The 56199-nt window shown below is 67.8% G+C and carries 46 protein-coding genes and 2 tRNA genes (1 of these 48 cut by a window edge); 23 read left to right on the plus strand and 25 right to left on the minus strand.

The features are described from left to right. The 3 genes in view from KA248_03465 to pgsA are tightly spaced (at most 5 nt apart) and all read left to right on the plus strand, a layout consistent with a single transcriptional unit that may run on beyond the window. Window positions 1-1811, plus strand: the 3' portion of a protein-coding gene (locus tag KA248_03465) for a DNA translocase FtsK 4TM domain-containing protein (GenBank protein MBP7828957.1). It extends 544 nt beyond the left edge of the window; the window shows 1811 of its 2355 coding nt (coding positions 545-2355); its start codon lies off the left edge, out of view; its stop codon occupies window positions 1809-1811. Window positions 1812-1816: 5 nt separating this feature from the next. Next, window positions 1817-2401 carry a helix-turn-helix domain-containing protein gene (locus KA248_03470; GenBank protein ID MBP7828958.1) on the plus strand — a complete coding sequence of 195 codons (585 nt, stop codon included), beginning with the start codon at window positions 1817-1819 and terminating at the stop codon, window positions 2399-2401. Then, window positions 2398-2982, plus strand: a complete 585-nt coding sequence (gene pgsA, locus KA248_03475; GenBank protein ID MBP7828959.1) for a CDP-diacylglycerol--glycerol-3-phosphate 3-phosphatidyltransferase — start codon at window positions 2398-2400, stop codon at window positions 2980-2982. Before KA248_03470 ends, pgsA begins: the two co-directional genes overlap by 4 nt. Before the next feature lie 145 nt (window positions 2983-3127). Here pgsA and KA248_03480 read toward each other — a convergent pair whose 3' ends face one another. After that, window positions 3128-3967, minus strand: a complete 840-nt coding sequence (locus KA248_03480; GenBank protein MBP7828960.1) for a hypothetical protein — start codon at window positions 3965-3967, stop codon at window positions 3128-3130. A gap of 134 nt (window positions 3968-4101) precedes the next feature. On the opposite strand from KA248_03480, the gene KA248_03485 reads away from it, so the two are divergent. The 5 genes from KA248_03485 to KA248_03505 all read left to right on the plus strand — a co-directional run bounded on the left by KA248_03485 (window position 4102) and on the right by KA248_03505 (window position 9757). Next, window positions 4102-5814, plus strand: coding sequence for a type II/IV secretion system protein (locus KA248_03485; protein ID MBP7828961.1), 1713 nt, complete (start codon window positions 4102-4104; stop codon window positions 5812-5814). Between the two features lie 29 nt (window positions 5815-5843). Then, the gene (locus KA248_03490) at window positions 5844-6974 is read left to right on the plus strand and encodes a type II secretion system F family protein (protein MBP7828962.1); all 1131 of its coding nucleotides are present in this window, start codon (window positions 5844-5846) and stop codon (window positions 6972-6974) included. Between the two features lie 210 nt (window positions 6975-7184). After that, window positions 7185-8564, plus strand: a complete 1380-nt coding sequence (locus KA248_03495) for a sigma-54-dependent Fis family transcriptional regulator (protein ID MBP7828963.1) — start codon at window positions 7185-7187, stop codon at window positions 8562-8564. Window positions 8565-8898: 334 nt separating this feature from the next. Next, window positions 8899-9249 carry a type II secretion system protein gene (locus KA248_03500; GenBank protein ID MBP7828964.1) on the plus strand — a complete coding sequence of 117 codons (351 nt, stop codon included), beginning with the start codon at window positions 8899-8901 and terminating at the stop codon, window positions 9247-9249. 130 nt (window positions 9250-9379) lie between these two features. Further along, entirely contained in the window at window positions 9380-9757 is a 378-nt protein-coding gene (locus tag KA248_03505; protein MBP7828965.1) for a prepilin-type N-terminal cleavage/methylation domain-containing protein, read from the plus strand. A gap of 474 nt (window positions 9758-10231) precedes the next feature. Here KA248_03505 and KA248_03510 read toward each other — a convergent pair whose 3' ends face one another. Both KA248_03510 and KA248_03515 read right to left on the minus strand, forming a co-directional pair. Then, window positions 10232-11434: a hypothetical protein gene (locus KA248_03510; GenBank protein MBP7828966.1), complete on the minus strand. Its 1203-nt coding sequence runs from the start codon at window positions 11432-11434 to the stop codon at window positions 10232-10234. 10 nt (window positions 11435-11444) lie between these two features. Continuing rightward, on the minus strand, window positions 11445-12068 hold the full coding sequence (locus tag KA248_03515; GenBank protein ID MBP7828967.1) for a hypothetical protein: 624 nt from the start codon (window positions 12066-12068) through the stop codon (window positions 11445-11447). Between the two features lie 183 nt (window positions 12069-12251). On the opposite strand from KA248_03515, the gene KA248_03520 reads away from it, so the two are divergent. The 3 genes from KA248_03520 to KA248_03530 all read left to right on the plus strand — a co-directional run bounded on the left by KA248_03520 (window position 12252) and on the right by KA248_03530 (window position 14546). Next, window positions 12252-12324, plus strand: a tRNA-Glu gene (locus tag KA248_03520). A 63-nt stretch (window positions 12325-12387) separates the two neighbouring features. Continuing rightward, window positions 12388-13446 carry a 3-isopropylmalate dehydrogenase gene (locus tag KA248_03525; GenBank protein ID MBP7828968.1) on the plus strand — a complete coding sequence of 353 codons (1059 nt, stop codon included), beginning with the start codon at window positions 12388-12390 and terminating at the stop codon, window positions 13444-13446. A gap of 95 nt (window positions 13447-13541) precedes the next feature. Further along, on the plus strand, window positions 13542-14546 hold the full coding sequence (locus KA248_03530) for an aspartate-semialdehyde dehydrogenase (GenBank protein ID MBP7828969.1): 1005 nt from the start codon (window positions 13542-13544) through the stop codon (window positions 14544-14546). A gap of 16 nt (window positions 14547-14562) precedes the next feature. On the opposite strand, the gene KA248_03535 is transcribed toward KA248_03530, so the two are convergent. From KA248_03535 to KA248_03550, 4 genes are all read right to left on the minus strand, one after another. Then, window positions 14563-14709, minus strand: a complete 147-nt coding sequence (locus KA248_03535) for a hypothetical protein (protein ID MBP7828970.1) — start codon at window positions 14707-14709, stop codon at window positions 14563-14565. A gap of 112 nt (window positions 14710-14821) precedes the next feature. Next, on the minus strand, window positions 14822-15643 hold the full coding sequence (locus KA248_03540) for a hypothetical protein (protein MBP7828971.1): 822 nt from the start codon (window positions 15641-15643) through the stop codon (window positions 14822-14824). Window positions 15644-15740: 97 nt separating this feature from the next. Continuing rightward, window positions 15741-18185, minus strand: a complete 2445-nt coding sequence (locus tag KA248_03545; protein MBP7828972.1) for an FAD-dependent oxidoreductase — start codon at window positions 18183-18185, stop codon at window positions 15741-15743. Window positions 18186-18240: 55 nt separating this feature from the next. Then, window positions 18241-18783: a hypothetical protein gene (locus KA248_03550; protein MBP7828973.1), complete on the minus strand. Its 543-nt coding sequence runs from the start codon at window positions 18781-18783 to the stop codon at window positions 18241-18243. Window positions 18784-18862: 79 nt separating this feature from the next. Here KA248_03550 and KA248_03555 point away from each other — a divergent pair. Beyond that, window positions 18863-18937: transfer RNA gene (locus KA248_03555), tRNA-Gly, on the plus strand. 209 nt (window positions 18938-19146) lie between these two features. Further along, complete coding sequence (locus KA248_03560; GenBank protein ID MBP7828974.1) at window positions 19147-25866, plus strand: VCBS repeat-containing protein; 6720 nt, start codon at window positions 19147-19149, stop codon at window positions 25864-25866. A gap of 34 nt (window positions 25867-25900) precedes the next feature. On the opposite strand, the gene KA248_03565 is transcribed toward KA248_03560, so the two are convergent. The 6 genes from KA248_03565 to KA248_03590 form a co-directional block, all read right to left on the minus strand. Continuing rightward, window positions 25901-27658: a hypothetical protein gene (locus KA248_03565; protein MBP7828975.1), complete on the minus strand. Its 1758-nt coding sequence runs from the start codon at window positions 27656-27658 to the stop codon at window positions 25901-25903. Between the two features lie 54 nt (window positions 27659-27712). Then, window positions 27713-29359, minus strand: coding sequence for a caspase family protein (locus KA248_03570; protein ID MBP7828976.1), 1647 nt, complete (start codon window positions 29357-29359; stop codon window positions 27713-27715). Then, entirely contained in the window at window positions 29349-31388 is a 2040-nt protein-coding gene (locus KA248_03575; GenBank protein MBP7828977.1) for a hypothetical protein, read from the minus strand. Before KA248_03575 ends, KA248_03570 begins: the two co-directional genes overlap by 11 nt. Window positions 31389-31403: 15 nt before the next feature. Then, window positions 31404-32189, minus strand: a complete 786-nt coding sequence (locus KA248_03580) for a hypothetical protein (GenBank protein MBP7828978.1) — start codon at window positions 32187-32189, stop codon at window positions 31404-31406. A gap of 14 nt (window positions 32190-32203) precedes the next feature. After that, on the minus strand, window positions 32204-32827 hold the full coding sequence (locus KA248_03585) for a sigma-70 family RNA polymerase sigma factor (GenBank protein MBP7828979.1): 624 nt from the start codon (window positions 32825-32827) through the stop codon (window positions 32204-32206). Window positions 32828-32993: 166 nt separating this feature from the next. Then, window positions 32994-34571: a hypothetical protein gene (locus KA248_03590; GenBank protein MBP7828980.1), complete on the minus strand. Its 1578-nt coding sequence runs from the start codon at window positions 34569-34571 to the stop codon at window positions 32994-32996. Between the two features lie 204 nt (window positions 34572-34775). Here KA248_03590 and KA248_03595 point away from each other — a divergent pair, with 204 nt between their 5' ends. The 8 genes from KA248_03595 (at window position 34776) to KA248_03630 (ending at window position 45651) form a co-directional block, all read left to right on the plus strand. Continuing rightward, window positions 34776-35159 carry a response regulator gene (locus KA248_03595; GenBank protein ID MBP7828981.1) on the plus strand — a complete coding sequence of 128 codons (384 nt, stop codon included), beginning with the start codon at window positions 34776-34778 and terminating at the stop codon, window positions 35157-35159. Window positions 35160-35215: 56 nt separating this feature from the next. After that, a complete protein-coding gene (locus KA248_03600; protein MBP7828982.1) occupies window positions 35216-35401 on the plus strand; it encodes a ferredoxin in 186 nt (61 codons plus the stop codon). Between the two features lie 18 nt (window positions 35402-35419). Further along, entirely contained in the window at window positions 35420-37057 is a 1638-nt protein-coding gene (locus tag KA248_03605; GenBank protein MBP7828983.1) for a hypothetical protein, read from the plus strand. A 465-nt stretch (window positions 37058-37522) separates the two neighbouring features. Beyond that, window positions 37523-38239 carry a DUF2490 domain-containing protein gene (locus KA248_03610; protein MBP7828984.1) on the plus strand — a complete coding sequence of 239 codons (717 nt, stop codon included), beginning with the start codon at window positions 37523-37525 and terminating at the stop codon, window positions 38237-38239. Between the two features lie 17 nt (window positions 38240-38256). Further along, window positions 38257-41208, plus strand: a complete 2952-nt coding sequence (locus KA248_03615) for a transporter substrate-binding domain-containing protein (GenBank protein MBP7828985.1) — start codon at window positions 38257-38259, stop codon at window positions 41206-41208. Next, complete coding sequence (locus KA248_03620) at window positions 41205-41576, plus strand: response regulator (protein ID MBP7828986.1); 372 nt, start codon at window positions 41205-41207, stop codon at window positions 41574-41576. The genes KA248_03615 and KA248_03620 overlap by 4 nt, the downstream gene beginning before the upstream one ends. Next, the gene (locus KA248_03625) at window positions 41573-42574 is read left to right on the plus strand and encodes a response regulator (protein MBP7828987.1); all 1002 of its coding nucleotides are present in this window, start codon (window positions 41573-41575) and stop codon (window positions 42572-42574) included. The genes KA248_03620 and KA248_03625 overlap by 4 nt, the downstream gene beginning before the upstream one ends. 41 nt (window positions 42575-42615) lie before the next feature. Then, entirely contained in the window at window positions 42616-45651 is a 3036-nt protein-coding gene (locus KA248_03630; protein MBP7828988.1) for a PAS domain-containing protein, read from the plus strand. A gap of 24 nt (window positions 45652-45675) precedes the next feature. On the opposite strand, the gene KA248_03635 is transcribed toward KA248_03630, so the two are convergent. The 12 genes from KA248_03635 to KA248_03690 form a co-directional block, all read right to left on the minus strand. Next, on the minus strand, window positions 45676-46737 hold the full coding sequence (locus tag KA248_03635; GenBank protein MBP7828989.1) for a hypothetical protein: 1062 nt from the start codon (window positions 46735-46737) through the stop codon (window positions 45676-45678). A 41-nt stretch (window positions 46738-46778) separates the two neighbouring features. Beyond that, the gene (locus KA248_03640; protein MBP7828990.1) at window positions 46779-47393 is read right to left on the minus strand and encodes a class I SAM-dependent methyltransferase; all 615 of its coding nucleotides are present in this window, start codon (window positions 47391-47393) and stop codon (window positions 46779-46781) included. Beyond that, on the minus strand, window positions 47390-48220 hold the full coding sequence (locus tag KA248_03645; protein ID MBP7828991.1) for an MBL fold metallo-hydrolase: 831 nt from the start codon (window positions 48218-48220) through the stop codon (window positions 47390-47392). The genes KA248_03640 and KA248_03645 overlap by 4 nt, the downstream gene beginning before the upstream one ends. Beyond that, window positions 48217-49239: an L-serine ammonia-lyase, iron-sulfur-dependent, subunit alpha gene (locus KA248_03650; GenBank protein MBP7828992.1), complete on the minus strand. Its 1023-nt coding sequence runs from the start codon at window positions 49237-49239 to the stop codon at window positions 48217-48219. The genes KA248_03645 and KA248_03650 overlap by 4 nt, the downstream gene beginning before the upstream one ends. 7 nt (window positions 49240-49246) lie before the next feature. Beyond that, window positions 49247-49585 carry a NifB/NifX family molybdenum-iron cluster-binding protein gene (locus tag KA248_03655; GenBank protein MBP7828993.1) on the minus strand — a complete coding sequence of 113 codons (339 nt, stop codon included), beginning with the start codon at window positions 49583-49585 and terminating at the stop codon, window positions 49247-49249. Between the two features lie 19 nt (window positions 49586-49604). Next, the gene (locus tag KA248_03660) at window positions 49605-50489 is read right to left on the minus strand and encodes an ATP-binding protein (protein MBP7828994.1); all 885 of its coding nucleotides are present in this window, start codon (window positions 50487-50489) and stop codon (window positions 49605-49607) included. Then, complete coding sequence (locus KA248_03665; GenBank protein ID MBP7828995.1) at window positions 50486-51349, minus strand: ATP-binding protein; 864 nt, start codon at window positions 51347-51349, stop codon at window positions 50486-50488. Before KA248_03665 ends, KA248_03660 begins: the two co-directional genes overlap by 4 nt. Then, window positions 51346-51696, minus strand: coding sequence for an iron-sulfur cluster assembly scaffold protein (locus KA248_03670; GenBank protein ID MBP7828996.1), 351 nt, complete (start codon window positions 51694-51696; stop codon window positions 51346-51348). The genes KA248_03665 and KA248_03670 overlap by 4 nt, the downstream gene beginning before the upstream one ends. Next, window positions 51693-52646: a radical SAM protein gene (locus tag KA248_03675; GenBank protein MBP7828997.1), complete on the minus strand. Its 954-nt coding sequence runs from the start codon at window positions 52644-52646 to the stop codon at window positions 51693-51695. Before KA248_03675 ends, KA248_03670 begins: the two co-directional genes overlap by 4 nt. Before the next feature lie 84 nt (window positions 52647-52730). Beyond that, window positions 52731-53030 (minus strand): DUF5320 domain-containing protein, encoded by a 300-nt coding sequence (locus KA248_03680; protein MBP7828998.1) that lies wholly within the window; start codon window positions 53028-53030, stop codon window positions 52731-52733. Window positions 53031-53051: 21 nt separating this feature from the next. After that, window positions 53052-53414, minus strand: a complete 363-nt coding sequence (locus KA248_03685; GenBank protein MBP7828999.1) for a NifB/NifX family molybdenum-iron cluster-binding protein — start codon at window positions 53412-53414, stop codon at window positions 53052-53054. Window positions 53415-53434: 20 nt separating this feature from the next. Beyond that, window positions 53435-53791 carry a DUF134 domain-containing protein gene (locus KA248_03690; GenBank protein MBP7829000.1) on the minus strand — a complete coding sequence of 119 codons (357 nt, stop codon included), beginning with the start codon at window positions 53789-53791 and terminating at the stop codon, window positions 53435-53437. Window positions 53792-53909: 118 nt separating this feature from the next. Here KA248_03690 and KA248_03695 point away from each other — a divergent pair, with 118 nt between their 5' ends. After that, window positions 53910-55058 (plus strand): glycosyltransferase, encoded by a 1149-nt coding sequence (locus KA248_03695; GenBank protein ID MBP7829001.1) that lies wholly within the window; start codon window positions 53910-53912, stop codon window positions 55056-55058. Window positions 55059-55068: 10 nt separating this feature from the next. Then, window positions 55069-56052, plus strand: a complete 984-nt coding sequence (locus tag KA248_03700; protein MBP7829002.1) for a glycosyltransferase family 4 protein — start codon at window positions 55069-55071, stop codon at window positions 56050-56052. Window positions 56053-56199 lie beyond the last annotated feature (147 nt).

Consider the following 56199-nt stretch of genomic DNA (forward strand, 5'->3'; position numbering starts at 1 on the left):
GCTCTTGGTTCGGCGTCCTGGCCGCCGCGCTGACCGCCCGGATGGCCCGGCGCCGGGAGGGGCGCGAGGCCGCCGCCGCGGAGCAGAAGGAAATCGACCGCCGCCGCCAGCGTCTCGAGGAGGCCATGCGGGAGGCGGCCGCGCGGCGCACGGAATCCGCGCGTCCCGCCGCGCCCGCCAGGACTCCCCCGGCGGAGCCGCCCCCGCCGCCGCGCAAGCCGGAGCGCGAGCCGCCCGCCGAGCCGCCGCGCCCACCCCGTCCGCCGCGTCCGCCCAAGCCCGCGCCGCCTCCGGCGCCCGCCCCGCTGGCGCCGGTCGGCAACCTGCCGCTGCCCGGCCTCGACCTGCTCGATCCCATCCCGCCGGATTCCGAGCGCGAGATCAAGGGCGACTACCGCGCGGGCGCCGAGATCCTCAAGGAAACCATGTCGGAATTCGGCGTGGAGGTGGACGTCACCCACGTGGAGAGCGGGCCGGTGGTGACGCGCTATGAATTGCTGCCGGCGCCCGGCGTGCGGGTCGAGCGTATCGTCGCCTTGAGCAACAACATCGCCCTGGCCATGAAGGCCGAGAGCGTGCGCGTCCAGGCCCCGATCCCCGGCAAGGGCGTGGTCGGCATCGAGGTGCCCAATTCCAAGACCACGATGGTCTGCCTCCGCGAGATCCTCGAAAGCCCCGCCTGGAAAAACTCCCCGGCCGCGCTGCCGCTCGCGCTCGGCAAGGACGTCGGCGGGCGCGATCTCGTGGCCGACCTGGGCGAGATGCCGCACATGCTGATCGCCGGCGCGACCGGCTCCGGCAAGACCGTCTGCATGAACTCCATCCTCGCGGGCCTGCTGATGACCCGCACGCCGGACCAGATGCGCCTGATGCTGATCGACCCGAAGATCGTCGAATTCTCCGTCTACAACCACCTGCCGCACCTCGTCGTGCCCGTGATCACGGATTCCAAGAAGGTCGGCATCGGGCTGCGCTGGGCGATCAACGAGATGGAGAAGCGCTACAAGCTTTTCGCCAAGGTCGGCGTCCGCAACATCCAGTCCTTCAACCGGCGGCCGCTGATGAAGCAGGCGGAACTGTTCCCGGAGGGCGGGGCCGAGGCGCCGCCGCCCGAGGAGCAGATCCCCGACCGCCTGCCGTACATCGTGATCATCGTGGACGAACTGGCCGACCTGATGCTCGTGGCCCAGGCGGAGATCGAGCTGTCCATCACCCGGCTGGCCCAGCTCTCCCGCGCCGTGGGCATCCACATGATCCTCGCGACGCAGCGCCCGTCCGTGAACGTGATCACCGGGACGATCAAGGCCAACTTCCCGGCGCGCATCAGCTTCCAGGTGGCCCAGAAGGTGGACAGCCGCACCATCCTCGACGCCAACGGCGCGGACAAGCTGCTCGGCAAGGGCGACATGCTCTTCCTGCCGCCCGGCACCAGCAAGCTCGTTCGGGCCCAGGGCACCCTGACCACCGACGCCGAGATCCGGCGGCTGACGGAATACTGGAAGAAGCAGGGCGCCCCCAGCTACGAGGCCGCCGTCAAGGACAAGATCGAGGGCAAGACCGCCGACCTGCCGGAGATGGAAGAGGACGACGAACTGCTCGACCAGGCCATCGAGGTCATCCGCCAGACGCGCCGCGCGTCCACCTCCTCGCTGCAGCGGCGCCTGCGCATCGGGTACACGCGCGCGGCCCGCTTGATCGACCTGCTCGAGGAGCGCGGCGTGGTCGGCCCGCCCTCCGGCTCCGACCCGCGGGAGATCCTGATCGACCTGGACGGCGAAATCCCGCAGAATGAGCCCGACGAAGAGAGCTGACGCCCATGCTGGACATCGGACAGACCCTGCGCGAGGCCCGGGAGAGGAAGAAAGTGACGTGCTCCCAGGCCGCGTCCGCGACGCGGATGAAGGTCCAGCACGTTGAGGCCCTCGAGCGCAATGACTTCAAGCCCATGGCCGCGCCGACGTACGCCAAGGGGTTCATCCGCCTGTACGCGGGCTACCTGGGCCTGGACCCCGGGCCCCTGATCCGGGCCTACACGGAGCAGCATGCGGCCAAGGAGCCGCCCTCGCTCGTGGCGGAGGACCGCAACTATTCGCGCCCTTCGCTGGCGGACCTCGCGAGCCGCCAGGCGCGGCGCCTCTGGGCCGCGTGCCGCCCGAAGCTGGTGGCGTGGAAGAGACCGCTGTGGATCGCCGGCCTGCTCGTTCTCGTGTTCATCGCGTGGCGGCTGTGGCGGGGCCGGGAGAAGGCGATGCCCGCGCCGCCCGAGGCGGTCGAGACCCGGGCCGCGGAGCCCGCGAGCCCGCGCCCGCCCCTGCCGCTGCTCCGGGAACCCCCGGACGCCTACCTGGATGACGTGAAACCCGCGGCGGAGCGGACGCCGCCTCCCGGACCGGCCCGATGAATCTGCCGAACATGCTGACCTTGAGCCGCCTCCTGCTGGCCGCCGTGATGATGGCCTTTCTGTCGCTGGAGTTTCCCTTCGCGCGGACCGCGGCGCTGCTCGTCTTCAGTGCCGCGGCGATCACGGACTATTTCGACGGCTACCTGGCCCGGCGCCACTACGGCATCACGGCGTTCGGGCAGCTGATGGACCCGCTCACGGACAAGGTGCTGGTCTGCGCCGCGTTTGTCAGCTTCGTCGGGATGCAACTGGTGCCCGCGTGGATCGCGGTGGTGATCATCGGCCGCGAATTCCTGGTCACGGGGCTTCGCCTGCTGGCCGCGCATCGCGGCCACGTGGTCTCCGCGGGGCGGTGGGGCAAGCACAAGACCGTTTGGCAGATCACGGCCATCGTGCTGGTGCTGATGGGCCTGGCGCTGCGCCACGATTTCCTGGGCCGGGCCTCGCCCGCGGCGCTGGAGTCCTTCGACCTGTGGTTCGGCCGCCTGACCTACGCGATCTCGCTGGCCGTCGCGGGAATCACGCTGGTCTCCGGCGGGCTGTATTTCCGGGAGCACCGGGACGTGATCGACGCCCGCTAATACCAGGTACGGGTGAGAGGCGGTACGAACGGCGTCGCAGAGCTCCGCCCTCCAGTGGCAGGAATCATGGAGGGGCGAGCTCCTGCGAGCCCGAAATCTACCCGCCTCACCCGGATTTGGTATAACTCGTGGCGGCCTCGCGCCGTCAGGCCGGATTCTCCGCCGCCTCCGCCTCGATCTGCTTGCGGATCCGGTCCAGGCAGGCGTCGTAGGCCAGCGCGGTCGTGAGGAAGAAATGGCAGGAGCGCCCGGTGAGGCGCCGGACCTCGTCGCGCAGCTCGGTGTCGTAGGGGTTGAGCAGGGCCACCAGCGCGTCGGAATTCATCAGCTCGAACACCACCGCGGCGCGGCGCGCCATGAAATCCGCGGGCAGCAGGCTGTAGGCCTCCTTCGGCAGGTCGAACTGCCCGAGCGGGATGATCGGCAGCCCGCTGTTGATGGACATGAACTGCAGGATCTTGTCGATCTGCTTGAACCCCCGGTCGTAGAGGACGTGCTGGACCGTGACGGGCACGACCACCGTGCGCATGGAATTCTCGCTTAAGTCGTGCGCGATGGAGGCGTAGTCCTCCTGGGAGAGCTCCCCGGCCTGCGCCAGGTTCCAGGCCAGCGCGAGCTCGGGGGCGATATCCACGCCGCGGCGGCGGACGGGTTCGGCGGCGGCGGCCGCGGGCTCCACGGGCGAGGTCAGGCGGGTGAGCCGCTCCGCCAGGGCCGCCGCGGGGGGCTGGCCCGCGCCCAGCTCGTGGAGCTTCTCGATGATCCGGGGCGCGGCCTCGGCGTCCGATTCGTCCGCCACGACGCGCGCCAGGCGGACCAGGTACTCGAGGGCCTTGGGGCGGTCGCCGATCTCCTCGTAGGCGTCGAACAGGGTCTCGAGCGCCAGCCGGTCGTCCGGCAGGGCTTCGAGGATCTGCTCGAAGGCGGCGATGGCCTCCCGTACGTGGGGGGCATCTCCCGAGGCGTCCTGTGGGTTCTTGTCCATCCGGCTTTCCTGTTGGGCCTTTGTCCTATATAATACACAAGATGCCATTTGTCATCCAGCGCCTGCGGCCGGGCGGGCCGGCGGCGGTTGGCATTGCAGTTGCTTGAAGGACAGGGAACGGGAAGGAAAGCGCCATGGAAGCGGGTTCGTTGGGCGAACGGGTACTGGATATTCTGTTGCAGCGCCGGGACATTCCCGAGGAACCGCTGCGCGAAGTGCGGCAGGAGGCCAGCACCTCCGGCCGGCGGCTGGAGAAGCTGCTGGTCGAGAAAAACCTGGTCTCCGCCCTCGACATGACCCTTGCCCTGGCCGAGCATCTGAAAATTCCGCCGATCACGCTGACCCATTTCACGCCCAATCCCGACCTGCTCCAGATCCTGCCGATGGAACTGCTGGCGGCGCACGCCATGCTCCCGCTGGACCGCACGGGCTCCATGCTCACGCTGGCCGTGGCCGATCCCTTCGACGTGGTCGGCCTCGAGGAGGTCCATACCCATACCCACCTGGAGATCGTGCCCGTCGTGGCCGCCGAGAAGGAGGTCACCGACCTGCTCCAGCGGTTCACGAAGGCGCCGGGCCAGGGGCTCGAGGAAATCATCCGGGACGTGAGTGAAGGCGAGGTCGAGGTCGGCCGCGAGGAGAAGGAGGAGATCAGCCTCGAGGAGATGCTGGAGAGCGCCGGCGACGCGCCGGTCATCCGGATCGTCAACTCGATCATGATCGAGGCGATCCGCAAGCACGCCAGCGATATCCACGTGGAGCCGATGGAAAAAAGCATCCGGCTGCGCTACCGCATCGACGGCTCCCTGTACGAAACGCCGAGCCCGCCGAAGTCGCTGCAGTCCGCGATCATCTCGCGCGTGAAGATCATGGCCAACCTCAACATCGCCGAGCGCCGCATCCCGCAGGACGGCCGCTTCCGCATTCGCGCTGTCGGCAAGGAGGCCGACGTGCGCGTCAGCATCCTGCCCACCGTGCACGGCGAGAAGATCGTCATGCGCATCCTCGACCGCGCCGCGCTGGCGCCCAACCTGGCGTCGTTGGGGCTGGACAAGAAGGCCTACGAGGATCTGCGGTATTCCATCGGCCAGCCGCACGGCATGATCCTGGTCACCGGGCCGACGGGCAGCGGCAAGACCACCACCCTCTATTCCGCCCTGCAGGAGCTGAACACCCTCGACGTCAATATCATCACGATCGAGGACCCGGTGGAGTACCAGTTGCAGGGCATCAACCAGATCCAGGCCCACCCGGAGGTCGGCCTGACCTTCGCCACCGGCCTGCGCTCCATCCTGCGGCAGGACCCCGACATCGTGATGGTCGGCGAAATACGCGACCAGGAAACGGCCGCCATCGCCGTCCAGGCCGCCCTGACCGGCCACCTGCTGTTGAGCACCCTGCACACGAACGACGCCGCCGGCGCCGTGGCCCGGCTCCTCTACATGGGCATCGAGGCGTTCCTGCTGGCCTCGTCGCTGATCATGACCCAGGCGCAGCGGCTGTACCGCAAGCTCTGCCCGGCCTGCAAGAAGGAGCGCCGGATGCCCCTCGAAATTCTGCGGCTGAACCATATCGACCCGGAACGGTTCGCCGACGTCAAGATGTACGAGGCCGTCGGCTGCCCGAAATGCTTCAACACGGGCTACCGGGGCCGGGCGGCGCTGATGGAGGTTCTGCTCCTGGATGACCCGGTGCGCGCCCTGATCCTCGAGGAAGCCAGCGCGGGCGCGATCCGGGAGCAGGCCGTCAAGGGTGGCATGCTCACCCTCCGCGAGGCGGGATTGCAGCGCGTCCGCGAGGGGATCACCAGCATCGAGGAAGCGCTGCTCGTCACCAGCGGAGACTAGGGAAGGCGACGGCGCGAGGAGAAATCACGATGGCCATCAGCACAACGCCGGGAAGCCGGTCCCGTTCCGCCGCGACCGCCGCCTCGGCCCCGATCCGGAAGCGCCGGATCCCCGGCGCGCAGAAGATCAAGGCCAAGGAACTGCCGGCCTTCACCCGCCAGATGGGCGCCATGCTGTCGGCCGGTCTGCCGGTGGTCCAGACCCTGGAGGCGCTGGAGGAGCAGAACACCAACAAGGTCTTCAAGCACGTCATCAGCGGCGTCAAGTCGCGCATCGAGGGCGGGGCGTCTTTTTCCGAGGCGCTGGCCCAGTACCCGGACATCTTCGACGAGCTCTACATCAGCATGCTGCGGGCCGGGGAGAGCGGGGGCATGCTGGCGGAAACCACCGCCCGCATCGCGACCTTTCTCGAGGGCTGGGTGCGGCTGAAGCGCAAGGTCAAGTCGGCCATGATGTACCCCGTCATCGTGATGGTGGTCGCCCTGCTTATCACGTCGTCCCTGATCATCTGGATCGTGCCCATCTTCGCGAGCATCTATGCCGACTTCGGGGCGGATCTTCCCGGCCCCACCCAGTGGCTCATGAACGTCAGCACCGCCATGCGCAAGAACGCGGTTTTTGTCGTGGCGGGGATCGTCGTGACGGCGATCGCCCTGGGCCAGTTCAAGAAAACCGAGAAGGGGGCGTTCATGTGGGACGGGATCAAGCTCCGGCTCCCGGTTGTCGGCGAACTGGTGCGCAAGATATCCCTCGCCCGATTCTCCTCCACCTTCGCCCAACTGACGCGCAGCGGGGTGCCGATCCTGCAAACCATGGAGATCGTCGCCTACGCGACGGGGAACAAGGTGCTGGGCAAGATCGTCCTTGACGCGCGGACCAACGTCGAGCGGGGCGAGCCCCTCTCCGCGGCCCTCAACAAGAGCAGGGCCTATCCCCGCCTGCTGATCCACATGCTCACGGCGGGCGAAAAAACAGGCCGCGTGGACGAGATGCTCGCCAAGATCGCCGACTTCTATAACGACGAAGTGGAGACCACGCTCGCGGGCCTGACCTCCCTCATTGAGCCCCTGCTGATCGTGTTCCTGGGCGTGATCATCGGCGGCGTCGTGGTCTGCATGTTCATGCCCATCTTCAAGATGCATGAGATCGTAGGCTTCTGAAGCCCGCTCTGAATCCGGCGGCAGGGCAGAATCGAGATGCGTTGCGTGATCCACGCGCATGCTCCAACACCCCTTTGGATAATCGCCGCCGGACCACTCCCTTTGCATGAAAAATGCATCCATTTTTTACAAAATGAGAACATTTTTCTTAACATTGAGTGGATAAACCTGTACTCTTACCCCGGTGGTCGGGTTGTCTTGGAGATTATTATGGCGCGAATACTCTTGGTGGATGACGAGGCCAGTATCCTTAGCGTGTTAAGCACCTTGCTCAAGGCCGAGGGGCACGAGGTGCTGCCGGTCATGGGCGGCGAGAAGGCGCAGGACCTCATCCGCAACGAGCAGTTCGACCTCATGATCTCGGACATCCGGATGAGCCCCGTAGACGGCATGCAGCTTCTCCAGCAGATCCGCAAGGAAAAGCCCCAGACGGCGGTAATCATGATCACGGCGTACGGGTCAGTGGAGACTGCCGTCGAAAGCATGAAGCAGGGCGCCTTTGACTACGTGACCAAACCCTTCAAGGTGGACGAGCTCCTGCTGACCGTCCAGCGGGCGCTGGAGTACGGGGCGGCGATGGCGGAGAACGTTGAACTCAAGGCCCAGATCGAATCGCGTTACCATTTCGAGAACATCATTGCCGAGAGCGCGGCCATGCGCCGGGTCTGCGAAATGATCGAGCGGGTGGCCCCGACGGATACCACCGTGCTGATCCTGGGGGAGAGCGGGACGGGCAAGGAACTGGTGGCCAAGGCCATTCATGCCCACAGCCGCCGGAAGAACAAGCGGTTCCTGCCCATCAACTGCGCGGCCATGCCCGAGCCGCTCCTGGAGTCAGAGATGTTCGGGCACGTCAAGGGCGCCTTCACGGGAGCCACCGTCAACAAGGATGGCTTGTTCGAGGCCGCCAACGGCGGGACGATCTTCCTGGACGAGATCGGGGCCATGCCGCCCAGCATCCAGGGCAAGCTCCTGCGAGTGCTCCAGGACAAGCAGATTCGGCGGGTGGGGGGGACCGACTCGGTGGCCGTGGATGTCCGTGTCCTGGCCGCCACAAACGACCGGCTGGAAAATCTGATCGAGCAGGGCAAGTTCCGGGAAGACCTGTATTATCGTTTGAGCGTTATCCCTATAGAAATCAAGCCGCTGCGGGAGCGTATCGAGGATGTCCTTCCCTTGTGCTATCACTTTCTCCGCCAGGAGGCGGGCCCCAACCGCGAGCCTTTGCCCGTGGATCCGGATGCCCAGTTGGTCATGGAGCAGTACTCCTGGCCGGGTAACGTGCGGGAACTGGAAAACGCCGTCCGCCACGCCATGACCTTCGCACAGGAAAAGGGGCGTATCACGAGGGATGTCCTGCCCGCGAAGATTGTCGCGGCAGTCGACAGCGGAGCCACGACCGCGGCGGCGATAGGAATCCGCGCCGAGCAGTTCAAGGGTAAATCACTGAAGAGCTTCCTTCGCAGCAAGGAAAAAGAGTACCTTGAGCAGGTGCTAAAGAACGTTGATGGTGATAAAGCCAAGGCCGCCAAGGCGTTAAAGATAAGCCTTGCCACTCTCTACCGGAAGCTTCCGGAGCCCAGAGAATAAGGCTTGTTGCAAACGTTTTATAACAAGTAACTTGTCCCTCGCTATACCGCTTTCGATTATTTTCAAAGTTGTTATGTCATCTTTTATAATTTGATTACACATTGTCGATTGTTAAAATATTGTGTATTATATTGTCTATTAAATAGTTGCGAAGATGTTATCCGTCGCCGAAGCATTTTTTTATTCCAATGTGCGCATCGGTATCTATTGGTTTTGTATCTTTTTCGGCCCTTTGAATGGCCTTGGCTCGCATGGCATGGTGATTGCTTATTATCAATACGAAGGGCTGGGGTAGCCCATGGCGGATAAGAGAAAACAACTAGAGGAGAATGCAATGAGAAGGAATGCTGGTTTCACGCTGGTGGAGATCATGATCGTTGTGGCCATCATTGGCCTGTTGGCGGCCATCGCCATTCCGTCGTTTGTGCGCGCGCGCCAGACGACCCAGACCAATACCTGCATCAACAACCTCCGGCTGATTGATGCGGCCAAGCAGCAGTGGGCGCTGGAAACGGGCGCGGCGGCCGATGCGGCCCCGGGCGAAGCGGACATCCAGCCCTACATGAAGAATGATGAATCCCCGATTTGCCCCCTCTCCGATGCGTTTGATTACACCATCGGCGACCTGGCAACGGATCCGACCTGCGCGAATTTCAACGCCGATTCGCATAACGCCGTTCTGTAAGTGGTCAGTCCACCCGTTAGCAGCCCCGGCATGGCGCCGGGGCTGCTTTTTTTGTGTAATTATTTGCCCGTGAAATAGATAAGCTGGAGCTTGGCATGAAGCCTGCTTTATTTATATGCACTCGGGCCCCATGAAAAGGCGAATCCAGTGTCGCACGGCGGTGGTTCCGAAACGGGCGACTCTACGGCGCGGGTTCACCTTGCTTGAAATCATGATCGTGGTCAGTTTCATTGGGCTCCTGGCAGGATTGGCCGTTCCCGGCTTGCTGCGCGCAAGGCAGTCCTCCCAGCGGGTGCGGTGCATCGACAATCTTCGTCAGATCGATTCCGCGAAGGAGCAGTGGGCCATGGAGAATTTCGCCGGCGAGGGGGACCCGGTGGGCGAGGGGGACATCACCCCGTATTTCCAGAGGGGTTTCCCCGTGTGCCCCGCCCGGGGCGAGTACACGATCATGGCGATCGGACAGAATCCGCAGTGCGACCAGGACGGTCACGTGTTGCGCGAGTAGTTCGGTCTCCGGCGCAGCAATTCGAATTATGACCTACCCGCCTCGGAAGCGATGTGTTGTCATTCCGAGCGAAGCGGGGAATCTCCAGCGTTCTTCACGACTCCGGAGATCCCTCCCGCCGGAGGTGGGCAGGCGGCTCCGCTCGGGATGACAGAACCCCGTTTGGAACAGGCCCAAATGCGAATGGCGGCTTCCGGCGTTGGGGGGATCGTACAGGCTTGTAACTGGATAGGATGAAGGCTCCGGGCCATCCTGCTTCTACGGCCTTACGGCCGCGCTACCAGCAGGAGGTTTGCAGCGCGCCCGTCAGGGCGTAATACCATGTACGGGTGAGAGGCGGTGCGAACGGCGTCGCAGAGCTCCGCCCTCCAGTGGCAGGAATCATGGAGGGGCGAGCTCCTGCGAGCCCGAAATCTACCCGCCTTCACCCGGATTTGGTATAAGACCGGCATTGAAGTTTCCGGCCCGTCCCGTTCAGCGCGGTACGATATCCCTGCAGAACGTGACGAATGTATTGCGGCGCCGAGTCAAGGGCGCGGAAACTTCCACGGAGCGCAGGGTATTCCCCATGGAATTCTTGAACACGACCTTGACCGAGGAGAGATCCTTCGGCGCCCGGACCCGCGCCACCTGCATCCACCGGGGCAGCGTTTGCCACCGCCGGACATCCGGCTGCTCCAGCAGCCCGATCAGGATGAATCGGACCAGTTCCCCCCAGCCTTCGCTATGAGTTTCATGCTCGACGGCTTCGGCGATGGCTTCCTTGAGAATGATGCGGCCGACGGTCTTGGCGGTCTGCTGCAGCGCGCGCAGTTTTTCGGTCAGAAAGGTCAGCTCGACCGTGTCGGAGAGGTTGTAGCTCCGGCCCAGGAGTTGGTTCCCGGCATAAATCTCGGCATAGGCCGCCGGCTCCGGGTGCCAGTCCTCGCGCCACTGGGCGTCGGCCCGGGGGGCGCGGCCGATCAGGACGAAGGCGACCAGTTCCGCCGGCCAGCGTTCTTCGGTTTCCGCGGGAGGGGCGGCGGGCTGGCCGTCCGCGCCGGGCGGGGGTCGCACGTAAAGGCGGCCGGTGTTCTCGTTCACGGCGAGCCCGCCCATGAGCTCCGAGGCGCGCTTGTACTGCAGGGCCGCATTGGAATCGTCGTCGATCATCTCCAGGCAGAACCCGGCCATGTACCGCGAGTAGGCGTCCTCGGGATACTCGCCCCGGATGTCCGGTTCCAGGGACTTGATGATGCGGCGCGACTCGACCGCGGCATCGTCCCATTTCCCCAGGGCCAGGTAGTTCTTGGCCGCCATGGCGTGGAGCAAGGTCCGCTCGAACGGCGCCCCGCGGAAATTCTGGACGCCGTCGTTGACCACCCAGCTGGCGGCGCCCTTGGAGACGCTGTAGGTCTGCAACTCCTCGAGCCGCTGGTTCGCCGCGTCGAAGTCCTTGGCGCTGTCCTCGTAGCGCCCCGCCGCTTGCCGGATGGTGCCGCGCTCCATCAGGAAGAGGACCTCGTCCTTTTCCGGGGGCTTGGCCGTCTCCAGCACCTGGTCAGCCTGGGCCGTCCGCCCGAGGTAGTAGTTCTGGCGGGCGGCTTCCAGGCCGGGGGTGGCGCATCCGGCGCCCAGGCCCGCGAGGGCCAGCAGGGCGCAAAGCCTCACCCAGGCAATGGCGCGCGGACGGGCCATGGGAGCTCCTTTACCAGCCGATCAGCGGCAGGCTGGCCTGGCGGGCGAATTCCTTCTCCGTGGTCCAGGAAATCAGGCCCGTTTCCAGGTCGGTGATCTCGATCGTCAGCTTGTAGTAGTTGCGCTGCTGCTTCGAGACGCGGACCTGGCGCTTCGACCGGTCCTCCATCTCGATCAGCGAGCCGGTAAGCATGTACTTGGCGCCGAGTTGGCGGCCGATCGCCGTCTGGGTCTCCGCCGTGGCGTGCGCGGCCTGGTAGCCCTGCTCCTTGAGCAGTTCCTCGCGCCGGGACTCGTTGACGAACTGGGCCTTGCCGGCCTGGATGATCATCGTGCGGATGCGGTCCGTCAGGGCCTTGAGGTCGCGGTGGTCCATCGTCCGGTTCTGCACGCCCGCGATCATCATGATCGGGGGCTGGGGCTGGTCGTTGAGGAAGGGGCTGGCCAGCAGTTCGTTGGCGACCTCCTCCGTGAGGAAGCGCATGTCGGTGTAATCGTACGTGGAGCCGAAATGCTGGCGGTCCTCCACGTTGACATCGGTCGTCGAGGCGCGGAACGCGGCGCATCCCGCCGAAAACACCAGCGCGACCAGGGCCAGGCTGCTCACTCCCATCCATTTCATCAGGCGATTCATGGCTGTCTCCTTTGTTGGTCCACTCGCTTGAAACCCGTATACCGCTTTCCCGCGGCTGAATCAACACGCATCGGTTTCCGCACGGTTAGACGGCGGCCCGTCCGGATCATTCAAAAATGCCGGTTGCCCTCCCGGCGTTTTGTGCTAAAGTCCCCCGGTTTGCGGCCCGAAAGGCCGCCGGGCGACCCCATCATCTAGAGGCCTAGGATACCAGGTTTTCATCCTGGACACACGGGTTCGAATCCCGTTGGGGTCGTTCTTCAATGCGGCGGGCGGGCGCGAGTCGGACGTCCGCCGATTCCACGGGAAAGGTGCGAGCATGAAAAGCTACAACATAGCGGTAATCGGCGGCGACGGAACGGGGCCGGAGGTCGTGCGCGAGGGCCTCAAGGTCCTGAACGCGGCGGCGGCGAAATTCGGGTTCAAGCTGAACACGACCGACTTCGACTTCGGGGGCGATCGCTACCTGCGGACGGGCGAAGTCCTGCCGGACAGCGCCTCCGGCGAAATGCGCAAGTTCGATGCCATCTACCTCGGCGCCATCGGCCACCCGGACGTCAAGCCCGGCATCCTCGAGAAGGGCATCCTGCTGCGCCTTCGCTTCGAGCTGGACCAGTATATCAACCTGCGGCCGGTCAAGCTCTATCCCGGTGTCGCCTGCCCCCTGGTCGGCAAGGGCCCCGAGCACATCGACTACGTCGTGGTGCGCGAGAACACGGGCGACCTGTACACGGGCACGGGCGGCTTCACGATGAAGGGCACCCCGCACGAGGTGGCCGTGCAATCGGCGGTCTATACCCGGTTCCAGGTGGACCGTTGCCTGAAGTACGCCTTCGAGTACACGCGGAAGCGGAACAAGAGAAAGACCCTAGCGCTGTGCGGGAAGACGAACGTGCTGACCTACGTCTACGACCTGTGGGAGCGCGCGTTCCACGAGATGGGCGCGAAGGACTTCGCGGACATCAAGCGCGAGTACTATCACGTGGACGCGACCTGCATGTGGATGGTCAAGAATCCCGAGTGGTTCGACGTGATCGTCACGGGTAACATGTTCGGCGACATCATCACCGACCTCGGCGCCATCACGCAGGGCGGCATGGGTATCGCGGCCGGCGGCAACATCAACCCGGAGGGCGTGAGCATGTTCGAGCCGATCGGCGGCTCCGCGCCCAAGTACACGGGCCGGAACGTCATCAACCCGCTGGCGGCCGTCTGCGCCGGCGGCATGATGCTGGACACGCTCGGGGAATCCGCCGCGGCGGCCGCGATCGAGAAGGCGGTCATGGATGTCACGGCGAACAAGCTCAAGAGCCTGGCCGCCGGGAAGATGGGCTACGGCACGACCCAGGTCGGAGACCTGGTGGCGGAACGGGTATAGTAGAAGGGGTTAGGGTTCAGTGGTCAGGGTTCAGGAGAAAGGCTCTCGAATCCTGAACCCCGAACCCTGAACCCTCGTAACTGTGGAGACCGGTCATGAAGAACTGCAACGTCTGCGTCGTGGGCATTGGGGCGGTCGGCACCGAGATGGTGCGCCTGCTCAAGTTGCGTAATTTTCCCGTGGCGAACCTGACCATCTTCGCGCGCAGCGAGCGCACGGAGGTGATCGACGGGGTGGAGTATCCCGTCAAGGTCGGCTCGCCCGAGGCGTTCGAGGGCATGGATTTCGCCTTCTTCGCCGGGACCGAGGGCGCGAAGGGCGCCTCCCAGACCCTGGGCTGGGAGGCCGCCAAGCGCGGCTGTGTTGTCGTGGACAACGGCGACGACTTCCGCATGGACCCGCGCGTCCCGCTGGTGATCCCCGAGATCAACCCGGAGGCGCTGAAGGGCCACCCGAACTTCATCGCGAATCCCAACTGCAGCACGATCATCGCCCTGATGCCGCTGGCGCCACTGCACCGCGCCGCGAAGATCAAGCGGATCGTGGCGAGTACCTACCAGGCTGTGTCCGGCACCGGCGCGCCGGCCGTGCGGGAGTTGGAGGCGCAGACCCGCGCGTGGGTGACCGGCCAGCCGCTGCCCCGCGAGGTGTACCCGCACCAGATCGCCTTCAACCTGATCCCGGGCGTGGGCTCGTTCAAGGACGACTCGGGCGAGAGCTCCGAGGAGATCAAGATGCGCAAGGAAACCCATAAAATCCTGGGCGATTCGTCGATCCGGGTGGGGAACACCTGCGTGCGCGTGCCGGTGGTCAACGGGCACAGCATCGCGATCAACGTCGAATTCGAAAAGCCCTTGAGCCCCGCCCAGGCGCGTGACCTGCTCGCGAAGGCGCCCGGCATCAAGGTCGTGGACGACCCGAAGAACGCCGTGTACCCGATGCCGAAGGATGCCTCGGGGGGCTATGACGTGCTGGTCGGCCGCATTCGTAAGGACCAGAGTTGCGACAACGGGCTGGTGCTGTGGGCCTCCGGCGACAACATCTGGAAGGGCGCCGCCCAGAACGCCATCCAGATCGCCGAGGCGCTGATCAAGGGGTAGGACGAAAGACGCTTTTTTACCGGTCGTTCAAGCCCGGGATCGTGGGGGCCGTTTCCCAGGGCTGCGGCGTGTTCCAGGGAAGATCGGAGTCCTGGTCCGGCGTCGCGCACCCGGAGAACAGCAGGCCCAGCATCAGGCCGAGGAAACCCAGGACGGCCTTCATGGGTCAGGGCCAGACCGAGGGTTCCGCCCCGTAGTGGACCAGCTCGAACGCCTGCAGCCCGATCAGGACCAGGAAGCAGACGACCGAAACCAGGGCCAGCCACGCGGCCAGTTTAGAAGATAAGGACATCGTCGCCCTCTTTCACCGGGACCTGTTCCCAATCCTTCACGATGTCGGCGATGGCCGTGTTCTGCTCGACGGTGCTGACCTTGACCTTGCCGACCAGCTTGTCGTCACGGTGCACGTGCAATTCCGTGTTGGGCACAATGCCCTCTTCCTGGCCGAGATCCAGGACCACGAAGTTCCAGTCGGGATTCACCACCAGGATGCGCCCGGTGAGCCCCATCAGTTTCTTCGGGCTGCCCGTCGGCGGCTCGATCTTGGCGATGTAGTTCTCCAGCGTGGTGATGGTGGACTTGAGATCCGCGATCTGGTCGTCCTTCTTCGCCATCTCCAGGTTGATCTCGTCGATCTGGGCCTGGAGGCCGATCTTATCCTGCTCGAGCTGGTCGATGCGGCCGTTGGCCTGCGCGATCTCGGCGTCCTTCTGCTCGATGGTGGCGTTGAGCTGGACGATCTGGTTCTTGGCCACTTCGAGTTCCGCGCGGGTGTCGGCGAGCATCTGCTCCGTCTCGGCCAGCTTGGTCTTCGTGGCGGCCAGGTCGGCCTTGGTGTTCTGGAGGTCGTCGTACTGGTTGCCCGCGGCGACGGCCATGAGGTCGAGCTGGGGCTTCAACTGGGTTACGTCCTTCAGGGCGGCGACGTTGAGCTGGTCGTAGTGGAACTTGGCGGCGATGTCGGCCAAGCCGGTCTCGTGCAGCCGCGTGCGCTCCTTGAGGATCTCGCGCTTGGAGAACAGCAGGATCCCTAGAACGAGCGAAGCGATGCTCAAAAGGAGGAGGACGATCACCAACGGTTTTAGCGCCTTGCCCATAGGATTCACCTCCGCGATAAGCGGTTTCCCATCTTCTACTAACGCACTCTAGGAGAGGGCGGGGGCGCTGTCAACGGTAAAGCGGCCCGGGGCGCCCCTAGATGAAGAGGGTGGTTCCCGCCCGGTCCGCCTCGCCCAGGAAGGAGGCCACACCGCCCAGTTCGATGCCGTCGAGCAGCTCCTCGCGCTTCAGGCCCATGACGTCCATGGTCATTGTGCAGGCGATCATCCGCGCCCCGCCGCGCCGGGCCGATTCAATCAGGTCCGGCAGGGCGGTGACGTTCTTGTCCTTCATGACCTTCTTCATCATCGCCGTGCCCGCGCCCAGCATGTGGAGCTTGGAGAGTTTCAGCGCCCCGGCGCCCCGCGGCATCATGGCTCCGAACATCTTCTCCAGGAACGGCTTCCGGATCGGCGCCGCATTCCGCCTGCGCAGGGCGTTCAGGCCCCAGAAGGTGAAGAACAGGCTGACCTCGTTGCCCATCGCCAGCGCGCCGTTGGCGATGATCAGGGCGGCCATGACCCTGTCCAGGTCGCCGGAAAAGACGACGAAGGTTTTGCGGCCGGACCGGCCCGCGGGCTCGGCCGACCGGGCCGGGGCGCCGCCCTTGCGGATGCGCGCCTCCAGCACGGCGCCCTTCCGGTCGAGCGACACCAGTTCATGGCCCTGGCCCCGGCACCAGGCCGGGGCGTCCGAGGCAAAGCCCGGGTCGGCCACGCGCACGAGGACTTCGTCCCCGGCGGCCAGTCCGTCCATTTTCTCCTTCAGGCGCAGGATCGGGCCCGGGCATTGCAGCGCCGTGCAATCCAGTTCCACGGTCTTTCCCGTTGGCGCGGACTGTTCCGCCATCTTTTCCTCGGCGTAGGCCAGGAACGGCACCTCGGCCTCCTCCGCGCCGAGCGGTCCGTGCCACTGCCGGAAGGTCCGGCTCCCGCCCGCGAGCGTGGCGACATCGCGGAATCCCCGCTGTTTCAGCAGGCGATAGGCCAGGTAGCTGCGGAAGCCGACGGTGCAATACACGCGCGCCGGACGGTGCGAATCCAGTTCGCCGATGCGCGACCGGAGCTGGCCCAGCGGGATGTTCCGCGCGCCGGGGATGTGCCAGGTCTCGAATTCCGGGGCGCCGCGCACGTCCAGGATCAGCGCGCCCTCCGTGTTCGTCGGATAGTCCTCCGCGTACCAGAATTCCACGTCGCCCCGCAGCAGGTTGGCCCCGACGAAGCCCGCCATGTTCACCGGGTCCTTCGCCGATCCGAACGGCGGCGCATAGGAAAGTTCCAGGTTCTCCAGGTCATAGACCGTCAGCCCGGCGCGGACCGCCGTGGCGAAGACGTCCAGCCGCTTGTCCACGCCGTCAAACCCGACGACCTGCGCTCCGAGCAGCCGCCCCGTGTCCGGCGCGAAGAGGACCTTGATGTGCATCGGCGCCGTGCCGGGGTAGTAGCCGGCGTGGCCGGACGGGTGCAGGTAGACCTTGCGGAAAGGCGTGCCGGCGCGGACCAGGCCCTTCTCGATGGCCCCCGTGCCGCCCGCGGTCATGTCGAAGATCTTCACGATCGCCGTGCCCTGCGAGCTGTCGTAGGTCGTGTCCCGCCCGCAAATGTTCTCCGCCGCGATCCGGCCCTGCCGGTTGGCGGGCCCGGCGAGGGGAATCAGCCACGCGTCGGGCAGCACGACGTGCGCGACCTCGACGGCATCGCCGGCCGCGTAGATGTCCGGATCGGACGTGCGCATGTGGGCGTCCGCCTTGATGCCGCCGCGCGGCCCGAGTTCCAGCCCGGCGGCTTTCGCGAGGGCGGTATCCGGCCGCACGCCGGCGGAGAGGACGACGAAGTCCGCGGTCAGGACCGTGCCGTTCTTGAGTTCGACGGCGGCCCGGCCGCCGGCATCCCGGAACGCCGCGGCCGCGGTGCCCAGGTGGAGATTCACGCCGTGCTGCCGCAGGTGGTCCTCGAGCGGCGCGACCATTTCCTTGTCCAGCGGCGGCATGACCTGGTCGAGCATCTCGACCAGGTCGACCGCGAGGCCGCGGTGGCGCAGGTTCTCCGCCATCTCGACGCCGATGTACCCGCCGCCGATGACCACGGCGTTCTTCGCGCCGCGATCGACGGCCTCCTTGATCGCGTCCATGTCGTCCATGTTCCGCAGGACGTACACGCGGGGGTGGTCGAGGCCGGGCAGCGGGGGTTTGAGCGGCGTCGCGCCGGGGCAGAGCACCAGCTTGTCGTACGCCTCGTCGTATTCCCGGCCCGTGGCGAGCTCGCGCACGCGGACTTTCCGGGTCGCCCGGTCGATGGCGAGCGCCTCGTGGCCGGTCCGCACGTCGAGGTCGAGCGAGGCCTTCAGGCTCTCGGGGGTCTGGAGGAGGAGTTGGGCGCGGTCGCGGATCACCCCGCCGATATGGTAGGGCAGGCCGCAGTTGGCGAAGGACACGTAGCGGCTGCGCTCCAGCACCACGATGTCCGCGCGCTCGTCCAGCCGCCGGGCCCGCGCCGCCGTGGACATGCCCGCCGCCACTCCGCCGATGACCACCAGTTTCATATCCTGCTCCTTTCGGGTCGGGAGAAGATAACGCAAAAGCGGGCGGGGTCCAGTCTCAAGACCGCCTGTGCGCGCGCCAGGCGTACAACGCCAGCCACGTCGCCGGCAGCGCTAACCAGTAGAGCGCAACGAGCCACGGATGCTGCCACCAGGAGAGCCCGTTGAAGGCCCAGGAGGAGAGCGGGAAGAACAGCTCCGTGTGGAACTTGCCCGGGCTCGCGTGCGTCAGCGCGTCGAGGACCAGGTGGAGCGGCCAGGCCAGCGAGGGCAGGACGAGCGGCTGCCGCACGAGAACCAGCAGGCCGGAAACCGCCAGGGCGACGAGCAGGCTGTGCGCGTAGCGGTAATGGACCAGCCCGTCACCGCCGAACTCGCGGAAGAAATGACCGACGTGGTCGCCGTGGTCGAACCGGAGAAACGGCAGGCCCATGGAGAGCAGGTCCGGCAGCACGCCGAAGAGCATGGCGAGCCAGACCGTCGGGTCCCGGAACCAGCTCCGGCCGGCGCCCGCGCGGCCGCCGGCCAGTCCAGACCGGCTGCACATCGTCGCGCCGTAGATCGCATGGGCCAGCACATCCATGGCGGCAAGATACTGCACGAGGCCGGGCCTGTCAGCCCGGGGCCCTAAAAAAATCGGCCTTGCGCGCCTTTTTCGATGTGCTAGTCTTACTTTCGGCGCGGGAGTAATTCAGTGGCAGAATGTCAGCTTCCCAAGCTGAACGTCGCGGGTTCGACTCCCGTCTCCCGCTCCACTCCAAACCCCGGCTCTCCGCCAAAAACCGGGGCAAGCATCTGCCGGCCAGGCGTATACGTCGGCGGCCGCGCTGAAGACATAAGGACGGGTTTCCCGGCAAGAAAGACGGCGGCCAAACGACTAAAGGCATAGTTGGCGCGGATCAATAGCATGGCGTTTACGCGCGGGAACCGCGCGTGTACACTGGTTCCACGCGCGCGAGAGTAGATGAGGCGCACTTCATATAGCGTGGGGAGTGTGGTCTGCCGTGGCGGGCTGTTGCTGGGCCTGTGCGTGGCGCTGGCCGGGCCGGCGGCGGGCGAGGTGCTCTTCCAGGAGGACTTCGAGAGCGGTATCCTGGCGCCCTGCTGGGCGACAAACTCCACCGGCCAGGGACGCCTCCGCGTCACCGAGGACTGGACGCCCGCGGGCGGCGTCCGGCACGTGGTGATGGACGATTTTCAGAGCGACCTGGTCTCCTCCCGGAACGAACTGGTCCTGACCGTGGACCTCGGCGGGCAAAGCAATGTCGTTTTGAGTTTCCAGCACAAGTCGCTCAACGACGAGGATCACGAGATGCCCGACTCGTTCGGCGGCAGCCATGATTCGGACGGCGTGGCCGTCAGCGACGACGGCGGCACGACCTGGCACAAGATCCAGGGCCTGACCTCGTCCAATTTCACAGCCTCCGGCTACAAGTCGTTCGAGGTGCCGTTGACCCCGGGCGCGGCCTGGTCCCTGGTCGACGATTTCAAGATCAAGTTCCAGCAGTACGACGACTCGCCGGCAGAGGAGGACGGGTTTGCGCTTGACGACATTCTCCTGGAGACGGTTTCCACGGCGCCCGGCGCGGACCTGACCTTGACCCTGGGGGCGCTGTTCTCCGGGCAGGGGCTCGCGGTTTCGAACGAGTACCCGCTGCTGTTGACGCTGGTGAACAAGGGGCCGCGGGAGGCCGTCGACGTCACGATCACCAACCGGCTGCCCGCGGGCGTCGAACTCGTCACGGCCACGCTGGGCTACGAGGTCGATCCGGTCGGCCATGCCGTCCTATACCGCCTCGCGGAAATGGCCGCCGGCCAGACCTCCAGGTTCTGGATGATCTGTTCGCCGGGGGTGACCGGCCTCTGCGTGTGGACGTCGGTCGTGACCTCCGCCGGCGCGGATACGAACGCCGCCGATAATACCGCGGCGTACCAAACCACGTTCGGGCCCCGGGGGGAACCCGCCGCGGATATCGGAGTTGAGGTCACGCTGTCCGATGCGGCCTGCCTTTCCCAGCCGTTCACCAACACGGTACACTTGGAGAACTACACCGCCGAATACGTTTCCAACGTCCTGATCGTCAGCGAGTTCTCGGCGCCCGTGGAGATCCTGGACGGCTATTTCCGGGCCCACAGCAACCAGCTGTGCAGTTCGCTCACCCTGACCCCTTCGTGGGGCGCCTTTTTCTCGTACCGGGTGCGGGCGACCCGGGAGGGCCTGCTGACGAACATCGTGCGGATCAGCGCGGCCCGCTCGCTGGCCTCCACGAACGGGCTGGTTTTCACCAATGTGATCCAGATCATCCCCGACTCGTCCTGGGAGCAGGTCCTGGACGGCTACTGCGAGGGGCGCTACCTGGCCGGCGCCTATTCCGGCGGGGCGGACGACAGCCAGCCGGCGCTGGCGGACATGGACGCCGACGGCGACCCGGACGCATTCATCGGCAGCGCGGACAAGCTGATGTATTACCGGAACATCGGCACCTCCAACGCGCCGGCGTGGGCGCCGCCCGTGCTGGTCCGACGGTTCTGGTCTAACGAGCGGCATGCCCCGGCCCCCGCGGACCTGGACGGGGACGGCGATCTCGATCTGCTGGTGGGCCGGCTCTGGGGAAACCTGATGCTGATCGAAAACGAGGGCACCGCCACCAACGCCGCCTGGGGGGAACCCCAGTACAGCTACGGCGGCATCGACGTTGACTCCACCAGTGTCCCGGCCCTGGCCGACGTGGACGGCGATGGCGACCCGGACCTTTTTGTCGGCAACGGCGACGGCGACATCCTCGTGTACACCAACACCGGGACCGCCGCCTCGGCCGCCTGGAGCGGGCCGTACACCAACTTCCCGTGCCCGATTCCCAATTACGCGTACGCGGCGCCCCGGCTCGCGGACCTGGACGGCGACGGGGATTTCGATCTCGCGGCGGGCTACGATCCGTATCCTTCACGGACCAACGCCTTCTGGCTCTACTGGGCCAACACCGGGACCGTCTTCCAGCCGCGGTGGGCGCCGTTCGCGACGCAGGAACTCGGGGTCGCCGCGGCGCACTACTTCGCCTCCTTCGCCCCGGCGTTTGCCGACCTGGACGGCGACGGTGACCTGGACGCCTGTATCGGCCAGTCGCAAGGCCGGCTGGATTTCGTGGCGAACCTGGGGCAGGCGACGCAGGCGGTGTGGCTGGGCCGGGGCGAACGGGTTTTCCTGCTGGACCTGCCCTCCCCGCAGATCGCCGGCGGCGACCTGGACGGCGACGGGGACGGCGACCTGCTGGTGAAGGGCCCGCACGACCCGCACCTGTGGCTGTACGAGAACGCGGGCACCCCCCTGCTGCCCATCTGGCACCTGGCCACCACCAACTACCTGAACTGGACCGGCGGAGTCATTTACGGCATGACGTTCTGCGACATCGATGCCGACGACGATCCCGACCTGCTGGTCAACACGGCGGATCTCCTGGACGACACCCGCTGGATCATCATGTTTCTGGAAAACACCGGGACGGCGGCCCAGGCCTCCTGGGCCGCCCCGGTTCATGACTACCTCGTCCTGAACGCCGCCACGGGCCATATGAACTACGGCGCGGTGGCGGCGGGCGACATGGATGACGACGGCGACTTCGACCTGTTCATCAAAGGATGGATCACCAACGGGCCCTTGCTCTACATCCAGAACACCGGGACGGCCGCCGCGGCCGCCTGGGCCCCTCCCGCGGATCCCGGAGTGGCCTGGTTCGGGGGGAATTACCATACGCCTCTGATCCTGGACATGGACGAGGACGGCGACCACGACCTGATCGGCATGACGGGCAGGGATTGGGTGTTCTACCCGAACACCGGCGACGCGCAGCAGCCCCGGTGGTCGCTTCCGAGGCGTTTGTATGCCCCGGTGGACCCGTTCGGCCTCAACGATTTTGTGCAGTCCGGCGCCGCGATGGACCTGGATGCCGACGGCGATCTCGACCTGCTGTTCGCCACCGCGGAGGGCGGCTTGCTGTTCTACCGGAACCAGGCGGAGAAGCTGCAGGTGATCCCGGGGCAGCGGCCGCTGGAGCCGGGCGCGGGCTGCGATTTCAACCTCACGAACGGGTCGCCGGCCGCCTGGCAGTTCGTCGTGAACCGGAGCGGCGGAACGCTGGACCCGGCGACCGGCGCCTACCAGGCCGGCCCGACGCAGGCCCTCGACATCGTCGAGTCCCGCCTCGCGGACGGCCGCTACGGCCGGGCGTTCGTCCAGGTGATCAGCAACAGCCTGTCGGCCGGCCAGTCCCGGGCCATCGTGATGGCCGGCAGCAAGACCGCCGTGCTGACCGACGACCCGGCCTGGGAGGCGACCGACTACCTGGCGGACCTGGCCTTCAACGCGCTGCGGGCCCGCGGCTACAGCAAGGGCAGCATGGCCTACTTGAGCCCCATGGTGGGACAGGACGTGGACGGCGACGGCTACCCCGACGTGACCCGGGCGACCACCCGGGCGAACGCCGAGTGGGCCTTCCAGACCTTCGCCCCGGGCGCGTCGAATCTCTTCGTCTACCTAGTCGACCACGGCGCCACGAACGAGGGCGGCGGATACTTCCGGCTGAACTCGACGGAGATTCTGGCGGCCACCAACCTGTCCGCCTGGCTCGACGGCCTGCAGGACGTTCACGGGATGGACGTGACCGTGGTGCTGGACTTCTGCCAGGCCGGCAGCTTCCTCGCACCCCTGGCGTATACCGGCGCCGCCGCGCGCATCGTCATCGCCGGCGCGGGCCCCGCCGAGGCCGCCTACTTCGTGGCGGGCGGGCTCGTGAGTTTTTCCGAGGCGTTCTTCCACGGCGTGCGGCTCGGGCTGGGGCTGGGCGAATCCTTCCGGGTGGCCCGCCGCGCGATGAGCGATTACCAGGACGCCTGGCTCGACGCGGACAAGGACGGCCGCTTCGACGAGGGCGTGGACGACGCGGCCGGGGCGCTGGACCTGCCGGTGGGCGTGAGCATCGGCGGTGAACAGGGCGCCCCGCAGGTGGGGCTCATTGCGGACAACCAGTACCTGGACGGCGACAGCGCCGCGACCCTGTGGGCGGCGAACGTCTCCGCCGGGCAGCCGATCGACCGGGTCTGGTGCGTCGTGGTGCCGCCCGGGTATCAACCCGATCCCGACGTGCCCATCGCGTCCCTGCCCGAGATCGAACTGATCTATGCCGGCGGCCGGTACGAGGCGCAGTACACGGGTTTCGGCCAGGCGGGCACCTACAAGATCATCTACTACGCCCACGCGCAGGGCGGAGGCGTGTCCCTGCCGAAGTACGGTTACGTCACGCAGGCCGGCGCGAACGAGCGCGCGATCCTTGTCGCCGGCGGGACGACCAACCTCGCCCTCTGGACCAACATCAACAGCGTGGCGAACGGCGCGTGGGAGACCCTGTTGGCCCGGCAGTTCACCACCGCCACGGTCTGCTACTTGAGCATGGACGCGGGGCAGCCGGGCGTGGACGGGGCGGTCTCCCTGGAGGCCGTCGGACAGGCCATCACGAACTGGGCCGGCGATTCGAAGAAGCTGACCCTGGTCCTCGTGGGCGAGGCGACGAACGATCTCCTGCGCCTCGCCGAGGGCGAGGACCTCGACGCACTCCAACTCGACGCCTGGCTGGACGCGTACCAGGAGAGCAACCGGACGGTGATCGCCGCGATGGATTTCGCCGGCGCTGGAAGTTTCATCACCAACATGACCACGCCGCCCGGGCGCGAGCGAATCCTGATCGCCGGTGCGGGGCCGGGCGAGCCCGCGGTCTGCGAGCAGTCCGGCTGGATCAGCTTCACCCGTGTATTTTTCAGCCACGTGTTCGACGGGCGCGACGTGCTCGAGTCCTTCCGGGCCGCGCGGGACATCGTCTTCAACCTCACCCGCGGCGCCCAGGACCCGCAGCTCGACGACAACGGCAACGGCGTGCCGAACGAGAAGGACGTCGAGGGCGCCGCGGCGCAAGGCGAGTACCTCGGGTCGGCCTTCGTGACCGGCGCCGAGGCGCCGGTGATCGGGGCCGTGACGCTGGACACCGTGCTGGCGGGCACGAACGCCCTCGTGCTCTGGGCCTCCGAGATCGTTGCGGCCGCCGGCGTGGACCGGGCCTGGTGCGTTGTTGCGCCGCCGTCCGACGCGGAGGATTCCGCCCTCGTGACCGTGGACCTGGCCTGGTCGGCCGGCGAAAGCCGCTACGAGGCGGCCTGCACGAACTTCACCGAGCCCGGCGTTTATATCTGTACGTTTTTCGCCATGGATTACGACGGCGTGATCGGCGCGCCGCGCCAAGCCCAGGTCTTCAGCGCGGACCGGTACGAGCCGGACAACAGCGCGGACGACGCCCGGCCCTTCGAGATCGCCGGCGTGCAGGTCCGCAATTTCCACGTCGCCGGCGACGAGGACTGGGTCGGGTTCTTTCTCGTCACCAACTACGTCTACGAGCTGCGCACGCGGCAGCTCGGCACCAACGTGGACAGCGTCGTGGACCTGTACCGCGTGCTCGGCGACGGGAGCCTCTCCAACGTCGTGCACCAGGACTTGCAGGGCGCGGGGGCCGGCCAGGGCGAGTACCTCCTGCTCGAGCACAGACCCGCGGGCCTGTACCTCGCGCGCGTGACCGCCTACCGGCCGTGGCAGGCGGGCCTGGGCACGGAATACGAGGTGCGCATCCACGTGCCGGCCGCGCCCTCGACGACCTTCCTCTGCATCCTCGGGGCGGACCTGCACGACTCGGATCGCTCCCCGCCGGGCGCGGTGGCCTGGGTGGACGGCGCGCCCCACGCTTTCTCCGGCGGCCGCAACTTGATCGAGCTGACGGGGATCGCGGCGAAGACGTACACGATTACCGTGACGGCGCCCGGCTGCCTGCCCGCGCAGCACGCCAGCCGGGCCGGGCAGGTGGAGGACCAGAACAACCAGGCCTACGGCAATCCGCGGCGGGTGCGGGTCCGCAGCGGGGCGTTCGTCGCCGCGCCCTTCCTCCTGGAGCCCTGCGTGCGGGTCAAGGGTGTAGCGCGCGATGCCGCGACGGGCAAGCGCCTGAAGAACGCCAGCCTGGCCTTTGCGCCGAATTCCTCGTCCGGCCTGCCGTGCAGCCGGTACGACGGTTACCCGGGCTACGCCAGCTACCGCCGGCGCTGGCTCACCGCGCCGGACGGCCAGTTCCCGACCAACGTCTACCTGCCGCCGCGCGCGGGATGGCTGACGGTCACGGCCGACGGCTATTCGAACGCCGCGTTCTATCTGAACCTCGCCTTGCCGAACGGCAGCACGAACGAGGCCGGGGAACTGCCCTGCGGGCCGGTCGTCACCAACGCGGGCGGCTTGCCCAACCGGTGGATCAACCTGCACTTCGGTGGCCCGACCAATATCCTGGCGATGCAGGACACGGACGAGGACGGGCAGAGCAACTGGAACGAATTGTTGACCGACACCGATCCCAACGACCCGGACAGCGTGTTCGCCCTCTTCGGGGCCGGCGTCGGCTTCATGCCGGCCGGGCTGCGGTTGCAATGGAGCGGCGTCGAGGGGCACGCCTACCAGGTGGCCGGGTGCAGCAACCTGTGGCCCGAGGCCTGGTCCGTCGTCGGCGGGCCGTGGACCAACTGGGACAATTCAGCCATGGAATGGACCAGCCCCGAACCGGCCGGCCGCGGCCTCTACCGCCTCGAGGAATTCCGGCCGTAGGAGACCCGCGCCGGCCGTCGCGCTCCGCCGGACATCAGAAGTGCTTGATGCAGGAGACGAAGACCTGGTGCTCGGTGACGTCGGTGCGGAGGTTCTCCGCCGGGACCAGGCTGCCGAGCACGTCGTCGCCCCGCGTGTAGACGTAGGCCACGTCGAGGATCCAGCGCGCGGGCTTCTTCCCGAGGGCCACGCCCGTGCCCACGCTGCCGCTCCAGTACTGGTCGGGCTCGCCGATCGCCGGCCGCTCCTCCCACGCCACGCCCGCCCGCAGCGGGATCTCCACCCGCGGGAACACGAGCAGGTATTCGATCCCGCTCCGCACCGCCCACGTGTCGTCGAGCGGGTGCTCGCCGTGCGGGCTGCCGTCGAGCGGATTGATCTTTTCCTCGCCCTCGGCCTGGAAGGCGAAGTCCGACCAGCGCGTGTGGTTGACGTCCAGCGACGTGTACAGGCGGTCCGTCCAGCGCCACACCGCGCCCAGCGCGAAGGCCGCCGGGAAGGTGAACTCCACGTCCTTGGAAACGAGGCTCTCGGTGGACGTCACGTCCAGGACGCGCGTCCGGGCGGCGTTGTAGGTCGTCGCGGTGTCCCGGATGGTCTTGGTCTGTTCCGCGTCGGCGGTCCAAGGCAGATCCGCCGCGCCGCCGAGGCTCAAGTGCCGCGACACGGTCCACAGGAAGCCCAGCGTCGCGTTGAACCCGCACAGGTCGTCGATCCGGTTCTCCTCCTCGTACACGCCGTCCACCACGATCCCGGACGAGTCCTCCGAGAAGGACCGCTCGGAGAAGTCGGGGAACGCGCCCGAACTGGAGAAGGGGATCTCGGGGAAGGGCGGGGGATATCGGATCACGCCCTCGTACTCGTACGTCGAACTCGTCACGCGCGTGTCGCGCCGGGCGCTGTCCAGCGTGGACGAGCCCGTGTAGCGGGCCGTGGTCTTCGAGCGGATGTCCCGGTTCGGCATCGGGCTGTCCTGGTACAGGTTCAGCGAAAGCCCCGCGGCCAGGTTCGGCAGGATCTCCACCGCCATCGCGGGCGTGACGGCGTCGATGATGCCCTGCTGTTCGAAGTCCAGCCCGGTCAGCAGGTCCGACCGCAGGATCTCCTGCAGCGCGCTGGTGTGGCGCGTGGTCAGGCGAGTGGTGAAGGTGACGGAGGCGGTGACGCCCTCCTCGAGCACGCTGTCGAAGCGGTCCACCTGCGTGGCGGTGTCCACGCGGGTCTCGGTCTTTCCGCCGGCCGCCGGCCGCGCGCCTTCTTTCGCCGTGGCGGTGAACTCCTGGGTGAAGTCGTAGGCCTCCTGGTAGTTCAGGGCGAAGACCACGTTGCGGTTGAAGAGCGTGACGGGATAGGCGCAGCTGAAGTAGTTCAGGTTCTCGTTGCCGTACTCGTTGACCCCGACGATGAAGGCGTCGGAATCGGAGTTGTTTTCGTTCCGCTCGCGCGACGAGCGGACCATGATGGAGGCCTCGGGGCGCTCGAGCTGGATCAACCCGGCGGGATTCCACGAGGCCGCCGTCGCGTCGTCGGCGACCGCCGTGAACGCACCGGCCAGGCCGAGCGCCCGCGCGCCGGACCCACTGGGCAGCGGCGCGGAGAAGATGCTCGGCGGGCGAAAGGCCGGCGACGACGGCGCGCCGCCCTGGACCAGGGTGCCGCCCGGCCCGGCGTGATCCAGCGAGATGGTCACCGGCCCCGCCGGCGTCTCCACCGTGAAGTCCTCCGCGCGGACGGATCCGCCCAGGAGCAGCCCTGGCACAAGCAGGAAAACGGCTTTCTTTATCCAGTGCATCGGTCTCCTCTTTTATAGCCGAAGCCCGGCGGCCCGGTCATGGAAAAAGACCGGCTACGGGCCTTTTTCGCCGGCAGGCCGCGGGGCATCGTCGGGGCGCAGGGCTACAAGGGCAGCCGCCACCTGCTGCGCCAGGTCTGTGCAGGCGGCGGGAAGGGCGGCCTCGTCGAGGGCCACGCTCCACGACTCGAGGATGCGGCTGGTCTCCGTGTCCACGAGGCGCAGCAGGGCGGTCCATCCGTCCCCCTGCCGGGCCACGTGGCCCAGCAGCAGCGTGCTGGCCGGGAGGAAGCGGCCGACCTGGAGCCGGGCCTGGGGATCGGCGAGGCTGGAGAATCCGAGGTTCAGTTCCTGTAGGGCCGCCTCCAGGTTCTCGCGCTCGACCGTGATGATCCGGTCCTGGCGCTGCAGCGCCGCCGTCAGGCCGATCCGGACGAGCGCGGCCATGTTCGCGCCGGCGGCATCCTCGCCCAGCGGCTCCGGACCGAGACAGGCAATCACGCGCGGCAGGACCCGGTCCGCCGGCGCCGCGGCGGGCGGCGCGGCGCGGACCTGTTCGATCAGTTGCCGGAGCGCCGCCTGTCGTTCCTGCCGCTTGCCACGGTGAAGGTGGTCCGACACGGCGGCGGTCAGCGAGCCTGGCTCCGGCGCGGCCTCCGCCAGGAGCCGCGCGGCCGAGTTGGTCGCGCCCTCGCGGTCCAGCCAGAGCGCGTCGCGGGCGGCCTGCACATCAGAGTCCGGCTCCGCGCCGCGCGCCGCGGCGGGCGCCTCGCCGAAGGCCAGGAGGGCGGGATCGGTGGAGAAGACGAATTCCCCGCCGCCGTGCGACGAAACCGCCAGCGGCCCTATCCGGACCCGCTGGCCGGTCAGGGCGCCGACTTTCTCGCGCACCGCCAGGGCCATGTCCGACGCCGAGAACACGGGGCTGTTGGGATTGCGGAGAAACTGGAGCAGCGCCTCGGCGAAGACGCTGTGCTCGAACCCGCTGTCCAGCACCGGCTCCAGGTCGCCGCTGGCGACGAGGTAGCGCGACGGCTGGTCGAGGGCCCGGGCGTACCAGGCCGCCGCCCGTTCCGCCGCCGGCTCGCCGCCCCGGAAGAGGGACCCGGCGTAGCAGGAATCCGCGATGACGAGGACGTGCCGCGCGCGCGAGGCGTTGATCATCTTCGTGATCATGCTGTTCCAGATCCAGTCCTCGCGGGCGTCGCGTCCTTCGGCTGTCTTCCGGGCGTCGCACGGGATCCAGAATCCCTCGTCCAGGGCCTCGTCGTAGGAGCCATGCCCCGCGTAGTAGATCAGCACGGCGTCGCGGTCGTCCAGGGTGGCCAGCTTGTCGAGGGCGGTGAGGATGCCGCTCTTCGAAGCCCGCGGGCCCGTCAGGAGATCGACGGAAAAACCGTATTGCAGCCGGAGCACCTCCGCCATGGCCTCGGCGTCCGCGCGGGCGGTCTTGAGATTCTCCCAGCCCCCGCCGGCCCGGGCGGCATAGTCGCCGATGCCGATGACCACGGCGTGGTAGTTCGGCGCGCCGGCGGCGTGTGCCCCGTCCGGCGCGACGCGGCCCGCGCCGCCCGCCGGGCCCCGGTACGTGGACGCGGAGCGCCCGAGGTAGATCACCAGACCCAGGCAGAGGCCGATCGCCAGCAGGAACGCCGCCGACCGGGCCGCCGGTCCCGCCTCCTTTCTGGACTCATCGGGCATAGATCACGTCTCCTTCAGCCAGGCCGGCCGCCGCGGCCGGGGGGCTCACTTTCGCCTGGGCCCGCTGGGCATAAACCCTTGATATGCATAGCTCAACCGCCTTCTCCGCGTGGAGCCGCACCGTGCATTCGGCCAGGCCCCCGCGTCCTTCGCCCGGCCCGTCCAGTACCAGGAACCGCATGCCGGGTTTCAGGCCCTGCGCGGCGCCGATCCCCACGGTGGCTATGTCGCTGGAGGCCGAGAGAATCTTCCCGTCCATCAGGGGAAACTGCTGCTCGATCTTCATCGCCAGGCCCTCGACGCGGTCGCGCAGGTCCTTCTCGGGCGCCGGCACGTAGACATCTTCGGCGCACAGGATCTCGCCGCTGGCGGAGTCCACGACGCGGCTGAAGATCGTCAGGCTTTCGCCCTGCGGGATCAGCAGCGTCAGGGCGAGCAACTCGGCGGGGACCAGCTTGCCGATGCGCAGCGCGGCCCGCGGGTCGGCCAGGTCCGACGCGCTCAACCGCTGTTCCTCGATCAGCGCGCCCCAGCCGTCCGCCCGCTCGAGCACCCGGAAGCGCGGCGGGTGCAGCAGCAGCTCGTGCTCCATCAGCCGGCCGACCTGTTCGGCCCGCGCGTCCACGACCGGCTCCGCCGCCGCCGCGGTGCTGACGGGCGATACGCCCAGGCTCAAGCGGTAGGCCTCGTCCAGGTACTCGGGGTCCTGGCCGATCACGACGCACTGTTCGCGGTTCCGGTGTCCGGCCCGGTCCACGGCGACCACCTCGAACACGTTTGTGCCCGGGTCCAGCGCCAGCCGCCGGGCGAAGTGAAACTGCACGCAGCCCCGCGAGGCCTCGGGCAGCAGTTCCTCGCCGTTGATGGAAAGGGAAGTCAACCCTCCGCCGTCGGAGGTCGTGCCCTCGAGGTGAAACTCGCGGTTGAACACGCGGGTGCGGAGCGGCGTGTGCAGCCGCAGGCTGGGCCGGAGCCGATCGCCGCTCTCCGGGGCCGCGCGTTCCGGGACGTCCGCGCGCCCCTCCGCCGCCCGCGCGGCGTACCTCGGCGCGCGGTCCCGGGCGACCTCCGCGAAACGGTCCGCCTCCAACAGCCGGTCCAGCGTATTGCCCGCGAAGTCCGCGAGGTGTACCGCCCGCGTCCCGCCGAAAGGCACCAGGATCTTGAAGTCCGCCGCCTTCCCGTGGCCGGGCTCGAGCGGCCGGCCGTCCACCGACACCTGCGCCAGGCCGAACCGGTCCACGGCCCGGGCCTCGACGGCCCACCCGTCCGCCTGCCGGTCCGCCTTGAGAATGGCCAGGCCCGGCGGTTGCCAGTCCGCGGTGACGCTCCAGCGCGCGCTCGTTTCGCGATCGGCCAGGTCGCGCGCGGCCACGAGGACGATGTTTTCGCCCTCCGCCAGTTCCACGGCCCGCGAGATCGGGACGACCGGCGCCGCCAGTTCGAGGAACAGGGGCCGGCCGTTGACGGTCACGGCCTGCACGTAGCCTTCCGCGGAGACCCGTCCGGCCACCGTCAGCGTTCGTTCCCGGCTCCAGGCGGGCGGGGGCGGGGCGAGGTCGATCCGCGGCGGGGGCTGCGCCCGGCCGCGCACGAGCTCAGCGCGCGCGAGGTTCAGGAAGTGCCGGGCGCGGCCGGAAGGCTGCTGCTCCAGCGAGTGCTCGAGGAAGCGCACGGCGTTGCTCGCCTCGCCGAGCCGAAAGAAACAGATGCCCAACTCGCGGTGGGGAAAGTAGTCGTCGATGAAATGAAACCCGTACGTTCGCGCGCGCCAGGTGTCGCGCGGGTAACCGTACACGGCGCCGCGCTCCAGGCCCAGGCAGATGCGGAACTGTTGCGCGGCGGCCGCGTCATCGCCGGCGTAGGACAGCGCCGTGCCGCGCTGGTAGAAGTTCCACCAGGTCTTGTGCCGAGGCGGGGGGGCGGCGTGGCCGGCGCGGGGCGAGGGCGCGCAGGCCGGGAGCAGCAGGCCGATCGCCGCGGCGGCGCCCGCCGCCGCGATCGACCGGAAAAGGCGCCGGGCATCCATGTCTTGCTCCCCGGGCTAGAGGGCCGCCTCGGGGCGGCGCGCGCGGACGAGGTCCTCCGCGACCCGCTGCCCGAACTCCGGCAAGGCCCGCGAAAACGCCTCGGCGTTCTCGAAGCTGTGCGACCAGCGGAACACCAGGGTGTCCTCCCCGGGCCGGAAGGCGTCCACCTCGATGGACAGCATGTTCTCCGGCAATTCCTGGAGGCGGGTGGCGAGGCGCCACTCGGTGCGTTTTTTCAGCAGCGAGCGTGGCGCCGTCTTCCCCAGCGCCTGTTCGTACTGCGCGCCGATCTCGGCCTTCAGGGCGCCGGCGAGCGCCTCCATGGCGGCCCGGCGCGCGGCGTCGTCGCCGGCCGGGGCCCCCCGGTACTGGGCGGCCTCGATCCGGTCCGTCTGCCAGGCGAGGGTGGGGGAGAAGTAGTTGCGCGCGCCGAGGAGGACCAGCGCGCAGGCCGCCAGGGCGGCGACGGTCTGCAGCGCGCGCCAGGGCTGCAGGAGCCAGAGCCGCGCCTCGCCCGGAAAGGGCAGCACCTGGGGCGGCGCGGACTCTTCAGGCGCGGCAGCGCCCCAGCGTCCCGCCTCGGGCGAAGCCTCCCAGGCGCGCAGCACTTTTTTTGCCAGGTCGTCCTCCGTCACGGCGGCCTGCGTCCCGGCCTCGCGCAGCAGGCGGTCCATGTCCTCGATCTGGCGGTACTGCCGCTGCAGGTCCGGGTTCGTCTTCAGCGCTTCCCGCAGGCCGGCGGCTTCCGGTTCGTTCAGCTGGCCATGCACCAGAGCCCATAATTTGTCCGATTCGCTCATGTCATGGAGCTCCTTCACAGGCCACTGTCGCCCGACAGGCGAAAATCTTCCCCGAAAAAGGAATCCAGGCTCAACATTTTCCGCATCTTTTCAAGGCACTTGGCCAGCCTGGAGCCGACCGTGTTGATCGAGATGCCCAGTTCGTCCGCCATCTGCTTGTAGGATTGCTGGGCGAAGTAGAAGCGCTGGATGGCGACGCGGCAGAGCTCGTCCACCTGGTCCAGGACGCGCTTCACCTGGCCGGCGACCTCGGCGTTGATCACGTCGCGGAGCGGATCCTGCGACCGGTCCGCCATGCGCGCCGTCTCCTCCTCCGGCCGCTGCCCGTCCCCGGTGGCCAGCGGCACCAGGATCTGCCGCGCGCGGATCTGGCGGCGCACCTCGTCGATGCAGCGGTTGATGCAGATGCGCTTGACGTAGTACTCGACGGAGGATTCCTCGTTGAACGACTCGATCGCCTTGAAGAGGGCCAGGCGGATGCCCTGGGCCATGTCCTCCCGCGTCGGGGGCGAAAACCGCCACTTCGACCAGGAGACCACCGAGCGGATCAGTTCGTCGTGCTGCGCAAAAAAATCGTCCCACGCCCGGCGGTCCCCGGATTGAAGCCGGCCAAGCTCTTCTGGGCTGATGTCGCTCATGCGCTTGGGCCTGGGCGCCCCTTTTGGTCACACGATAACCTCCCGGATTCCCGGTGTATACAGAAAAGTCCCGGCGCGCCGGGTTGGAAAAAAGCGGCCCGCCCCGCGCGGGGCGGGGCGGGCCGCGTGCTGTGTCTCCTCGCGCGGAGCCGATTCGGCGTCGGGTTTATTGCAGGGTGTACTGCGCGTGGAGGATCACGGTGGGGCCGGGGACGCCGGCGGGCAGCGCCCGGGCCGGCCAGACGCGGAACCGGACCGGCATGTTGCCGGCCAGGGCCGAAGACGTTCCCGAGCCGGTCGCCACGAGCTGCGCGCCGGCGGAAAAGGAATTCTGGTAGATCGAGGTCATGCCGCGCACGTCCCACAACTGCACCCAGAGCACACGGTCGGCGGCCGGCACCCGCGCATCCCAGGTGATCTCGATGCTGAAGAGCACCGCCGTGCCCTGCCGGACGGAGCCCGGCGTGTACAAGCTGTAGGTCGCCTCGCGCAGGTTCTCGAAGAAGACCTCGTGGTGGTCGAACTTCAGGACGTCCACCCGGCCGAGATTCCTTTCGTTGTCGCCGTAGGCGGCGTCGATGGCTTCGGACCCGGCCGCCAGGTTGCCGTCGATGGCGACGTCGTGAATGTAGGACGCGTACTCGCCGTTCTGCCACGGCAGGTGCTTGTAATAGAGCACGTTCCAGGCATTGTAGGCCAGGCCGTAGACGTAGATTTCGCCGGTGGTGGGATCGTCCCACGGATCGGCCAGGGAGCCTACGACGATCTTCGAGCCGCTGACGTCCACCGAGTCGCCGAAGGCCTGGTAGTCCGCGTCGATCTCGGAGGCCAGGCGCGCCTTCCACTGCCATTGGTTCTGGCTGAACTCGTAGACGCGGGCGGCGCCCCGGTAGGTGTTCTCGGCGATCGAGCCGACGACGGCCCGCAGCCCGTCCATCGCCACGCTGTGGCCGAATCGGCCGCCCGCGACGACGCCGCGGATCCGCTGCGCCTGCTGCCACTGGTTGTTGGCCCACTGGTAGGCATAGACGCAGCCCCGCCCGGCTTCCTCTTCGGGCGCGCCGGCAAGGATGCGGGTGCCGCTGATGGCCACCGAGGTCCCGAACCGGAATCCCGCCTTGGTGACCTTGGCCACCTGGTTCCACGCGCCGTTGACCTTGCGGTAGAAATACACCGATGATTCCCCCGGCGAGCCCACCACCGCGAACTCGCCGTCCACGCCGACGGAGGCGCCGAACTTCGAGGTCCGGGGCGCGTTCGCGGAAGGCCGCAAGCGCGCGGTGCGCTGCCAGTTGGCGCCCTCGTAGAGGTAGACCGCGCCCGCGTAGACGTTCTGGTTGTCCTGCGCGGCCGTGGTCATGCGGACGTTGCCCGGCGCGCCCACGATGCACTGCGTGCCCTTCAGGTCCACCGCGGCGCCGAAGAACGCCCCGCTCAACACGTCGTTCGCGGCGGAGGACGGCTCCAGCACGCGCGGGCCGGTGTTTGTCCGCCCGTTGTTGTCCAGGGTGTAGATATGCACCTTGCCGGCGTTCACCGCGCCCCCGATCTGCACGCCCGGCCGGCCGACGGCCAGCCGCTGGCCGGACAGCGCGACGGCGTGCCCGAACAGGTGCGTGTTCCTGTTGTAGTCCGGCGCGATGGAGCCCGCGGCCTCCCAGATCTCTTCGAAGGGCGGCGAACCGCCAAGCGCCCCCGTCGCGGCCATGCAGACCAGCCCGATGCCCGCCAGTACCTTGGTCATCCCTTGCATTGCGAACCTCCCGTCTCCATGTTTTCGCCTCCCGCCGGAACCCTTCATCAGGTCAGGGTTGTCAACCGGCGGGCGGTCTTGAGCGTATCAGTCGGCGCGGGGGCGGGATTCTTCCCGACTTTTTTACGCCCGGCACTTTTCCGGTGGGAAGAAACAGCCCTTTCCGACGACTACACAGGCAGAGGAGCAAGAGTCATGAATACCGAGGGGCGGGGCGAGACGGCGGCGACGATCCTGGTCATTGACGACAATTCGTGCATCCGGAACCTGCTGGCCCGGCTGCTGCAGCGCTACGGGCGGGTCGAGTGCGCCGCGACCGTCGACGAAGGCCTGCAGATCTTCAGCCGGTGCGAGCCCGGCCTGGTGATTACCGACTACGAAATGCCGGGGCGGAACGGGATCGACGGCATCCGCGCGATGAAAGCCCTCGCGCCCGGCGTCCACATCGTCATGCTCACCGGCTCGGCCACGCGCGAGTTGATCGACGAGGCCAAGCGGGAAGGCGCCTGCGAGTGCCTCGAAAAACCCTTCGGACTGGACGCCCTCCGCGAACTCACCGCCCGCTGCCTGGCGGTCTGATGCGCCGCCCGCGGGATTGGACATCCGGCCGCCGATCTGCTAGGTGTAGCCCCACCATGAAATTCAAGGTGGATCACGACCTGTGCATCGGCTGCGGCGCGTGCGAGAGGACATGTCCGGCGGTCTTCGAACTCGCCGGCGACCAATCCAGCGTCAAGCTCGACCCCGTGCCGCCGGAGCACCAGGAGAAGGCCCTCAAGGCCGAGGACGGCTGCCCCGTCAGCGCCATCTCGCACGAGTAGCGCGCAGAAAGGTCCCGCATGAGGTTGGGCGGGAAATGGAAGGGCCGCCGGCTCGCCGCGCTGTTGCTGGCGATGTGCCCGGCCGCGGGCGGTTCGGTTTCCACGAATATCGCGTACATCGGGGGCGACCCGGCCACCTGGAATATCCCGGCCATTCAAACGGCCCTCGCGGACCTGACGCCGGACCCCATCCCCGACCTCAACGCCTTCATCGCCGCGCTGTACGATTACGCGGACAGCGACCTTCTTCCGTACGGCGGTACGGACACTGAACGGTTCGATCGAATCAGCGTCGAGCCCGTCCCGATGATCAACGAGGTCATCGTCAGCAACACCTTCCGCCTCTTTCAGGAGACGACCAACACGCTTCTCGAACATACGGTCCACCTGACCGTGGAAACGTGGTTCCCGTTTCCCGCCGATCCGGCCAATCCCTCGTTCCAAGTGGTGTATTCCGGAGTGCCGGCTTGCACGGTGTTGCCCATCGCCTTTTCGTATCCCCTGGCGCTTCAGTCCTCGCCGCCGGATTTTCAGCATTCAGGACACGATTATAAGCTGTCCGCTTTTGCGTTCAGCCATACCACCCCCGTTAACGGCCCCGGGCAGCCCGTCTATCCACCGGCTCTCATCGGAGTTCGGGTGATGCCGGAGGACTCCATTCAAGTTCAGCACCTCGGAACCGCCGTGGACCGTGTAAGCCCGTGGTGGCCGGTACAGAGTTTCCAGGTCGTTGGCCCGGCGCCGATGCTGATGGTGGGCGGGCCGGCCATCCCTCTCGGCCAGGCCGCCGGGTGCTCGGTCAACGATCCAAGGATCAATTGGAACCCGGCTTCTAGCGTTCACTGGTCGCGCGCCGCGGCCACACCCAGCATGCCCAACGGCACGCTCTCCGGCCCCCCGAATGCCGTCGGTTTCATGCATGCCGCGACGAGCGGCATCGCGTCCGTCACCGAACTGACCAACGTGCTGTACAGTTCCGAAAAGCCTTGGACCACGGTCGGATTGCTCGATCCCGACCCGGACGGAAGCTGGCGCATCCGCGACCAACTGACCGTGAACGAGGCGTTCCCGCTCGTCGCCACCGCGGGCCCGTACGGGCAGGTCTCGCCGCTCCAGACCAACGTTCCTTCCGGCGCGAATGCCGCGTTCGTGATCACGCCCGACCTGTATTACACCCTTGCCTCGCTCTGGACCAACGGCGGGCCGGCGGGCGTCGATCTGGGCACCGGCATGTACGAGTTCGTGTGGAGCCGCGTTCTCTTCACCGGTGCCCTGCATGCGAGCTTCGCCGAGGTGCGCGCCCCGGCTTTCGGCACACCGTACCCGTGGCTCGCGGAGCACGGATACACGACTGACCTGGACGCTGCGGAACTGCTGACCGGCTCCAACGGGATTCCGCTCTGGCAGTCCTACGTTGCCGGACTCAATCCTCACGATCCCGAGGCGCAGTTCGAAGTCCGGTCCCTGGCGGGGGAGGGGTTGGTTTTCGACACGGCCACGGGCCGGCTGTATTCCGTGGAGGGTGAGTCGAACCTGGCGGCGCAGGCGTGGGCGGTAAGCCTGACCAACGGCCTGCCCGGCACCGGCGGCCCGGTCCAGATCCCCGCCGACCCGGCGTCTGGCGGCTTCTACCGGCTTCGGGTCCGTGCGCCCTGATCGAGCCGCGGGCTCGCGGTAACTCGCCCCTCCAGGCTTGTTTCTTATCTCCCGGTTGGAGGGCGGAGCTCCGCGACGCCGTTTTCCTGGCCGTGGTAAAGCCGGCGGACCGGTCATTCTGTTTCGAGTCGGCCGAGGCGGATGATACGGGCCAGGTCCTTGGAATCGTCCGGCCGATACCGGCGAGTTCCGCTACGGCCTCCGCGACCCGCGGCTCGCGCAGTGCGACGAGAACCAGACGGCGCCCGAGGGCGTCGCCAGCGACGCCCCTACAACTCTCCCCGGCATCTGAAGGGTTACCGTGCGTCCGGGGTTTTTCCAATGATTGGAAAATTTCCACGCGATGTTTCCAATCATTGGAAAACGGGCCGCGCGGTGTCTCTCGATCCGTGGAATGAGCTTGCGCGCGGTGCGTGACCGGCCCAAAATGCATGCAGGCGAAATGGGATTTCGGGGGGATACGTCGTGAGATGTTCCTTTCGGCGCGGGGGATGGCTCTGCGGCGTCGGCTTGGGCCTCTGGCTGGCGGCCCCGTCGGTGCGGGCGGACTGGCTGATGCTCTGGCACGCGGAGGCCGGCGGCCGGTTGAGCGAGCGCTGGGAGGTCAAGGTCGAGTCCGAGGTCAAGTTCCGCAAGGACATGTCGGAGTTCTACGACTCGGAAATCATGCCCTGGGTCGCCTACCGCTTTGCCCCGCGGTTCAAGTTGGGCGCGGGCTGGCGCCAGTTGTACGGGCGGCAGAACGAGGAATTGCCCCCGCCCGATCCGGACGCCCCGGCGCGGGACCACTACTGGCTGGTCGAGCAGCGGCCGCTGCTCGATTTCATGACCACGGTCCTCCCCGGCCCGTGGACGGTGGAGCATCGCCTGCGCGTGGAGTACCGGGACATCGAGTTCCGGGACGCCTTTTTCCGCTACCGCAACCGGGTCCGGCTCCGCGCGCCCTGGTCGTGGACGGCCCGCGAGATCAAGCCCTGGGTCGCCTGGGAGGGCTACTACGAGGACAACCCGGACATCCCGTCGGGCGACCGGATGAACCGGCACCGTTTTTTCGTAGGCCTCGGCGCCCCGCTCCGGGAGAAGCTGAAGGCCGGCGCCTACTATTACGTGGAAGAGGCGCTGAAGAGCGGTGACTGGAGTACCCATCACGAGATCGGGTTCGATGTGACTGCGGTGTTCTGAACGCGGATGACGGAACGATGAAAAGACCGGGACCATCGTTGGGTTCGGGCGCTGCGCTAACCCGCCTGGCTGTTCGGGCGCTCTGCCTGGGCGCGCTGTGCCTCGCGAACCCCATCCGGGGCGAGACGATCCGCGTCGGCGCCTACGAGAACCTGCCCAAGATATACTCGCTTCCCGACGGCCGCGTCAGCGGTTTTTTCCCCGCGCTCCTGGAATACATTGCCCGGGATCAGGGCTGGACCCTCGAGTATCGCAAGGGGACCTGGCAGGAATGCCTGGATCGTCTGGAGCGGGGAGAGATCGACCTCATGCCGGACGTGGCCCTGACGCCCGAGCGCCAGCGCAAATTCGATTTCGCCGAGGAGACGGCGCTGATCAGTTGGGCGGTGATCTACACGCGGCCGGACGTGGTCGTGCAGTCGTTCCTGGACCTGGCGGACCGGCGGATCGGCCTGATGAAGGGCAGCGTGTACACGAGCGGCTCGGGCAGCCTGCCGGAACTGCTCTCGAAGTTCGATCTCCGTGCGGAGTTTGTCGAGTACGAGTCGTACCGGGACGTTTTCCAGGCCTTGAGCCGGCGCGAGGCGGACGCGGGCGTGGTGAACAACATCTTCGGCTCGTACTTCGAGAAGGAGTACAACGTGGCGCGCTCGCCGGTGCTGTTCAGCCCGTCGCAGCTGCGGTTCGCCTTCCCCAAGGACTCGCCGCGGGGTGCGCGCCTGAAGGCCGCGCTCGACGCGAGGCTGCGTGCGCTCAAGGCCGACCCGCAGTCGTTCTACTACCGCGCCATGGACACGCATCTTTACGGGGCGCCGCACAGCGAGACGCCCGCCGGGGCCGCGGACTGGAAGTCGGCGCTGACGGACGAGGAAAAGGACTGGCTGCGCCGGCACCCGGTGATCCATGTCGGTATCGATCCCGAGTTCTACCCGTTCGAGTTCCGCGGGCCGCGGGGCGAGTACCAGGGGATCGCGTCGGACTACGTGCGCCTGTTCAACGAGCGGCTGGGCCTCAACCTGCGCGTGGTCGAGGGCCTGGCCTGGACGGCGGCCGTCGCCGGCGCCCGGAGCGGTGCGATCGACGTGCTCCCCTGCGTCGGCCGGACCCTGGAGCGCGAGCAGTGGCTCCGGTTCTCCCGGCCCTACATCCGTTTCCAGCGCGTGATTATGACCCGGCTCGACATGCCGTTCCTGGCCGGGCTGAAGGACATCGAATCGCTGCGCGTCGGGGTGCAGGGCGGTTCGTCGCACGAGGGCTTCCTGCGGGAGAACAGCCCGGTCGAGCCCGTGCTGTTCGGCTCGCTGGAGGAGAGCCTGCTGGCGTTGTCCGGCGGCAAAGTGGACGCCGTGGTGGCCAACCTGGCGTCGGCCGCCTACTGGATCCGGAAGCTGAACCTGATCAACCTCAAGGCGGCCGCGCCCGCCTCGTCGGATATCTACACGCTGCACTTCGCCGTACGCAAGGACTGGCCCGAGTTGCTCGGCATCCTGAACAAGGCCCTGGACCTTGTCTCCCCGGCCCAAGAGCGCGAGATTGAGCAGCGGTGGGTGGCGGTGGAATACAGGCCGGGCATCGAGCGCCGCGTGGTGTGGCGCATCAGCCTGCGGATCGCGGCCGCGGCGGCCGCGGTGCTGCTGGGCATCCTCTTCTGGAACCTCCGCCTGAAAACGGAGATCCGGCGGCGGAAGGAGATCGAGGGCCGGCTGAACTACCGCGAGCGCTTCGAGCGGCTGGTGGCGGAGACCTCGTCGCGGCTCGTCGCGGTCAAGCCGGCGGAGATGGACCGGCATATCCAGGTCGCGCTGGCGGAGATCGCCTGCTTTACCGGGACCGCCGCCGGCTATCTGTACGCCTTCGATCCGCAGGGGCGCGCGGTGCGGACCCACGCGGCCGGCGAGCCCGAGGCCCTCCATGCGGTGGACCCCGGCGCGCGGGACGAGGAGTGGCTGGCGCGCTTGCGCGCCGGCCGCGCCGTGACGGTGACGGCCGGGGCGGACGGCGAGGGGCACCTGGTCCGGCCCATCCGCGGCCGCGTGGTCGAGGTGCCGTGCGCGACCGAACAGCAGGTGACCGGCTTCCTGGGCCTCGTGGATCCGCGGCCGTCGTCGTCGGCGTGGTCGGGCGAGGATATCAGCCTGCTGCGGCTCACGGGCGAGATGCTCTCCAGCGCCCTGCGGCGGAAACAGGTCGAGGAGGACCTGCAGCGCTACGCCGTGGACCTGGAGCGGGCCAACCGGCAGTTGCAGGACCTGGACCAGCTCAAGAGCCTGTTCATCGCCTCGGTCTCGCACGAGCTGCGCACGCCGCTGAATTCCATCATCGGCTTCACGGGCGTGATCCTGAAGGGCATGGCGGGCGAGCTGAACGACAAGCAGCGCGACCAGCTGCAGCGCGTCTACCATTCCGCGCAGCACCTGCTGGCCCTCATCACGGACATCATTGATATCTCCAAGATCGAGGCCGGCCGCGTGGACGTGTATCCCCAGGCGTTCCGGCTGGACGAGGTGATCCGGGAGGCCGTGGAATCCATCCGGCCGCAGGCGGAGGCGAAGTCCCTGCGCGTGGAGTGCGGCCCGCTGCCCGAACTGGAGGTGTTCACGGACCGCAAGCGGCTGCGGCAGTGCCTGCTGAATTACTTGAGCAACGCGGTGAAGTATACCGAGGCGGGCTCCGTGCGGGTGGAGGCGCGGGATCTGGGCGAGCGGTTCGAGGTCGCGGTCAGCGACACGGGCATCGGCATCTCGCCGGAAGAGCAGACCAAGCTGTTCGAGCCGTTCGTGCGGCTGGACTCTCACCTGCGGATCAAGGCCGGCGGGACGGGCCTCGGGCTGTACCTGACCCGCAAGATCGCCCGGGACATCCTGTTGGGCGACATCGAGGTTCAAAGCGAAAGGAACCGGGGCAGCACGTTCATCCTGCGGGCGCCCCGGCGGCTGCCGGCCCCGCCGGGGGAGGAGAAACCGTCATGAAGCGGGTCCTGGTCATCGAGGACAACGAGAACAACATGGAGTTGATCACGTTCATCCTGGAGACGCACGGCTGCGAGGTCCTGAAGGCCGTGTGCGGGCGGGCGGGCGTGGAGGCGGCGCTCCGGGATCGCCCGGACTTCATCGTCCTCGACATCCAGCTTCCCGATATCATGGGCATCGAGGTGCTCCAGCGCATCCGGGCCGCCGAGGCGGGCCGCGACATCCCCATCATCGCCATGACCTCCTATGCCATGGCCGGCGACGAGCAGCGGCTGCTGGCCGCCGGCTGCAACGGGTACGTGGAGAAACCCATCGATCCGGAACGGGTTATCGGTCAGATCATCAGAATCGTGGGAGAACTATCATGAGAATCCTGGTGGTGGAAGACGACGAGAACTCGCGGGTGCTGCAACACACGATCCTGGAGGGCAACGGCTACGAGGTCGTCAGCGCCCGGAACGGCCGCGAGGCCCTGGACCGGCTGAAGGAGGCGATCCCGGACCTGATCATCTCCGACATCATGATGCCGGACATGGACGGGTACGCCCTGTGCCGGACGCTCAAGAGCGATCCGGCGCTCGCCGGCATACCTTTCGTGATCTACTCGGCCACGTTCACCACCGAGGCCGATCAGCAACTGGCCCGGGAGCTGGGCGCGGACCTGTTCCTCATCAAGCCCATGGCCCAGGACGAGTTCATGGAACAAATCCGGGGGGTGCTGGCGAAGCCGCCGGCCCCTTCGCCGGTCCGGACCCTGTCGCCGCCGGAGCGGGAGAAACTGGACGCGCAGTACATCTCGACCATCGCCCGCAAGCTGGACAAGAAGATCCTGGAGCTCAACGACGCGCGGGCGCGGCTGCGGTCCAGCGAGGAGCGCAGCCACCTGTTCCTGAACGCCATCGCGGACATGGCCTTCATCAAGGACGAGGCCTTCCGGCTCTGGTACGTGAACGACGCCTACGCGGCGTTCCACGGGCGGCCGGCCGAGGCCATCCTGGGCCGCACCGATTACGAGCTGGCGCCCCGGGAGGCGGCGGATCGCTGGCGCGCGAGCGACCAGCGGGTGCTGGAGACCGGCCGCCCCGCGACCGACCACGACGAGATCCGAGGGCGCATGTACGAGACGCGGAAGTTCCCCGTTCCGCTGGAGGGCGGGAAGACCGGCATCGGCGGCCTGGTCCGCGACGTGACCGAGCAGAAAAGAATGGAGGCGGCCGTGCGCGACCAGCTGGACGAACTGCGCCGCTGGCACGACGGCACGATGGGCCGCGAAATGCGGGTGATCGAGCTGAAGAACGAGGTGAACGAACTGCTGGCGCGGCTGGGCGAACCGCCGCGGTACGGCGTCGTCGACAGCGAAGTGTAACGTCTCGCCCGGACCGGGAGGGGGAGGAGGAGGGGACAACGATGAAACTGCGCTCGCGAATGCTGCTGGCGCTGGGCCTTTCCATGGCCGCGCTGTTCGCCGTCCTCTATACCGTGGAGACCCGCGTGGTCCGCGCCGGGTTTTCCGAACTGGAGGAGCGGCTCGCGCTGCAGGACGTTCAGCGGGTCGTGCGGGCCGTCGAGGCGGAGGGCCGCCAGTTAAGCCGCTCGGTCGCAGACTGGGCGTTCTGGGACGATACCTACGCGTTCGTGGAGGACCGGAACGAACTATACGTCGAATCCAACATCACGCCGGACACGTTCGAGTCGCTCGGGATCGAAGTCCTGATGATCCGGGATCGGTCCGGGGGCGTGGCGTGGAGCGCCGCCCTGGATCCCGAAAGCGGGGCGCTGGGTTCCGCACCGCCCGGGCTCGATCGCTGGAGCGGTCCCGGCGCCCCCCTGTCTTGCGAGGGAGACGATGACCGGGGCGCCGCGGGCCTCGTGCGGTTGGAGGAGGGGCTCCTGGTCGCCGCGGCCCGGCCGATCCTGTCCTCCCGCCGGGAGGGGCCGCCGCGCGGCACGGTTGTCATGGGAAGGTTTCTCGATGCCGCGCGGATCGAGGAGTTGGCGGCCATGCTGCAACTGCGACTGAAGTTTTTAACCACAGATGCACCCCCGCCGCCGATCGCGGAGGGCGATGCGTGGGCCGCCCTGCAACGTGGCGCCCCGGGATGCGTCCGCGCGCTGGATGAGGAAACGCTCCGGGGGTACGCGCTCCTGCGCGACCTGGAAAACCGGCCGGCCGGCGTCGTCGAGGTAACGCTGCCGCGCGGCATCCATGCGACCGGCCTGAATACCGTGCGGGTCCTTCGATTCATGCTGTTGCTGGTAGGCTTCGTCTTCATCGCGGCCCTCGCCGCCCTGCTGCGGACCCTGGTCGCCGCGCCGCTCGATCAGCTCCGGCGGGACATCGACGACGTGTCCGCCTCTCCGGGCTTTACCCGGCGGGTGCCGCGGCGGGGGACGACCGAACTGGCCGGCGTCGCGGACCATATCAACCGCCTGCTGGACCTGGTCGTGGAATCGCACCGTTTTCTCGACTCGGTCATCGAAAATATTCCGAACATGATCTTCATCAAGGACGTCCGCGACCTGCGGTTCGTCCGCTTCAACCGCGCGGGCGAGGAGTTGCTCGGCATGTCCCGCGACGAACTCATCGGCCGGAGCGACCGCGACTTCTTCCCGTCGGAGCAGGCCGAGTTCTTCATCGCCAAGGACCGGGAGGTCCTGCGGGGGAAAACGATCCTCGATATCCCGGAGGAGAAACTGCAGACGCGCCACAAGGGCGAACGCATCCTGCACACCCGCAAGGTGCCGATCGTAAACGAGCGGGGCGAGGCCACGTACCTGCTGGGCATCTCCGAAGACATCACCGAGTGGAAGCGGTTCGACGAGCAACGGCGCGCCGCGGAGGCGGAGATGCAGCGCCTGCTCGATGCCGCGCGCAAATCGCGCAGGGCCCTGTTGAGCGTGGTGGAGGACCAGAAGCGCACGCAATCCTCGCTGGCGGCGTTGTCCCTGCACCAGGAGGCGCTCCTCTCCGCCATCCCGGACATCGTCATGGAGGTGGACGCCCGCCAGGTCTACACGTGGGCCAACCCGGCCGGCCTGGAGTTCTTCGGTCCCGACGTCGTCGGCCGGTCGGCGGCCTCCTTCTTCGTCGGCGAGCAGCCCACGGGGGAGTTGGTGAAGCCCGTGTTCGAGGGCTCCCGCGAGGTGGTCTATGTCGAGAGCTGGCAATACCGGCGGGACGGCGAGAAGCGGCTGCTCGCCTGGTGGTGCCGCGGCCTCAAGGACGAGCAGGGCGCGATGATCGGGGCCATCTCCACTGCGCGGGACATTACCGAGCAGAACGTGCTGGAGGAGCAGGTCCGCCAGGTCCAGAAGATCGAGGCCATCGGCCGGCTCGCCGGCGGCGTCTCGCACGATTTCAACAACATGCTGGGCGTCATCATCGGCCACGCGGAGATGGCGATGGAAGTCGTGGAGCCCGGACAGCCGCTGCACGAAAACCTGCAGGAGATCCTGATCGCGGCCCGGCGGTCGGCGGACCTCACCCGGCAGTTGCTGGCGTTCGCGCGCAAGCAGACCATTACGCCCCGCGTGCTGGACGTGAACGAGACCGTCGCCGGCATGCTCAAGATGCTCCGCCGCCTGATCGGCGAGGACATCGAGCTGGTCTGGGAGCCCGGGAACGACGTGTGGCCGGTGAAAATGGATCCCGCCCAGATGGACCAGGTGCTGGCCAACCTCTCGGTCAATGCCCGCGACGCCATGGAGAGCGTCGGCCGGCTCACGATCCGCACGGAGAACGTGGTCATCGGGGAAAACGATGTCCGGCATCACCCCGGCTCCTACCCGGGGGAGTTCGTCGTGCTCACGGTGCGCGATAACGGCGTGGGGATGGACAAGGCCACCATGGAGCACATCTTCGAGCCCTTCTTCACCACCAAGGAGGCGGGCAAGGGCACGGGCCTGGGCCTGTCCACGGTGTTCGGGATCGTGAAGCAGAACCGGGGCTGGATCGAGGTCGCCAGCCGGCCGGGCCAGGGGGCCACCTTCCGGATCAGCCTTCCCCGCGAACGGTCGGCGGCGGAGTTGGAAGCGGAGGCGGCGTCCGCAAAGGGGACGGCCGGCGGCACGGAAACGATCCTGCTGGTCGAGGACGAACTGCCGATCCTCAAGTTGGGCAAGCGGGTCCTCGAGAAGGCCGGCTACACAGTTCTCGCCGCGCGCACGCCGGACGAGGCCTTGGCGTTGGCCGCCGGGCCGCCGGGCCGCATCCAGTTGCTCATCACCGACGTCGTGATGCCGGGGATGAACGGGAAGGACTTGACCGAACGGTTGGCCGAAACGCAACCGGACATGAAAGTGCTGTACATGTCGGGTTACACCGCGGACGTCATCGGCCAGCATGGGGTGCTGGACGAGGGCATCCACTTCCTTCAGAAGCCCTTCACCGGCCGGACGCTGACCCTGAAAGTGCGCGAAGTGCTCGACCGGAAAACGGCCTGACCCGGGTTCTTCGGTCGCGTCGCTTCAGGGGGCGGGGACGGTCTTGTAGATCCGTCCGTCGGCGCCGGTGAACCAGCCGCGCTCGAGGTCGCGGAAGGCCATGGCCGTCAGCACGGGCTTCACGTCCATCCACGCCGCCCACGTCGCGCCGGCGTCGCGGGAGAGCAGGACCCGCGAGCCGTCCGAGCCCTTTTGCACCAGCGCCAGGCCCGTTTGCGGGTCCAGGAAGTCCACGTCCACGATGCTCCAGTAGCTCTCGACGCCCAGGTTCACCGTGGTCCAATCCGCGCCGCCGTTGCGGGTGAGCCACAGGCGGCCGGCGTGCCCGCGGTCGGCGCGCATCCAGCCGAACTCGTCGGTCACCATCTCGAGCTCCGCGAAGTTCATCTCGCTGGAGAACTCCTTCGTCTGCCACGTCGCGCCGCCGTCCCCGGTGAACGCGAACCGGCCGTAGGCGCCGACCACCCAGCCGCGCCGGGCGTTGCGGAAATGCACGGCGCCGTAGTCGTTGCGCGGGAGGCCGCCCGCGAGCGCCGTCCAGCCCGCGCCGCCGTCGTCCGTGCGGTAGACCGTGGCCCCGCACGTCGGCGGCTGGATCAGGTAGCAGCCGGACCCGACGGCCGAGATCGCGCCGAAATAGTAGAAGCCGCGCTCCGGCACGGCGGCCGGCGTCCACGTCGCGCCGCGGTCGGCGGAATGCAGGACCTGGTCGCGGCTCAAGATCCAGCCGTGGTCCGTGTTCGGGAACAGCACCGCCGACAGGTCGGGGGCGTCCGGACGGCGGAGCGCGACGGGCGACCACGTGGCACCGTCATCCGTGGAGCGCAGGATCGTGTGGGATTCGCCGACGGCGACCAGGGTTTGCGATTTCACGCCGGCAAAAGGGGACGGCACGATCGCGATATCCCGCAGCGGCGTGTCGCCGCGATAGGCCGTGCGCACGGGGCCTTCCTCGATTTCCGGTTCTGCAACGACCGCTTCCTCTTCGACCTGGACCGGCGGAGGGGGCTCCGTTTTCCTGGCGCAGGAGGCCAGCAGGCTGCTCCCGAGTACGGCCAACATCAGGCGAATGATTCCGGTTTTCATGGCATCCTCCTTGGCGTGTGTATTTCCTCATGGAGGCCGCGTCAAGACCATCCCGCCACCAGCGCCACCTGGCCGCCACCTCGAAACCGTCTCGGCCGCCAGCCCTGCGCCTTCAGCAGGTCTTCGATGGTCTTGAAATGGTAGGGCCGGCGCAGGTGGCGGCGGCCCTCGGAGCGGTGGATCCGGTCCATGATCGCGAACCCGCGCTCGCTGAAGTCCGCCAGCACGATCTTCCCGCCGGGCCGGACGACGCGCAGGATTTCGCGGAGCACCGTCGGGATTCGCGTCATGTGGTGCAGGGCGTTGACGGACACGACGGCATCGAAGGAGGCGTCCTTCCACGGCAACGCGCGCGCGTCGGCGATCACGAAGCGCGCGCGGCCGGGCGGTTTCTCGTAGGCCACGTTCAAGCGCGCGCAGCGCTGCTCGGCGGGATCGACGTCGATCGTCGTGACCCGCGGGACGTGCTTCAGTAACTGCGCGAGGAATCGCCCCTTCCCGGTGCCGATCTCGAGGACGCGGCCCTCCAGGGGCAGCGCCTTGGACAGGATAAAGGCATGGCTCTTTTTGTCATCGCAGCCGTGCCGGCGATGAACGGCGTCGCGCTCGACGCGGAGGGCGTGGTTGGATTCGATTTCTTTTCGGGAGTATTTCATAGCGTCAGCACTTCCCCCGCGCGGCAAGGCCACAGGCGGCAGGCGGTGTGTCCCGCCAGGTACGCCGTCGCCGCGTCGCCCGTGCAGTGGCCGGGTCCGAGCACGGCGACCCCGTAGCGGGTCAGCGCGGCGGCCGTGGCGGCGAGGCGTTCCGGTGAAGCCGCGGCCAGGTGCATCCCGCCCAGCACGGCGTGGAACGCGCGGGTGCCCGTCAGCCTGGAAATGTAATCCAGCGTGTTGACCATGCCCGAGTGGGCGCAGCCGAGCACGACGACCGGCCCGCGCGAACACTCTGTCCACAAGGCCTGGTCGTCCGGGATCAGGTCCGGAACCCGCCCGTCGGCGTCGAGGAAGAACGGCCCGCCGACGTCCTCGTATTCCGTCGCCCGGGATATCTCGCCGGTGACCCAGACGTTCGGCGCGACTTCCACCGGCTTCACGGACCGCGTCACGCGGCCGCCCGCCGCCTCCAGCGCCGCGCGCGCCGGCGCGGGCATGCCGATGGCGCGGACGCCGTCCCGCAGGCTGTAACGCTCCTTCACCGCCTCGGGATGGAGCACGACGCGGGCGGCCGCGTTGTTCTCCAGGAACCAGGCGAGCCCGCCGGTGTGATCGTAATGCCCGTGGCTCAAGACCACGGCGCGGGCGTCCGCCACGGGAACCTTCAGCGCGGCCGCGTTGGGCGGCAGGGCCGGGCCCTGGCCTGTGTCGAACAACACCGCCCCCGCCGGGGTTTCGATCCAGAGCGAGAGCCCGTGCTCGGCCGGGAGGCCGGACGTTCCGGCGCTGTTCTCGACCAGCACCGTGATGCGAACCGCGTCGTTCATGCAAGGGCCTCGACATGTTTCCGGACGACGCGCAGGGCCTTCTCGGCCTTGCCGCCGCAGCTCGCTCGCGCGCCGCGGCATTCGAGGCTCCGCAGGTCGCGCGTGACGGCCCGGATGACCCGCCGCAGGGCCGGCAGGTCCGCGCCCCGCGCGTAGGCCAGGCCCGCCGCGAGCGCGGGCGCGGCCTTGAGGGCCAGGCCGCAGTCGTCCGAGATGCGGCTCCGCTCGTGGCTCATGCGGAGCTGGACCAGCAGCGCCAGCACGATGGCCGGGAGCGCCTCGCGGCCCCGTTCGCGGTACAGCTCGCGCAGCGGCAGGCCGAGGAAAATACCGTGGTTTCCCGAGCCGGTGATCGTCATGATCGCGTGCCGGTATCCGCCCATCCGCTCCCGGACCAGCCGCGCCACGCGTTTTTCCACGGGCAGCCGGGGCCGGCCGCGGGCCTGCTTGAGCAGGAAATCCTCCGCAATGGTCTCCAGCGCCGGCGCGCGCCGGCGCGCCAGGCGGACGATCTCGTCCAGGCCGGGTGGAACGACGGCCGGCGGATATTGCACTTGGATTGCCCGGCCGTCCACGACCAGGCGCGTGATGCGGTCGTGCCGGTCCGTGATCAGGGACTCGCCCCGGTGGCCCCCCGCGACCAGTTCCGCGTGCACCCAGATGCCCCGCTGGCGCTGCGGGATGACCTTCAGCCAGCCGCGCCGGCGCAGCAGGGCCCGCGCCTTGGCCCGGTTCAGCAACGGGAACACGTTGAACCCCGCCGCCGTGGTGGTCAGCCCCGCGGCCGCCGCCGCGCGCACGCCGCGGCGATGGATAAACGGCACGACGGCGGTCGAGGCGTTGCGGTGCACGTCGCGGGAAAGCCACAGGCGCGCGCGGAGGGTCTTCAGATCCGGCGGGCCCGGCCAGTGCCGGGCGATCGCGCGGAAGGCATAGGCGCAGCTCGCGGGCTCCGTGCATCCGACGACCTGGACGATCTCCCGGTCCAGCAGGGCCGCCGCCTGTTTTGCTCCGTTCATGGCCGGCTCAATGGTCGCAACTATTGTCGCCGCCCTGCAGGCTTCCGGCAAGGAAAGAGGCGGCCAGTTCCTCCGGCGCGCCGGCCGGCGCGCCGACGACCACCCGGATGCCGTTCTGCGCGAAGAGCTGCTGTGCCCGTGCGCCCATCCCGCCGGCGAGGATGACGTTCGCCCCCTGCTCGTGCAGCCAGCGGGGCAGGACGCCGGGCTCGTGGGGTGGGGGATTCAACAACGTCGTCCCCGTGATCTTCCGATTATTTTCGTCCGCCTCGACCAGGGCGAACTGTTCGCAGTGGCCGAAGTGGGCGCAGAGTTTTCCGCCGGCAACCGGTATGGCTATCTTCATCGTGTGCTCCTTTTGTGGGTCAGGATTCCTTCTGTACCTTGTCGATCACGGTGTTCCAAAGGGCCCGCAGGTCGGCGCCGGCCTCGCAAGGCGGGCCTTCCGCGATGGAATGACCCGCCAGCAGCGCCTGCGTCGCCGCGCGGTCGTAGCGGATGCGGCCGGCGATCCGCGCACCCTGCTCGACGGCCCTCCGCTCGATCTCTTTCGTCTGCGCCGGGTTGATGTCCCACTTGTTCACGCACACCATCGCGGGAACCTTGAAGTGGCGCGCGAGGTCGAGCACCCGCGCCAGGTCGTGCCGGCCCGAGAGGGTCGGCTCGGTCACGATCAGCACCCTCGAGGCACCCGTGATCGAGGCGATCACGGGGCAGCCGATCCCCGGCGGGCCGTCGAGCAGTACGAGGTCGAGCTTCCGCTCCTTCGCCAGCCGGCGGCCTTCTTCACGGACCAGGGCGACCAGCTTGCCGGAGTTCTCCGCGCCCGGCGTCAGCCGGGCGTGAACCATCGGCCCGCACCGCGTGTCGGACACGTACCACTCGCCGCCGACGCGCTCCGGAAAATCAATCGCCTGCGCCGGGCAGATCCGGACACAGACCCCGCACCCCTCGCACGCGGCCGGTTCGACGAGATAGGACGCCCCGTCCCGGGCCGGCCGGATGGCGTCGAACCGGCAGTTCGCCGCGCAGAGCCCGCAACCCGTGCAGTCCGCGGCCCGGATCACCGCCTCGTGTCCGCCCCGGAATTCCTCGCGCCTTTGGACCTGCGGCTGGAGCAGCAGGTGCATATCCGCCGCGTCCACGTCGCAATCCACCAGCACGGATTGCCCCGCCAGCGTCGCGAAGGCGGCGGTGACGCTCGTCTTGCCCGTCCCGCCTTTCCCGCTGATGACGACGAGTTCTTTCACGCGAAAACGTCCTCCGCCAGCTTCAGCATGGCGTCGCGAAAGCCGGGGACGGTTTCCGCCGCCAGCTCGCCGCGCGAGTAGGCTTCCGCCACCTTTCGGTCGTCCGGCAGTTCGGCCAGGACGGGGATGGCTTCCGAGCGGCAGAAATCTCGAACCCCGTCATCGCCGATCCCCGCGCGGTTAATGACCACCCCGAAGCGCCGGCCCAGTTGCCGCATCAAGTCCACCGCCAGCCGCAGGTCGTTCAATCCAAACGGGGTCGGCTCCGTCACCAGCAGGACATCATCCGCGTCGCGCACGGTCGCGACGACCGGGCAGGCCGTCCCCGGCGGCGCATCGAGAATCACGAGCGCGCCGTCCACCCGTGCGCGCTGGAGCGCGCGAATGACCGCAGGGGCCATGGCTTCGCCGACGTTCATCCGGCCCTGGGCGAAAAGGATCCGCCCGGCGCGGCCGGTTTCGACCACGCCGACGGTCCTCGACTCTTCCCGGATCGCGCCCGTCGGGCACACCATGGCGCAGCCCCCGCACCCGTGGCACAGTTCGGGGAAGACCATCGCCCATTTCAGGACGGCGAGGGCGTTGTACTCGCAGGCCTCGGTGCATTGGCCGCAGGCCGTGCATTTCTGCTTGTCGATGACCGGGACGGGGATGCCTATCTCCTCGCTGTGCTCGATCGTGGGTTTCAGAAAGAGATGCCCGTTGGGCTCCTCCACGTCGCCGTCCAGGTACTGGACTGCCTCGCCCTGTTCGGCCAGCATGGCGGCCAGGTTGACCGCGACGGTCGTCTTGCCCGTCCCGCCCTTGCCGCTGGCGATGGCCACGGTGCGCCCAAAGGTCTGGTTCGCAGAATGGGTCATGGCTTCAACAGGTAGCCGGCCAGCGCCCGGTACAGCGTGCTGACCGCCAGGATCGCGCAGTGCCGTCCCTCCTCGGGCAGGCACTCCTGCCCCTCGAGGATCTCCCGCGGGTTGATGCCGAGGGCGTCATGCACTGTTTTACCCCGGGCCCGCTCCGCCACGGCGGCGCCGCACAGCCGCGTGTGCGCGCAGCCGTCCGTGTAATACCGGACGTCCTCGATCCGCCCGTCGCGGATGTCCAGGTAGAATTCCATCTCGTCGCCGCACGGGCCCCGCAGCCGGGCCGAGGCCGTCGGGTCATTCATCCGGCCGAAATACGGATCCGTGCCCGGGGTGGGTGTGTTCATGGAAACTCCTTTCCGTCCGCTCCGCTGATCGCCTTGAAGTATATCTCTCCGCCCTGGTACTCGCCGCGCACTCGTTTCGTTCGGGCCAGCTCGCCGAGGTATTTGGCCACCTCGTTGCGGTGCATGTCGAACGCCTCCGCGACCTGGGCGGCCGTGCACGGCCGCCGCCGGAGCATGTCCAGGATCGCCCGTTCGCCGGCCTCGACGTTCACGCCGGCCCGCTTCGGGAATCCCGCGATGACCGTGGCGCGCGGCCGGAACCAGCCGGCCCACTCCTCCATGCGCTCGCGCGGCGTCGCCTGCACCGACCGCTCCGCCGTCGGGCGCACCGCCGTGTTCAGGTGGATCTCGTCCGGCGCGATCGTCTCCGCGAGCCGGGCCAGCCGCTCCAGGCCCTCCCGCGTCGTGTTCAGCCCCTCGACCAGGAACACCTCGAGCCAGAGCTTCCCGGCGTGCGCTTCCCGGAACGCCCGAAGCCCCGCGAGGTAGAGGTCGAACGTGAGTTCCGCGTGCGGGCGGTTGACGCGCCGGAACGTCAGCGCGTCCCAGGCGCTCAACGACAGTTTCACGAGGTGCGCCCGGCGCGCGGCCTCCCGGACGTCCGACTGCCAGAACAGCGTGCCGTTGGACAGCAGCACCGACGGGAAGGGCAGGGCCCCCCGGATGAACTCCAGGACAGCCCCGAAGCCCGAGTGCAGCGTCGGCTCGCCCGAGCCCGCGAGCGTGACGTAGTCCGCCTGCCCGCCCTCGTCGCGCCAGCGCGCGAGTTCGGCGGTCACCTCGGCGACGGGCACGTACTCCCGGCGCTCCAGCGTCTTGCGCGACGTGTGCCCGAGTTGGCAGAAGACGCAGTCCAGCGTGCACGTCTTCAGCGGCGTCAGGTCCACGCCGAGCGACCGGCCGAACCGGCGCGAAGGCACCGGGCCGAAAAGATGGCGATATCCGGACATGTCACGAGGTTCCTGCTGTAGTTCCGCCGCTCTGCCGGCGGAAGGGATCTCCGGCGACAGAGCGCCGGAGCTACAGGCCATGCGCTATTTCGCGTCCGGCGTGCTTTCCAGCTCGCGGATCCGGCCTTGGATATCCTCCAGCGTCTTGCCGAAGTAGTCCGCCTGCTGTTTCAGGGCGGCCAGTTCCCGTTCCGGTGCTGCGGAGACTCGGCTCCAGCCCGGTTGTCCGGTGGCCAAGTACCTGTGTCGGTGCCCGCGGCCTCCGCCCATTCCCCGGCCCATCCCGCGACCGAAGCCCGGCGCTGCCGAACCCGCGCATAAGCCCATCCCGCGTCCGCTCATCGCACCCATTCCCATCGGTCCCGTTCGATCTCCACCTGGCATACGGCACTCTCCTTTCTTTGTTCAGACCCAATGCCCCTCGACATTAGCCGCCGCGGTTTCTTTCAAGGCCCCGGCCTTCCAGGCCTCGAGGGCGGCGGCCACCGCGCCGGGGGGCGCGAGGAAGATTTTAATCCCCGCCGCCGCGAGCGTTCGGAACGCCTTCGGGCCGACGTGCCCCGTGAGCAAGACCTCGGCGCCCAGCCGCGCGACGGACTGGGCGGCCTGGATGCCCGCCCCCTGCGCGGCGTTCAAGTTCTGCGCATTATCGTGCGCGGCGTGCTGCCCGGTTTCCGTGTCGAAGACGACAAATTTCTTCGCCCGCCCGAAATGCGGGTCGAGCGCCCCGTCCGGGTTTTCCGACTGCGCCGTGACCGCTACTTTCATCTTTCGTTTCTTCCTTTTCTTTAATCCCGCCATCCGCGTCCGTGCCGTCCACATCCCCGGCCGCGTCCGGGCGGCGCAGACCCGGCCGCGGGAATGACTGGCCCGCCTTCCAGCCGCAGCGCCTTGCCGTGGATCAGCGCGTCGGCGACCTTCCGCCGGGCGGCCTCGACCACGCGGGCGAAGGTCGGCCGCGAGATGTTCATCCGCGCGGCGGCCTGCTCCTGGTACAGCGCCTCCAGGTCGGCCAGCCGCAGCGCCTCGAGCTCGTCGAGCGCCACGACGACCTCCTCGAGGTCGCGCATCGGCACGCCGGCGGGCTTGAAATACGTCGTCCCGGGGACGAATCCGACTTTTCGCGGGCAAAAAGGCCTGGGCATGTTTGCCGTCCTGGTTCGAATCTATTATGAACATATGCTCATAATGGAATCGTGTCAAGCACGGCGCAGGCCGGGGAGGAACGGGACCTGTTTCTTGACACGGCATGGCGGCCGTCCGATGATGGCCCGGCAGGTGTTCAGGAGCAACGCGTTGCGCCCGTTCAACATCATGTTCGTCACGCCCGCCTTCGTTTACGGGGGGCTGGAGCGGGTCATCCTCGACTTGGTCCAGGCGCTGGACCGCGATCGGTTCCGGCCGATGATCTGCTCGCTCTATCCGCCCGCGCCCGGCATGAAGCCCCGGCTCGACGCGGCGGGCGTACCGTTTTTCGCCTTCGACAAGGGAGACGGGGTCAGCCTCCGCCTTGTGGTTGACCTGGCGCGCCTCTTCCGGCGCGAGCGCGTGGACCTCGTCAACGCGCACGATATCGGCGCGACGTTCTACGCCGGGCCCGCGGCCCGGTGGGCGGGTATCCGGCGCGTGGTGCACACCGACCACAGCCAGGTCCTCGGCCTGACCCGGCGGCTCGGTTTGTTCGGCGCCATCCTGCGCCACACCGCCGCGCGCGCGACCACGGTCTCCGAGCACCTGCGCCGATTCCTTGTGGAAAAACTGCGCTACCCGGCCGACCGCGTGCGGGTCATCCCGAACGGCATGGACCTGTCCGCTTACGGGAATCCGGTGGCGGACCGGCGCGCGGAATTCGGATTTGAACCGGGGGACAAGGTCATCGGCGCTTGCGGGCGGCTGACGGAACAGAAGGGGATGCTGCATCTGGTCCGCGCTCTCCCGGAGTTGCTGAAGACCCATCCCGCGGCCCGCTTGCTGATCATCGGCGACGGCCCGCAGCGGGCGGACCTGTCGGCCGAGGCGGCGAAGTCGGGGGTGGGGGACCGCGTCACGCTGACCGGCAACCGCGACGATCTGCCCGAACTGATGCGGGCGATGGACTTGTTTGCCCTGCCGTCGCTATGGGAGGGCCAGCCGCTGGTCCTGCTCGAGGCCATGGCCGCGGGTGTGCCGATCGTCGCGACGGATGTCGGCGGCGATGCGGAGGTGCTCGGCGGCGGGAAATACGGGACGCTGGTTCCCCCGTCCGACCCCGCGACGCTGGCCGCGGCCCTGAAGGGCCTCCTGGATGATCCTGCCGCCGCGCACAGCCGCGCGGACTCCGCCCGCGCGCACGTTTTCGCGGAGCGCACCCACACCGCCATGGCGCGGCAGTACGAACTTTTGTTTTCTTCCCTCCTGAACACCGAACACTGAACACTCCCCCATGCGCCTCCTCACCAACATGACCTTCTGGCAGTGCCCGTACTGGACGGAGCGCACGGACTGCATCTACGACCTCGCGGGCGCGACGGCGGACCCGGTCTTCGTCCCGTACTGGAAGGAGGCCTGGCGGTTGTTCCGGAGGCGCCGCGGCTACGACGTGGTGCTGACCATGGAGCCCCGGACCTCGCTGGCCTACGGGCTCCTGTGCGCCCTGACCGGCCGGTCCTCGAAGCAGATCATGACCGAGGTCTTCATTGACCAGCCGCGGCCGGACCACCCGTGGTGGCGGCTGAAGACGGCGTTGTTCCGGTGGGTCGCGCGCCGGGGGATCGGCGCGCTGGTATTGAGTTCCGCCGAACTGGAATCCGTGGCCGACCGGTTCGGCCTGCCGCGCGAGCGGCTGCGGTTCATCCCGCTGCAATGCACCATCGGGGAACCGCGCGAGTCGCCGACCGATGAAGGCTTCGTCGTTTCCGCGGGGCGATCCCTGCGCGATTACACCACGATCGTCCGCGCGGCACCGATGATCGGCGCGCCCGTGATCATTATGTGCGGGGCGGACGACGAGATCCCGCCGGGGCCGCTGCCCGCCAACCTGACCGTTCGGCGCGAGGCCCCGCGGGAGGAGTACGTGGACTTCCTGGCTCGATGCTCGGTGGTGGCCCTGGCGCTGAAGGAGACCCTGCGCCCGACGGGGCAGGTGGTCATGCTCGAGGCCATGGGCCTGGGCAAACCGGTGGTGGCGACCCGCCACGTCGGCACGGCGGATTACATCCGGCACGGCGAAAACGGGTTCCTCGTCGAGCCCGGCGACGCGGACGGCCTGGCGCGGGAGGTGCAGAAGCTGCTCGATGATCCGGCGTTGCGCCGCCGCATCGGGCGGCAGGGCCTGGAGGATGTGAAGCGGCGGTACGCGCTGGAGGCCCACGCCAAGGCGCGGATTCAGGCGATCGAGGGATTGCTCGCCACCGGGCGGATCCTGTAGCGCCGCACGTTGTGCGGCGGCTCGTGTTTGGCCCTTTACTAGTCCGCGACATGGCCTGAAGAGAACGAGCTTTTTTCTCTTGGTATTCAGGACCTAGTATATATACTAGGTTACAGAAAGGAGCTCTCTATGGGCTATCCAACGAAA

It is taken from the genome of Kiritimatiellia bacterium, from assembly GCA_018001225.1.
In the GTDB taxonomy this organism is placed as follows: Bacteria; Verrucomicrobiota; Kiritimatiellia; order CAIQIC01; family JAGNIJ01; genus JAGNIJ01.

Excerpts from the sequence above, each read along its gene's own strand:
- KA248_03470 (MBP7828958.1), top strand. The coding sequence starts at position 1,817 with ATGCTGGACATCGGACAGACCCTGCGCGAGGCCCGGGAGAGGAAGAAA.
- pgsA (MBP7828959.1), top strand. The coding sequence starts at position 2,398 with ATGAATCTGCCGAACATGCTGACCTTGAGCCGCCTCCTGCTGGCCGCC.
- KA248_03480 (MBP7828960.1), bottom strand. The coding sequence starts at position 3,967 with ATGGACAAGAACCCACAGGACGCCTCGGGAGATGCCCCCCACGTACGG.
- KA248_03485 (MBP7828961.1), top strand. The coding sequence starts at position 4,102 with ATGGAAGCGGGTTCGTTGGGCGAACGGGTACTGGATATTCTGTTGCAG.
- KA248_03490 (MBP7828962.1), top strand. The coding sequence starts at position 5,844 with ATGGCCATCAGCACAACGCCGGGAAGCCGGTCCCGTTCCGCCGCGACC.
- KA248_03495 (MBP7828963.1), top strand. The coding sequence starts at position 7,185 with ATGGCGCGAATACTCTTGGTGGATGACGAGGCCAGTATCCTTAGCGTG.
- KA248_03500 (MBP7828964.1), top strand. The coding sequence starts at position 8,899 with ATGAGAAGGAATGCTGGTTTCACGCTGGTGGAGATCATGATCGTTGTG.
- KA248_03505 (MBP7828965.1), top strand. The coding sequence starts at position 9,380 with ATGAAAAGGCGAATCCAGTGTCGCACGGCGGTGGTTCCGAAACGGGCG.
- KA248_03510 (MBP7828966.1), bottom strand. The coding sequence starts at position 11,434 with ATGGCCCGTCCGCGCGCCATTGCCTGGGTGAGGCTTTGCGCCCTGCTG.
- KA248_03515 (MBP7828967.1), bottom strand. The coding sequence starts at position 12,068 with ATGAATCGCCTGATGAAATGGATGGGAGTGAGCAGCCTGGCCCTGGTC.
- KA248_03525 (MBP7828968.1), top strand. The coding sequence starts at position 12,388 with ATGAAAAGCTACAACATAGCGGTAATCGGCGGCGACGGAACGGGGCCG.
- KA248_03530 (MBP7828969.1), top strand. The coding sequence starts at position 13,542 with ATGAAGAACTGCAACGTCTGCGTCGTGGGCATTGGGGCGGTCGGCACC.
- KA248_03535 (MBP7828970.1), bottom strand. The coding sequence starts at position 14,709 with ATGAAGGCCGTCCTGGGTTTCCTCGGCCTGATGCTGGGCCTGCTGTTC.
- KA248_03540 (MBP7828971.1), bottom strand. The coding sequence starts at position 15,643 with ATGGGCAAGGCGCTAAAACCGTTGGTGATCGTCCTCCTCCTTTTGAGC.
- KA248_03545 (MBP7828972.1), bottom strand. The coding sequence starts at position 18,185 with ATGAAACTGGTGGTCATCGGCGGAGTGGCGGCGGGCATGTCCACGGCG.
- KA248_03560 (MBP7828974.1), top strand. The coding sequence starts at position 19,147 with ATGAGGCGCACTTCATATAGCGTGGGGAGTGTGGTCTGCCGTGGCGGG.
- KA248_03565 (MBP7828975.1), bottom strand. The coding sequence starts at position 27,658 with ATGCACTGGATAAAGAAAGCCGTTTTCCTGCTTGTGCCAGGGCTGCTC.
- KA248_03570 (MBP7828976.1), bottom strand. The coding sequence starts at position 29,359 with ATGCCCGATGAGTCCAGAAAGGAGGCGGGACCGGCGGCCCGGTCGGCG.
- KA248_03575 (MBP7828977.1), bottom strand. The coding sequence starts at position 31,388 with ATGGATGCCCGGCGCCTTTTCCGGTCGATCGCGGCGGCGGGCGCCGCC.
- KA248_03580 (MBP7828978.1), bottom strand. The coding sequence starts at position 32,189 with ATGAGCGAATCGGACAAATTATGGGCTCTGGTGCATGGCCAGCTGAAC.
- KA248_03585 (MBP7828979.1), bottom strand. The coding sequence starts at position 32,827 with ATGAGCGACATCAGCCCAGAAGAGCTTGGCCGGCTTCAATCCGGGGAC.
- KA248_03590 (MBP7828980.1), bottom strand. The coding sequence starts at position 34,571 with ATGACCAAGGTACTGGCGGGCATCGGGCTGGTCTGCATGGCCGCGACG.
- KA248_03595 (MBP7828981.1), top strand. The coding sequence starts at position 34,776 with ATGAATACCGAGGGGCGGGGCGAGACGGCGGCGACGATCCTGGTCATT.
- KA248_03600 (MBP7828982.1), top strand. The coding sequence starts at position 35,216 with ATGAAATTCAAGGTGGATCACGACCTGTGCATCGGCTGCGGCGCGTGC.
- KA248_03605 (MBP7828983.1), top strand. The coding sequence starts at position 35,420 with ATGAGGTTGGGCGGGAAATGGAAGGGCCGCCGGCTCGCCGCGCTGTTG.
- KA248_03615 (MBP7828985.1), top strand. The coding sequence starts at position 38,257 with ATGAAAAGACCGGGACCATCGTTGGGTTCGGGCGCTGCGCTAACCCGC.
- KA248_03620 (MBP7828986.1), top strand. The coding sequence starts at position 41,205 with ATGAAGCGGGTCCTGGTCATCGAGGACAACGAGAACAACATGGAGTTG.
- KA248_03625 (MBP7828987.1), top strand. The coding sequence starts at position 41,573 with ATGAGAATCCTGGTGGTGGAAGACGACGAGAACTCGCGGGTGCTGCAA.
- KA248_03630 (MBP7828988.1), top strand. The coding sequence starts at position 42,616 with ATGAAACTGCGCTCGCGAATGCTGCTGGCGCTGGGCCTTTCCATGGCC.
- KA248_03635 (MBP7828989.1), bottom strand. The coding sequence starts at position 46,737 with ATGAAAACCGGAATCATTCGCCTGATGTTGGCCGTACTCGGGAGCAGC.
- KA248_03640 (MBP7828990.1), bottom strand. The coding sequence starts at position 47,393 with ATGAAATACTCCCGAAAAGAAATCGAATCCAACCACGCCCTCCGCGTC.
- KA248_03645 (MBP7828991.1), bottom strand. The coding sequence starts at position 48,220 with ATGAACGACGCGGTTCGCATCACGGTGCTGGTCGAGAACAGCGCCGGA.
- KA248_03650 (MBP7828992.1), bottom strand. The coding sequence starts at position 49,239 with ATGAACGGAGCAAAACAGGCGGCGGCCCTGCTGGACCGGGAGATCGTC.
- KA248_03655 (MBP7828993.1), bottom strand. The coding sequence starts at position 49,585 with ATGAAGATAGCCATACCGGTTGCCGGCGGAAAACTCTGCGCCCACTTC.
- KA248_03665 (MBP7828995.1), bottom strand. The coding sequence starts at position 51,349 with ATGACCCATTCTGCGAACCAGACCTTTGGGCGCACCGTGGCCATCGCC.
- KA248_03670 (MBP7828996.1), bottom strand. The coding sequence starts at position 51,696 with ATGAACACACCCACCCCGGGCACGGATCCGTATTTCGGCCGGATGAAT.
- KA248_03675 (MBP7828997.1), bottom strand. The coding sequence starts at position 52,646 with ATGTCCGGATATCGCCATCTTTTCGGCCCGGTGCCTTCGCGCCGGTTC.
- KA248_03680 (MBP7828998.1), bottom strand. The coding sequence starts at position 53,030 with ATGCCAGGTGGAGATCGAACGGGACCGATGGGAATGGGTGCGATGAGC.
- KA248_03685 (MBP7828999.1), bottom strand. The coding sequence starts at position 53,414 with ATGAAAGTAGCGGTCACGGCGCAGTCGGAAAACCCGGACGGGGCGCTC.
- KA248_03690 (MBP7829000.1), bottom strand. The coding sequence starts at position 53,791 with ATGCCCAGGCCTTTTTGCCCGCGAAAAGTCGGATTCGTCCCCGGGACG.
- KA248_03695 (MBP7829001.1), top strand. The coding sequence starts at position 53,910 with ATGATGGCCCGGCAGGTGTTCAGGAGCAACGCGTTGCGCCCGTTCAAC.
- KA248_03700 (MBP7829002.1), top strand. The coding sequence starts at position 55,069 with ATGCGCCTCCTCACCAACATGACCTTCTGGCAGTGCCCGTACTGGACG.